The organism is Occallatibacter savannae, assembly GCF_003131205.1.
Taxonomy (GTDB): domain Bacteria; phylum Acidobacteriota; class Terriglobia; order Terriglobales; family Acidobacteriaceae; genus Telmatobacter; species Telmatobacter savannae.
The window spans coordinates 115,344-157,209 of the sequence record NZ_QFFY01000010.1 but is presented as its reverse complement, the minus strand read 5'-3'; the positions used below and the strand labels follow the sequence as shown (position 1 = coordinate 157,209).

The following is a 41,866-nucleotide window of genomic DNA, read 5'->3' as shown; positions in this document are numbered from 1 at the left end:
GGAATGACACTCTGTATCGGAGAAGCGAACTGTTGCGCGCGACTGTCCTATCGTCGGCTATTTGTACACTGAGGCCAATGAGTTGTACTCGGTGCCGCTACAGGTGGGGGGCATAACCTTGTATTCAGCGGGGGCATTTGATTGCAGCCATCACTAACTTCCTCCGGTCAGAGGTATGGGACGAAGGCGCAGGATTTCGGCATCATGACTCTGTTGTTCCTGTAATCCAATTACAGCCACCTGCTCAGACGTTCGATGACTTCCATTATCCAAAAAAATCACATGCAGAGCGTGTACTGCTCACAGCTCAAGAAAGGCACCGCAATATGAGCACCTTCATTCGATATCGGTATCCCGCGCTTTGCCTGGGAGCGGCGCGGTTCGCGATTCTGGCGATCTTCTGTTCAGTGCTGATGAGTTCTTCGTCATACCTGAGAGCGCAGTGTGCTGGGGAGGGTGGGAACAGTCTGGGTTTCGATATGGCGCCGGAGACCAGCCAGCGTGTGGTGGAGGAGGCTGTCAAGCAGATCCCCACGCCAATGGCTCCGGGTCCGGTGAAGCCGACATGGGAGTCGCTCGAGGAGAACTACAAGGTTCCGGCCTGGTTCAGAGGAGCGAAGCTCGGCATCTTCATGCACTTTGGCATCTTCTCGGTGCCGGCGCATGGGAATGAATGGTACGAGAAGTTCTTGTATGCGGGCGGGGACGACAGCGTACTGAAAGTGCTGGGTGGAAACGATCTGGCCCGGGGTGTCAATGACGGCCCGAACAGTACTCGCGCATGGCACACGCAGCACTTCGGGCCACCGGAGAAGTTCGGATACAAAGACTTCATCCCGATGTTCAAGGCGGAGCATTTCGATGCCGATGCGTGGGCAACGCTATTCAGGAAGGCAGGCGCACAATACGTGATGCCGGGCGCTCAGCACCATGAGAACTTTGCGATGTGGGACAGTAAAGTGACGCCGTTCAACTCCATGCAGATGGGCCCCAAGCGAGATATCATCGGCGAGCTCGCTGTTGCCGTACGCAAGCACGGAATGAAGCTGGGTGTGGCAAACCACGGGATCGAAAACTTCGAGTTCATCAACCCTCCACTCGAACTGGCCGAGAAAATGAAGGCCGAAAAGGTCGATTTGTACGATCCCAAGTGGGCGGACTTTTACAACTACGCGGACCGCAGTAACGCCGCGATGAAGCGCTTCCTTGTGAACTGGTATGAGCGCAATGTTGAACTCATCGACAAATACCAGCCCGACCTCATCTACTTCGATAACGGGGTCGACCAGCGGCACATCGATCCATTGAAGCTGGAGCTTGCCGCCTACTACTACAACCGCGCCAAGAGCTGGGGTAAAGAAGTCTCATTCACTACGAAGAAAGCAGCGTTCGCGCCCTCCGGAACGAACACGAAGACAATCGCCTCAATTCTGGATTTCGAAGGTGGGCCGCCGGATGGCATTCGCAACGGCTCGTGGGTTGTGGACAGGCCAATCGGCACGAACAGTTGGGGGTATGTGGAGGGTCTGAAGGCCAATTCACCCGAAACCGTGATCGGGTGGTTGGTGGATACAGTGAGCAAGAACGGCACCCTGCTTCTCAATGTCTCGCCTAAAGCAGATGGGACCATCCCTCAGGACCAGCAGGATACTCTCCTAGCCGTCGGCAGATGGCTTAGTACCAATGGAGAGGGGATCTACGATACGCACGCGTGGACAAGGTTCGAGGAGAAAGGCGACGACCACATCTACTTCACGGTGAAGAAAGACACCCTCTACGCCATCGTGATGAGCAAGAGCACAGGGACTGAGGTCAAGATCACATCGCTGCCGCAGGGTGGTCCCGCAGGGTCCGTGCGCTCTGTGACCATGCTCGGAGGAGGTCCGCAGCAATTCAAGCAGGATGCGTCGGGACTCGTCGTGAGCCTGTCCGCAGTTACGGAACCTCATGAGGCATTCGTGCTGAAGATATCGGGACTGAAGACAAATGCGGACACCTACTACGGACTCTGGGAATCCATTCTGCGCATGTGAGAATAGAGACCGAAATCAGTGAGGCCCGACTGGCTGGTGTGAAGTGTTGTGCATCGGAGACGGTTTGAGTGGAGTAGATGCCGGTTACGGGGCGGCCGGCCCACTCATCGCGCGGTGAGGCTGCGCGATGAGTGGGACACAGCTTCGTTGATTGGGTTTATTTGAAGGTGGCGTTGGTTTTGGCGAGGTCGTCGCGGTGGCCGCTGCCTTCGGTCAGGGATCCAAATGCCTGGAGCGCGAGTGGATGCTCTTTGCCTGCGGCAGAGATGGCAGCGCGGACCACGTCGAGGTCTTCGGGGGTGGGCGCAATCATGACAATGGAGAATTCACCGGGTGCGTTGGTGTGCACGGCGAGGGTGTCGATTTCGTATTCGATGAGGTGGCCGTCGGCAAAGAGCTTCTCGAGGAGCGGCACGATGAAGCGCTGCGACAGATCATCGAGGTCGTCGTTGGAGGCGGACTCTTTGAGCTTGTAATCGGAGGCCCAGGTGTAGGCGCCTTTCTTGGATCCGGGCTTCCAGTTGTAGTAGCGGCTGACCCAGAGGTGATCCCAGTGTTTAGCCGTGTTGAGAGCGGCGGAGTGCGGGTCGGTGGAGGTGCGGGCCTGTTCAAGGACCTTGATGATGCCGGCCAGGGACATGGAAGACCACCATGTGTCGTTGGTGGCGCCGTCGGCGGTATGCACGAGGGTGGTGTCGTCGCCATAGCCGACGAGGGTTCCGTCATCGACTGATTTCTGCATCAGGGCCGCGATGGGAGCGGTAGATTTTTCGAGGTCGGGCCAGTTGGCGCGGGCTACCTGCCAATTGGCGACATAGGAGTACATGGGCGGTTTAGGTTTGACCTCCTGCGACTGGGCGAGGGCAGGGGCGGTGAGATAAGCGAGACCCAGGAGTCCCACCAAAACGTTACTCAGACTGCGTGTCATCTTCGTTCCTCCAGTTTTGGTTTGTTCAGCGACGAGTTGATCTCGCTTGCCCACCGACGGCATGGGTGCGAGCGGGGTCGGGTCAACGACGCGGGGGAAGGCGGAGCCTTGGGGGACGGCGGGGACCTGAATTGCAAGAGCTTTGGTTGGGCCGAAGTGTACACCGGTGATTGTGCGAAGGAGAATGGGGAATTTGCGTGTTGGCGGCGGAAGCAACACCGCAGGGCTGAGGACCACGTCGTTTTGCGGGGCTTATTGGCACGGCTAAAGCCGTGCCCTGACGTTTGTTGATTCGGGACGCGGGTGGGTTGAAGTCGTGGCTGCCGGTTTTCTGGCTGCGAGGCGGGATCGGTTCTAGATGGGTAGAATCGGGGGATGATTTTGTCGGCGCATATCGGGATTGTGGGGTGTTCGGCAGAGGGTGCTTCGTTGTGCTATCGGACGATCTGCGAGAAGGGGGCGCAGGTGCTGGGGCCGCATGGGCATCCGGAGATCACGATGCACACGCATTCGCTTGCGGCGTATGTGGAGTGTCTGGATGGGAATGACTGGGAAGGCGTAGCGGAGCTGATGCTCGATTCGGCGCGGAAGCTGGAGCGCGCGGGGGCGGAGTTTCTGATCTGCCCGGACAATACGATTCACCAGGCGATGGGGCTGGTGGAGCCGCGGTCGCCGCTGCCATGGCTGCATATTGCCGAGGTGGTGGCGGATGAGGCGGTGGATCGCGTGTATCAGCGCGTGGGGCTTCTGGGGACGAAGTGGCTGGTGCAGAGCGAGGTGTATCCGGAGAAGCTCGGCGCGCGCGGGATTGGTCATGTGCGGCCGACGGATGAGGAGCGGCGGGAGATCGACCGGATCATTATGGATGAGCTGGTGTATGGGGTGTTCCGGCCGGAGTCGGTGACGTATTTTCAGCTGGTAATTCGGCGGATGAAGGATGAGGGCTGCGACGCGGTGGTGCTGGGGTGCACGGAGATTCCGCTGGTGATCAGCAATCGGAATTCGCCGCTGCCGGTGTTGGATTCGACGCGGCTGCTGGCGTGGGCGGCGCTGCGGAGGGCGGTGGCGGCGCAGGTGTGAGAAGGACAGTTCTTAGTTCTCAGTTCGTAGTTCTCAGTTGATGGCGCCCAGATTTTCATTGGCCGGGATGGGCGATGGGGCTTGCGGGAGCGGTGGTTTCGGGTGATTTTGCGCCGTGCAGACTCCAGCGGATGGAGAAAGCGACGATGTTGTCGGCCTGGATGATGCTGTCGTCGTACTCGGCTGCGAGCGTCAGCTTTGGGGTGAGCGGGTACTCAAGGCCGAGGTTGAAGCCATTGTCTTCGCCGGAGCCGGTCGCGCCCTGAACTGCTGTCTTCTTGCTATGACCATGCACGGCGGCGTGGCTGTTGCGGCGGCTGATGGTTCCGAAGAGACTTTGCGTCTGGATGGGCATGGCTTCGTAGGCTTCGAGGTCGAGGGAGAGCTTCGCGGGAAGGTCGATGCTGGTGCCGGCCTGGAAATTGGCCATGCGGCCGACGGCGGTGTAGGACTTGCGGAATGTGCGCGAGGCGAAGGCTGACGAGTTGCCGATGCCGGCTTCGATATCGGGAGTGAACGGTCCTGCGGAGTATTCGAGGTGAGTGTCGAGGTGCCAGGTGGTCTGGCCGGCGCTGAGGCCGAGAGACTGATCACCAGTGGGGAATCCGAGAGCTGCGCCCGCGTTGAAGTTCAAGTCGCCCTGGCTGCCACCGGCGGTTGCGGTGAGGTTGGCGTCGCCGAGGACGTTGCGATGCTGGCCGAGTGTGGTGGTTGTGGTCCCGCCAGAAGTGGTGGAGGTATAGGCGGCAACGGTTGGATACCACGGGAGCGCTGCAACGATGGCAGCGTGACGGTCAGGACGCAGCGAGAGGCTGGGAGTGAGGATGTCGGACCATGCGGTGCTGGAGTCGCGCTGCACGGTTTCGTTGAGCGAGAAGTCCCACGGAGAAACGGGGTTTTGCGCAACGGGCCGAGGACGGCTGGCGGAGGTGACTGCGCCCGAGTTGGGCAGCGGCGGAGCGGTCGGCGAAGCGTTAGCAGTAAGAGTCTGAGCGTGCGCTGACGGAACGAGCGCAAGCGCTGCCGCTAAGAGCCCAAGCCATGAGGAAACGGCTGGTTTTGGGGACATGGTGCTTCGATCGTAGCAATCGGATCGAGGTGAGCGGGAAGGCGAAGCGGGGGTGGGCGGGAACTGAGGTAATGGACCAGGAGTTGCCAGTTTCCAGATGCCAGCCTTCAGTGGGCCGGGTCGGGATTTGGGGGTGGAATGGGGAAAACTTGAGTGGTCTGATCCCAGGTCTCCAAAAGAGGAGACCTGGGGCACCCGCTGTTTGACGGCTACTTCTTGGGGGGTTGGTTGGCGATGATCATGCTGGAGATTTTGGCGTAGGTGGCGGCGGGGATGATCCCCTTGGTTTTGAGCTGGGTCTTGTTGGCATAGGGGCGGCCGGCGATGATTTTGCCGGAGTAGGCGTCGCCGATGCCGGGGAGCGCCTTGAGCTGATCGGCGGAGGCGGAGTTGATGTCGACCAGGTCGGTTTTGGTGGCGGTCTTGGCGGCGGTGGTCTGCGAGGATTTGGCCGAGGACTTTGCGGTGGTCTTGGCCGAGGAGGACTGGGCAGTGGCGGGAAGGACGCTGAGTAGCGAGCAGGCGGTCAATCCGAGAATTACGGAAGTGAAACGTCCGAGGCGCATAGATGTCTCCTTGTTGCTATTTGATGTGTGATGCCGGGATGATGGCCGGCGGAGAGCGTGCCGGTGAGCGGGACCATCCTAACTGGTCGGGTCGGCCGGGAGGAAGAGGGTAAAGATGGTTCCGCGATACGCGGAAGACTGGCGGCTGCGGAAACGGAGGCGGCCCTGGTGTTTGTCGAGGATTTCGCGGGTAATCCAGAGGCCGAGGCCCGAGTTGGTGGCTTCTTTGGTGGTGAAGAAGGGCTCGAACGCGCGCGCCTGAGCCATGGGCGCCATGCCCGATCCAGTGTCGCCGATGACCAGGATGATGCCGGGCTTTCCGGAGCGCGGATCGGTGGCGGCGTGGAGACGGATGCTCAGCGTTCGCGGGGAGGAGAGGTTGGCCATCGCTTCGATGGCGTTGGTGATGAGATTGGCGAGAACCTGGCGGATTTCGTTGGGCGAGCAGAGGATCTCGGGGTGCGGGCGGTATTTGCGTTCGGTGGTGATGCGTGCCTGGTCGAGGCGGCTTTCGTGGAGGATGAGGATGGAGTCGAGCAGCTGAGCGATGTCGGTGAGGGAGCGCTGCGAGGTTTGCCGGTGGAAGCGAAGGGTTTCCGTGGTGATGAGGCTGACGCGGCGGAGTTCTTTGTCAGCCTGATCGAGCAGGGAGGCCGTTTCGGGGGAGACTGCGCCGGCGCGGGCGAGATAGACGAGGTTGGTGACGGCTTCGAGGGGGTTGTTAATCTCGTGGGCAATGGAGCTGGCGAGGCGGCCGACGGCGGCCAGTTTTTCCGACTGGCGAAGGGCTTCCTGGGCGCGGCGGCGCTCGGTGATGTTGCGCATGAGGACGAGAAGGCGCTTGTCGGAGGCTTCGCCGATGCGGGCAAGGAACATTTCAATCACCATGCCTACCGATGAAGCGGCGCGTTCGAAGCGAACCGGCTGGCCGGTTTTGATGACCTGGTCGTAGTGGTCGTACCACTCTTCGTCTTCTTGAGGGAAGGTGTCGCGAACGGATTTGCCGGCCAGGTTGGGAAGGCCAAACATGGCGGTGCTGGCGGGGTTGGTGAGGATGTAGCGGTAGTCGCGCAGGCCGTCGGGGCGCCTTGGGAGCTGTTCAATGATCATGCAGCCGTCGTCGATGTTTTCGAAGAGGGTGCGGTAGAGCTCCTGGGTTCGTTCGAGGGCCACGCGTGCTGTCGTTTCGACCCCGATGGCAAGGACGCCTTGTACGCTGCCATCCACGTCGCGAACCGGGCTGTAGGAGAGATTGAACCAGGTGTCGATGGGATGGTTGTCGCGCACGTAGCGGTAGGGGAGATCTTCGAGGACCACGGTTTCGCCCGCACGGACACGTTGAAAGAGAGGCTCATAGGTCTCGCGGATTTCGGGGAAGGTTTCGAAGATGGAATGGCCGAGCGCGGCGGGATGGCGGGTGCCGATTACCGGAATGTACGCGTCGTTGTAGAGAAGGACCGCATCGCGTCCCCACTGGAGCGTGGTGGGGAATCCGCAGCTGAGCAGGAACTCTACCGTATTGCGAAGAGTCGTGGGCCAGGAGTCGATGGGGCCAAGCGGGGTGGCCGCCCAGTCGAAGTCGCGAATGCGGCCGGACATTTCTCCGGAGAGATGTGGCCAGGCAGCGCTGTGGGTTGATTCGGATTGTGTTCGGCCCATACTCCGACTCTCGCCCTCAGGGGAAGTTCAAGGGTAGATCGCGCGAGTGGAGCATGGATCTCGGCGCCTTGGACAACAGTGTACTTCGAGGGGACGAGGGTACCAGGGGACGAGGGAGTAGAGATCCGAAGCCGCAGAAACGAAGAGGGCGCCTGATGGGCGCCCTCTTACTGGTGAGTTTTGGATGTGGTTAGTTCAGGCGCTGGTCTTCGTTGCGCCGGGAGTTTTTGCGGCGATCGAACTTGTCGTTGCGCCAATCGGGTGCGCCCTGGCGGCGATCGCGGTTGTTCATGCGGCGATCGTTGATCTTGCGGTTATCGGGAAGGACGACCATGGCGGTGGAGGTTGAGGTGAGATTCGCAGCGGCCGGATCGAACTTGATGCCACCCTGCGGCATCTCCGCCTTGGCGATGATGTTGCCGGAGGTGAGGAGGCGGTTGAGCACGGGGATGCGGGCGCGCTGGCTCTCGATGTAGTCGACCCCTTCAGCAGTTAGAGCGAAGTCAGAGTTGTCGGCCTTTGTGACGAATCCCTTTTTGGTGAGGTACCAAGTGGTGAAGTCGAGGTAGTCGCGGGGGAAGCCCATGCGGTGCTCGATTTCAGCAAGGCTGACCTGCGGGTTATAGGGGTTGGAGCGGCGCTTGTAGTAGAGGACGGCGAGGACAGCGAGGCGGCGGTTCAGCTCGCCCTGCACCTGGTCCATGAAGTCGACAGCCTGCGAGAGGGGAACATTGCGGACGGGCTCTTCGCTCTCGTACTCGCGATCGTATTCCGAACGGCGCTCGGGGTCGGAGAGCACGTCGTAGGCAGACTTGAGAAGGAAGAACTTCTCTGGATCACCCGTGTCGGGGTTGTCGGGGTGAAAGCGGGATGCCAGGTAGCGATAGACGCGGTGAATGGTCTCGAAATCCGCGTGGGGACTGATCTGGAGAAATTCGTAGTAATCCAAACTCTTCGTCGCTTCGAGCATTGGTGAATCCTCTGACAGATTGCTGCTGTGGTATGAGGGAATCTTGCATTGATGCATGGGGGTGCAGCAATCACCCGATTTGGGTAGCGGACTCCACGCGTAATGGGAGAGCAGGTGACTAAGGCGGGAGATCGCGGGTTCAGAGCCTGTGACGCGTTGTAGGAGAGTGGTGCTTTTGGGGGAGAGTTCAGTAGCCAGTAGCCAGTAGCCAGTAGCCAGCAGCCGGTAGCCAGTAGCCGGTAGCCAGTAGCCACTAGCCGGTTGTCAGTTTTCAGTTCTCAGTCATCAGTGCTATTGATGCCTGGGGAGACAAAGGCAGATCAGGGTTGGAAGCCGACGCTCTGGCGCGAGGAGGGCGGGGCCGGAGACGGCGCGCTTCGGCGCGATGACGTCATGGGGCACATCTGTTGGGACACCGCTTTGGAGTTTAGAAGTCTTTGTCGCGGTAGGTATCTTTGCCGCCCATTACGGTGAGGAGGACCTTGGTCGTGAGGATCTCTGCGGGCGGGATGGTGAGGATGTCTTTGGAGAGGACGGTGAAGTCGGCGAGTTTGCCGGGTGCAAGGGTTCCGCGGATGTTTTCGTCGAAGCTGGCGTAGGCGCCGTCGCGGGTGTAGTGGCGGAGTGCGGCTTCAACGGAGATGCGGCCTGCGGGATACCAGCCGCCGGCGGGCGTGCTTTTCGGCGTCATGCGCGTAACGGCGGTGTAGATGGCGGGGAGCGGCTCAAAGGGGAAGACGCCCCAGTCGCTGCCAAAGGCCTGCACGGCGCCGGCATCGTCGAAGATCTTGAACGAATCGGCATGCGAGGCGCGATCGGGTCCAAGAAGAGGTGCGAAGTTTTCGAGGACGGTGGCGTCGGGGCTGGCGAACATGGGCTGGGTGGAGGCGATGACGCCGAGCTGTTTGAAGCGCGGGAGATCGGAGAGCGAGGGGACTTCGACGTGCTCGATGCGATGGCGGCGGCCCGTGGTGTTGTTGGTTCTGGCGGCGTACTCGAATGCGTTGAGGGCCATGTTGATGGCCTTGTCGCCGATGGCGTGGAGCATGACCTGGAAGCCTTCTTTGTCGTAGAGGGCGACTACCTGATTGAGGTCATCCTGCTCCCAGAAGGGAATGCCGGTGCCTCCGCCGACGTAGGGCTGGAACATGGCGGCGGTGCGGGCGTCGACGGTGCCGTCGAGGAAGCCCTTGGTGGCGCCGAACTTCAGGAGCGGACCGTGGTACGTGTCGCGCAGCTTGCGGTAGGCGGAGAGGTCGGATTCGGTAAGGGGCTTCTCGAGCTTGTGCTTTGCAGGAGCGCCGCCTTCGAGGGGGAGAATGGGCGGAGCGAAACGGAACCGGAGCTTGAGGGCGTTGGCAGCGGCGGCGCGTTCGAAGACGGGAAAGGTCTCGAGGCTGGTGTAGGCGTCTTGAACCGATGTGATGCCCGAGCGCGCGGCTTCGTCCATGTGCTGGAGCAGAGACTGATACTGATCGTCGGGGGTGGAGGGAGGGATTTTGTTGGCGATGAGATCCTGCGCGGCCTCTTTGAATTCGCCGGTGGGCTCGCCGTTGGGTTCGCGCATGATGTGGCCGTTGGGCGGGTCGGGCGTGGCGGCGGTGATGCCAGCGAGAGCGAGGGCCTTTGAATTCGCCAGGCCCATGTGGCCATCGCGCTCGAAGAGGTAGACGGCACGATCGGAGATGACGGCATCGATGTACTTCTTGTCGACGGTCTGGTTGGGGAAGGCGGAGTAGCCCCAGCCCGCGCCGGTGATCCACGGAAGGGAGGGATGAGCTTTGGCGAAGGCGGCAAGCTGCTGCTGGAAGTCGCTGAGCGTTTCGACGGAGTGGAGGTCGATCTCGTTGACGGATTTGCCGGGGAAGTGGAGGTGCGAGTCCTGAAAGCCGGGGACGACGAGGCGGCCGTGGAGATCGAGGATTGCGGTGTCGGGAGAGGCGAGGGATTTGATCTGGTCGGTCGATCCGACGGCGAGGATTCTGTCTCCTGAGATGGCGAGGGCTTCGGCCTGGGGATGCGCATCGTCTTCGGTGAAGATTTTCCCGTTGATGAGGATGCGGTCGACGTGTTGGGCGTGGCAGGTGGCGAAGGAGAGTATGGCTGCTGCGGTGACGAAGACGCGGAGATCTGAGAGCACGCGGGGACCTCTGGTGGTTTGTATTCAGTTTTACAGGAGGGGTGAGGTGGGCCGTATCCTTCGCCGGTCCAGAGTGCGAGGGACCGGTGGCACCCGTTTCGATTCCAGATCATCAACGTGGCTTTTTGGTGTGGTTATGAGGAGGACGCTGGCGAAGGAGCGGCGTCGATATACTCGGGATTTGGGCGCGATGTGCGCTGGGAGAGAGCTTTGTCGTTTAGCCGCCGCGGGTTTTTGAAGTCGCTGTCGAGGACTGCACTGGTTTTATCGCTCGAGGATGTGTTGAGCCTGGCGCGGCCGCTGCTGGGGCAGGAGGCGCAGAAGCCCAAAGGCAGCTCGCGGCAGTCGTATGAGGCTCCGACACGGCCTGCTCCGAAGGGGCCGCCTTCGCCGGTTACGGGAACTCCATTGGGTGTGCAGTTTGTGGATGTGGCGAAGGAAGCCGGGCTGAATGTGGAGATGATCTTCGGCGGAGAGCACCGGAACAAGTATCTGCTGGAGACGACGGGTTGCGGGGCGGCGTTCTTTGACTACGACCAGGACGACTGGCTGGATATCTTTCTGGTGAACGGTTGGAGGCTGGAGGGATTTCCCAAAGGCAAGGAGCCGGTGTGCCGGTTGTTTAAGAACAATCGCGATGGCACGTTTACGGATGTGACGGTGAAGGCGGGCCTGGCGCGGTCGGGATGGGGACAGGCGTGCTGCGTGGGCGACTACAACAACGATGGATGGAACGACCTGTTCGTGAGCTACTACGGGCAGAATTCGCTGTTCCGGAATAACGGCAATGGGACGTTTACCGATGTGACAAAGGAAGCGGGGCTGCTGCAGGATCGGTTGCGGTGGAACTCGGGATGCTCGTTTCTGGACTACGACAAGGACGGACATCTGGATCTGTTTGTGGGGAACTACATCGATCTGGATCTGAAGACGACGCCCCTGCCGGAAGATGCTAACTGCACGTACAAGGGCATCACGGTTGCGTGCGGGCCGCCGGGGCTGGAGGGCGGAAAGAACATTCTGTATCGCAATAAGGGCAATGGCACGTTTGAGGATGTGAGCGAGAAGGCCGGGATGTGGGGGACGCTGGGGACGTATGCCCTGAGCTGCGCGGTGGCGGACCTAGACAATACGGGGTGGCCCAACATCTACGTTGCGAATGATTCGACTTCGGCGACGTACTACGTGAATCAGAAGGATGGGACGTTCAAGGATCAGGCGATCGAGGCGGGGATTGCGTATTCGCCAGATGGGAAGCCGCAGGCAGGAATGGGTGTGTCTGTTGGTGATTACAACCGCGACGGGATGTTGGACATCGTGAAGACGAACTTTGCGGGCGATACGGATTCGTTGTATATGAATCTCGGCGACGGGTCGTTCGATGACAAGACATACCAGGCGGGGCTGGGAATCAATACGCGGCTGCTGGGATGGGGCGTGAGCTTTATCGATATCGACAATGATGGGTGGCTCGACATTCTGGTGGCGAATGGGCATGTGTATCCCGAGGTGGATGGGACGCAGGTGGATGCAGCGTACGCGGAGCGGAAGTATCTGTATCGCAATTTGCGCCAGGGACAGTTTGAAGATGTGAGCATGGGCGGCGGCGCGGGGATCACGACGGATGCGAAGGCGCGCGGGTTTGCTGTGGGGGATTTTGACAACGACGGAGATCTGGATGCAGTGGTGAATTGCGTGAATGCGATTCCGCAACTGCTTCGTTGCGATTCGACGCTGAACAGAAGCTGGGTGAAGGTACGGCTGGTGGGGACGAAGTCGAACAAGACAGGGATTGGGGCGCGCATCAAGGTGACGGCGCAGACGGGGACCGGGTATGTCGGCGGGAAGAACGTACCGGCGCTGACGCAGATTGAGGACGTGAAGTCGTGCAACGGGTACTACTCGGCGAGCGATTTGCGGATTCATTTTGGGCTGGGCGAGGCGAAGAAGGTGGATGCGGTGGAGATTCGATGGCCCTCGGGCGCGGTGGATACGCTGAAGGAACTGGATGTGAACCGGCTGTATGTGGTGGAAGAAGGCGGGAAGGTGCTGAAGAACGAGGCACTGGTGGGGGCGAAGAAGGGCCGGTAGCTAGTAGCCGGTAGCTAGTAGCCGGTGGCCGGTTGCCAGTTGCCAGTTCCCAGCTGCCAGTTCCCAGTTCCCAGCTGCCAGTTGCCAGTTGTCAGTTGTGAGTTGCCGAGTGTTCACACGTCAAAGGTGCTGGTCTCCCATGTCTCCAACAACGGGAGACATGGGGCACCCCGGCGTTTGGAACTGCAACTGAATGGTTGCGGGATTTAGAAGAGGCGGGTGGGGCGGGTTTCGTGGTCTAGGAGCCAGCGCTTGCGATCGAGGCCGCCGCCGTAGCCGGTTAATGAGCCGTTGGCTCCGATGACGCGATGGCAAGGGACGACGACTGCGACGGGGTTGTCGCCGTTGGCTGATCCGACGGCGCGGACTGCGCTGGGGTGTTCAATGCGGCGAGCGAGTTCGCCATATGAGGTGGTAGCGCCGCATGGGATGTTGCGCAGCTCCTGCCAGACCTTGCGCTGGAATGAGGTGCCGCCGGTGGCGACCGGGATTGTGTCGATCGCAGCGAGATCTCCGGCGAAGTAGCGTGAGATGGCATCGCTGAGCGCGTGCGGATTTCGGGCCCGTTCGAGATTGAAGCCGGTCTTCGCGTAATGGAGGCGGAGCTGGCGTTCAATAACGGGCTGGTCTTCGGTAAAGAGCGCCAGGCGGAGGTTTCCATCGATATCGGCGGCGATGGTCATGGCTCCGATGGGAGTGGCAAGGACGTCAACGAGCAAGTGCAAGGGCGACTCGGGTGTTGGCATAGTGCACCTGCATCTCCTCTGGATTTGGCGTGCTTTCGCATTCTCGCATTTCTGCGGTGCTGAAGTTTTCGACCGCCCGTCGGGGGGAGCCCCTGGGAATGCAGCATAAAGACAAGTGGTTCTGTCGATGCGATCAAAAGAGCACATCGATGCCGGGCGGGAATTGTTATGCCGAAGTGATACTCGGGCGGATATCGTCGCGTTGGCCGGGACATGGGCACGGGGCGCCGGGTGACACTGGGCAGCGAGCGCGCGAGACGCCGGACTGTTTGAGGCGCCGGAGTGGCGGCAGGAAGGTTATTCAGAATCAACCATTTGGTTGAGTAAAGAAGCAATCAGGAAGTGGAGAAATTGTTCAAGGATTGATCGCAGGACGGCGGCGAGGCGCTTCTTACAATGATATATCAAATACGAGTATTAGGCATCCATTTGTCTTATCGAGTTCACGAAAGGGATTGAGGCAAATGGGGGGCGACTGGAGCGGGCCGGGGCCGGGGCCGGGAGGCTCGTTTGGAGGTAAATCGCTTTATATGGAGTTTTTAGGGGGCGATGGGACTCTGGGAGCGGGATAGCGCGCCGGGGCGTCTGAGGCGAGTAAAGGTTTCCCCGGAATGTCATATCGAAATGAGGCCTTTTCTCTCAATGTTTTCTTTGATTTCACATTGACAGGGGATTGCTGTTTTCAGTAAGGTTTCGTTTGCTCCGGAGTCTCTAAATTTATCGCTCCCTATTTGTGTTCGGGAGGAGCGGCGACGGACAGCAATCCGGTCAATGCGACAGGCGAGCGTTGCAAGCCGACTAGCCGAAGTCGAAATGCCAGGCGGCAGAACCACCATAAGTTGAGATAAGAGAACAACGGCAAACTTTTCAGGAGACCGCATGAACAAGTTCCTACGCACAGCACTTGTGCTGGCAGTATTTGCCTGCGCGAGTTCGCTCCTCGTTGTCACGGCGAGTGCCCAATCGGTTTACGGATCGGTATTCGGCACGGTGTCGGACAAGAGCGGGGCTGTCATACCGAACGCCACGATTACGGTGACGGACGAAGCCAAGGGCACCCAGGTGACCGTGACTTCGAACGGGTCCGGCGACTACAGCGTCGCGCACCTGATCTCGGGCGTATACGATCTGAAGGTCGTCGCGAAGGGCTTCAAGCCATTCGAGACGAAAGGCATTCAGGTCCTCGTAGACACAGCGCCGCGCATCGACCCCACGCTGGATGTGGGTTCAGATACCGGAACCACAGTTGAAGTCAACGCGGAGTCGGTTCCGCTGCTGAAGACGGAGAAGGCCGATGTGGCCACCGTATTCGACCAGCAGCAGGTGTCGAGCCTTCCGGTCGGCGACCAGAACTTCACGAACCTGCAGCTTCTGCTTCCGGGCGCACAGCTCCTGGGGTGGTCGCACGCAGCCGATGAGAACCCGCAGGGTTCGCAGCAGATTCAGGTTGACGGCCAGGCATTCGGCGGAACGGCTTTCGAGCTGGACGGCACCGACAACCAGGATCCGATTCTTGGAATCATCGTCATCAATCCGGCGCTGGACGCGGTGACGGAGACGAAGATCACGACGCAGAACTATGACGCCGAGCTGGGCAAGGCGGTTTCGGCGGTTGTGACCGCGCAGACTCGCTCGGGCACGAACCAGATTCACGGCAGCGCGTACGACTTCCGTACGGGCAACGCGAACCTGGCACGCAACCCGTTCAGCCAGCCTTCGGATGAGTATCAGAAGGCACACGGCCAGCAACCTTCGATTCCTCCGGGCTTGAAGAACCGTTTCGGCGGATCGATTGGCGGACCGATCAAGAAGGATCGGGCATTTGCATTCTTCAACTGGGAATCGCAGCGTCAGAAGGTGGGAACGACGGCCACCGGAACGGTGCCTACGGCACTCCTGGTAAGCACCTGCCTTGGAACCGCGGTTGGTCCTTCCGGAATTCCGGGATGCGACTTCAGCGAGTATGCCAAGGTCTATGCGGCCAATGGAAACATCAAGGGCCAGATGCTGACCAACAACACCGGCAATGCAGCTTACAACGCAGCTTACGCGGCGAACGTGATTCCGGCGGCGCTGGTATCCACGCAGGCGAAGAACCTGCTGGCCTACTTCAAGTCGTTTACGCCTAACCAGGGCACTGCTGGGCTGTCGTCGATCGAGAACAACTACTCGGCTGGCGGCACGGGCTTGTTCAACAGCAACGCCTGGACCACGCGTGAAGATGTCACCATCACTGAGAGGACGCATGCGTTTGTGCGTTTCTCGCGGTTCTGGGACACGCTTTCGGGCAAGGTGCTGTTCGGTGATGCGGGCGGTCCGGGATTTGGACTTGGCAACTACGGCGGCAACTCAAAGGGAGCCAACGACAGCCTGGCGATCGGCATGGATTTTGCGATCAGCCCGACGCTGCTGACGGACTTCCGTCTCGGCTACTACCGCTACAACGTGATCGACACCAAGTATGACCAGGGCGTGCAGTTCGCGAACACGATCGGCATCCCGGGTATCAACCTGGGCGACAACTTCACCTCCGGCGCGCCGGGATGGGTGATCAGCGCGAACGGCGGCGGCAATGCAAACATCGGCGCCGGCCTGGGAATCAACCGCTGCAACTGCCCGCTTACTGAAAAGGAAGACCAGGGGCAGATCGTCAACAACTGGACGATGATCAAGGGCAACCACACCTTCAAGGTGGGCGTTGACCTGCGCTACGGCCGGAACCTCCGTGTACCCTCGGATACGGACCGTGCAGGACAGTTGAACTTCAGCAACAACGGGCCGACCTCGAACAACGGCACAAACGGACTTGGCTGGGCAAACTTCGTACTCGGCGATGTGACGAGCTTCGGCCGTTACGTTTCGGTTTCAACCAATGCGAAGGAGTTCCAGAAGAGGACGTTCTTCTACGGACAGGACACCTGGCGCGTCAACAAGAACCTGACCCTGAACCTCGGCCTGCGCTGGGAGCTCTACTTCCCAGAGTCGGTTAACGGCCCGGGCAACGGTTCGCTCATGAACCTCAACGATGGCTACATGCACGTTGCCGGAATCGGACAGGTTCCACGCGACATGGGCTGGACCATCCAGAAGGTGAAGGGCTTCGATCCGCGTATCGGAGCAAGCTACCAGATCGACGACAAGACGGTGGTTCGCGCGGGCTACGGACGGAGCTTCGATACGGGTGTATTCGGATCGATCTTCGGACACGTGGTTACTCAGAACCTTCCGGTACTGGCAAACCAGAGCGTGAATTCGCCCAACAGCACCGGGTATGCATTCACGATGGACCAGGGACCGCCGGCCTTCGTCTTCCCGAAGACTCCGTCGAGCGGCCTTCTGCCGGCCCAGGGTTATGCTGTGAACCCGAAGGCACGGCCGAACCCGCTGCGGTTCCCGACGATCGACGCGTGGAATCTTGCGATTCAGCGCGCCATTACGCCTACCACCTCGTTGACGATCGCTTATGTGGGCAACAAGGGCACGCATACGCTGGGTGACGGCGACAACAACAACACCAACCCGAACGAAGCGGCACTGTTCCTGCCCGGTCAGTATTCCCGGAATGGACAGACGCTGCACTGGGATCCCAGCGCACCGGCGATCTCTTCGACCAACAGCGGTATCGCTCCTGACGGCGGAGTTTCTAACTCGCGTCTGCTGCAGCGCTACTATGCTGGTTCGCTCCCGGCATGCCGCGATACGAATTACATCGACATCGCGAGCCTCCGGAAGACGGACAGCGACCCGAACCTGCAGGCTGGACAGTGCGGCTGGACGAACGGCATCTCCTACTACAGCGACGACTTGAACACCGAGTTCGACGCTCTACAGGTAACCATTGCCAAGACGTTCGCCAAGGGTCTGGCGTTGAATGCCAACTATCAGTGGGCGAATGCGTTTGGAGACCAGGGCGGCTACTGGACCTGGGATCACCACGTGACGCACCAGCGCGACAGCAACGTTCGTTCGCAGCAACTTGTGAGCTACGGCAGCTACGATCTTCCGTTCGGCCGCGGCAAGCAATTTGCTCAGAACGCCAACAAGGCCAGCGACCTGATCATCGGTGGATGGCAGCTGTCGTACGTGCTGAACCTTGCCAACGGTCTGCCCTACAGCGTGAACATGGGCGGCGGCTTCGGCAACAACCAGGACTGCAACCACAACACGGGCGGATCGTCAGCACCTTGCCGTCCGAACACAAGCGGGCACATCAAGACCAACCTGACGAAGGCGAAGGTATCCGGCGGAACGGTCAGCCGCGATCTCTGGACACCGCAGCCACAGTTGTTCTCGTTCCCTGGGCTTGACGTGATTGGAAATGTCGGTGCGAACACCTATCGCGGACCGGGATTCTTCAACACGGACATGGCGCTGACGAAGGGCTTCACGATCCACGAGTCGTGGGTGGCGAAGTTCCGTATGGATGCGTTCAATGCCTTCAACCACATCAATCCAGGTAACCCCGATGGCAATATCTTTGGAACCGGCCATATCGGTGGCACTGGCCCGTCTTCGTATCCGACGCGCCAGCTGGAATTCTCCGCTCGCATTCAGTTCTAGAGCGAAGGAGCCGCAACAAAACCTGAGGGGAGCTTCGGCTCCCCTCTTTCTTTTCTGGTCTGAAGCCGGACATTTGTTCCGGCAGGGTCGCGCGGGCAAGAGCATTGTCTCCCACGTCTCCAACACCAGGAGACATGGGGCACCCGCGGTCTTGTATGCGGCCAGGACAAGTCGAAGTTGTGGAGAGTTAAACTTGAATTGATCGGACCCAAGATGATTCGCGTAATTGCAGTAGCTTGGTTTTTGTTTGCCGCAATTGGGGCACAGGCACAGGAAAGTGGGGGACCGCAGCCGGCGGGGGCTTCTGGCGGTGCGACGTATGAGTCGGCGAAAGAGCTGGCGGGCCGGGGCAGGGTGAACCAGGCGATGGCGCAGCTGGATGAACTGGCGGCGCAGAATCCGGAGCCGGCGGGGGTTGAGCGACTGCGCGGCATGATCCTCTACCAGCGCGCGCAGTTTCCGGAGGCGGTTGCGGCCTTTGCGAAGGCGGCCGAGCAGGACCCGAATGATCACGAGTCGCTCGAGATGCAAGGTGTAAGCCTGTTCCGCATGGGGCGGACGCGGGAGGCGCTGCCGTTGCTGGAGAAGGCGCGTACGGGGGTTGAAGGGGCAAATGTCGACCCGAACTATGTGTTGGCGCTGTGCTACGCGGACATGCAACGGTACGACGATGCGCGGCGGGCGTTTGCGAGCCAGTATGGGTTCGAGCCGGAGTCTGCCGAGGCGCATCTGCTGACGGGGCGCCTGTTTTTGCGAAGGGAGCTGCGGGACCAGGCGGGCGCTGAGGCGGAGAAGGCGCTGGCGGCGAACCCGGCGCTTCCCTTAGCGCATGAGCTGCTGGGAGAGGTGGCGCTGGCGCGCGGCGACGCAGCAGGCGCGATCAAGGAGTTTGAAGCGGAGAAGAAGATCAATCCGCTAAACCCGGACCTCTACGACCGGCTGGGCGATGCGTATCTGCGCAGCGGTCAATATGCGGAGGCGCAGCAGAGTTTGAATCGAGCAGTGCTGCTGGAGCCGACATCGACGGGGCCGTACATTTTGCTGGGGGAGACTTTTCTGAAGATGAAGCAGCCGATTCAGGCGCTGCAGTATCTCGACCGCGCGGTGAAGATGGATCCAGCGAATTACATCACGCACAATCTGCTGGGGCAGGCGTATAAGGCGACCGGGCAACTTGCGGAGGCGAATCGCGAGTTCAAAATGGTGGTGGATCTGCAACACCGGAACGATCCGAAGCCGGCGGAGAAGTAGAGTGCGCCGGGTTTCAAAGAGAGCAAGCTGGGCTGGGTTCGGGCTGATGGTAGTAGCACTGGCGGCCGGCGGACAGAAAGCGGCGAAGCCGGCTGCGGATGCGATCAAGAGGGCAGATGCGGCGTTTCGTGCAGGCGCGACCGCGCGGGACTCAGGCAACCTGGAGGTTGCACGTCAGCAATTTGCAGAAGTCGTACGATTGCAGCCTCAGATCGTGGAGGGGCACGAGGCATTGGGAACGGTTCTGGCGGAGATGGGCAGGCCGCTGGATGGAGCAAAGGAGTTCGAGGCGGCGGCCAGGATCAAGCCGGGAGATTCGGCGATCGAGTCGAACCTGGCGATGGCGTACGCACAGGCAGGAGAGGCGGCGAAGGCGATTCCGCATTTTCGCGCAGCGGACGCAATTTCAAAGCAGCCAGAGCAAGCGGGGCTGGATGCGCCGTTTTACGACGCGTATGGGCGAGCGCTGGCCAAGGCCGGCAAACCGGACGCAGCGGAGGCGCAGTTTCTGGCAGAGGAGAAGCTGACGGGGCCACGCGCGGAGATTTCGGATGCGATTGGTACGTTGTACGCGCAGCAGAGCAGGTGGGACGAGGCTCAGAAGCGCTTCGAGCATGCGCTGGAGGTGGATCCGACCTACATGCAGGCGCGTGTACATCTTGCGGTAGTGCAGCGCACTCAGAAGGATCTGCAGGGGGCGCTGAACACGCTGGCGCCGGCGATGAATGCGGAGGCGCCCGATGCGTCGGTACTGATGGAAGCCGGACGTACGCTGGCAGCCGCGGGTCGCGATGAGGATGCGCTGAAGGAGTTTGAAGCAGCGGAGAAGGCGGATGCGAAGACGCCGGGCGTGCAACTCGAGATGGCGATGACGCTGCAGCGGCTCGGACGGCAGGCGGAGGCGGTGCCGTGGTTCGAGCAGGCGATCGAGCGCGAGCCGAAGAGCGAGATGGCGCTGACGAATCTGGGGCTGGCGCTGACACTGACAGGCAAGGGCAAGGAGGCTCTGGAGTACCTGAAGCGCGCGCTGGTGGAAAATCCGAAAGACGCGGTGGTCTATAAGGACCTGGGGGTTTGCCACATCCAGCTGTCTGCGTTCGACGACGCGATCGGCGATTTCAAGAAGGCGCTGGAACTCGAGCCGAACGATCCGCAGCTGCATTACGATCTGGGGCTGGCGTACAAGTTCAAGGACCGCACGGATGAGGCGGTTGCGGAGTTGAGCAAGGCGGGCGAGATGGATCCGAAGCTGCAGGATCCGCCGTACACGCTGGGGATTCTTTACATGCAGCTGGGGCGGCTGGATGATGCGGTCACGGAACTGAAGAAAGCGGTGGCCCTGCGGCCGGAGAACGGGGATGCGTGGGCGATTCTGGGAAGCACGCTGAAGCAGGATTCGCGGTTGCCGGAGGCTGCGGAGGCGCTCAGGAAGGCGATTCCGCTGCAGCCGGGGCAACCGGGGCCGCGGGTGACGCTGGCGGGAGTTCTGGCGGAGCAGGCGGGAAATCTGAACCAGCAGGCGGACGCGGCTGAAGCTGCAGGCGATCACGCGAAGGCGGAAACGCTGCGCGCACAGATGAAACAGCTGCGGAGCGAGGCGGCGGACTACAGGAAGGAAGCAGCGGAGCTTTCGCGGACGGCCGTGAGCAGGCAAAGGGCGAACTTCGCGCTGAATGCCGGGAATCAGCAGATGCTGCGCGGCGATGTCGCTGGAGCGATCGGACGGTATCAGGAGGCGGTTGCGGCTGATCCGACATTTGCGGAGGCGCATGCGCAACTAGCGATTGCGTACGACCGGCAGGGACGGGCCGACGAGGCTCGCGCCGAGCGGGCGAAGGCAGCAGAGCTGGGGAAGGCGCAGTAGACGGGCCGCCGGAGCGTTGCTACCAGGTTTCGACGGCGAGTATGTTAGGTGGGCCAGAGTGGCCTTCGATCACCTGGGTTTCGATCACTGCTTCCATGTTCATCTTTTCCCAGTTGGCGGGCGCCTTCGCAAGCAGGGAGTTGAGGTAGACCGGGTTGTAGAGGATCTCACCTGCGGCTTCAGTGCCTTCTTCCGATATTCCCGCGGCGATGATCACCGGCTGGCCCGTGGTGTTGTCGTGAATGCGCGCTACGATGGCGTAATCCTTCGACAACTTCTGATAGGGGAGATCCCAGGCAGTTGCCCACGTGGTCTTGTCTCCACTTTTGCGGTCGACGAGTAGGGCATCGCCATTTTTCGATTCAAAACCGAAGCGCAGCTTCTGGGTAACGCGCAGAGTCCAGATGTTGTCGAAGGCGCCGATGAGGACGATGGGGCCTTCGCGCAGTTGCGCGAACGTGGCTTCAGAGGCCGGCACTACGCGGAAGGCCTTATGACGGGCTTGCAGCGCAGCAGCGGTTCGAGTGAGCGTGGTGACGTCCGCAAGCGCGAAGAGGCCGGCCATATGCAGACGGACATAAAGCTGCTGCGGCTGCGGCTGAGTTGTGACAGGAGCCTCGAAGGATTGGATCGAGTCCATGTCGATGTTCTTGGCCGGTTCTCCCAGGCAGAAGGTCGTGATGCCGGGGCTGGAGATGAAGGGTTCCCAGAAGCGATCGATGTTGGTGGGCTGCTCCGCGGGAGCAGCGGGCTGAATGCGCATCCCGATGAGAACGCCGATGACACAGCCTGCGACCGTCAGCAGGGCGAGGAGAGGCCAGCGCAGGCGAGATGGTTTCGGAGCGGGAGCGATCTCGGTGGCCGCAGATGAAGCGATCGGCTCTGTTGGAAGGGAGGGTATCGAGAGAGAGGGCGGCTCGATTGCATCGTGCGGCGGTTCGGCGGAGCCTTCGGGTAGCCGGAAGACCGGCACATAGGAGCCGACCGGTAACTCAATGATGAGTTCGCCAGCGTGGGCGGAGTCGTAGTAGTAGAGGCCGAGGCGCTTGCGGACTTCGCCGGCCGTGATGCGAACGACTGGATCTGCGTTGGCGTCGTAGGTGGGAGTGCGCCCGAAGACCTCGATGCCGATGCTTCGCTCTTTCAGGTCTCCGCCATTTCCGAGGAGTGTCTGCTCGACTGTGTATGCGAGGAGAGCGGGATATCGCTTGCTGTTGGCGAAGAGAGGGTGAGCGAGAAGCCTGTGCAGTTGTTCGCGGACCGCGGCAGGATTAGAGACGAGGGAAGGCTGTTCCACGTCGGGCATGGATTTCGGCGCCAGTGGCATTACAGCTCCTCGAAACGGCTCTCAGCCCTAAAATGGGCAAGGTCGGTGCGATCGAATTGCGCAGCCCGAGCTGATCGAGCAACGCATCAAAAACTCATCGCGCTGACCAAAAAGATTCACATGCAGATCGGAGATCCGGTGCGTGTCCCAGAGCAGTAGAGCGCGACAAGCCCCATGTGGATAACGCAGCGTATAGATTTCTGGATTCCCTGCACTGCGTATGATACGTCCCGACATCGGTCTTGTCCAGAGTAGATTAAGCCCATGATTGTGAGGCGCTTAACCGCAAAATCAATCTACTGGTACCCGAATAAACCTTTTAGCGATCTTCTGTTCCGCATACATTTGAAAGCGGTCCAGGAGATGTGCCGAAAGTGTGTCGCACCCACGGCGCGTTTTCTTGTGATTGCGGCTCCTCGCCCCTCCGATTACCAGACCTGGACATATCCAGGCGGGACTAATCGGGGGGCGCTTTTTTTGCGAGATGCGTTCCGAGTTGCGCACAAGAAGAAGCTGTGACCATCAAACATTTTTTGCGGCGGACTCAGGGTTTGAGCACGAGCGGCCAGCATGACCTCATCTCAATCGAATATGCTTTTGAGTCCTCGGGGAGGGACCGATTTGTCCATGCGAAATTTTCGGCTGGTGACTTCGCTCTTGCTGCTCGGCTGTTTGCTTGCTTTTACAACTCATGTTCCGGCGCAGTCCTCAGGTATGAACGCGGATGAGGCGCATCGGAAAGCCGAGGCACTGCTGAAGCAGATGAACCTCGACGAGAAGATCGGGCAGATGAACCAGGCGGCTGGGATGATGATTCCGGGCCTGGGCGGTGCTAAGCCGGATGATCTGATCGCCAAGGGCGGGGTAGGGTCAGTGCTGTGGCTGATCGACGTGAAGGAGATCAACCGCCTGCAGCATATCGCGGTGGAGAAGTCGCGACTGCATATTCCAATTCTGTTTGCGTTCGATGTGATTCACGGGTACCGGACAGCGTTCCCTGTTCCCCTGGGGATGGCATCTTCGTGGGACCCGTCGGTGGAGGAGGCGGCGCAGCGCTATGCGGGGCAGGATGCGCGAGCGGCGGGAATTCTGTGGACCTTTACGCCGATGGTGGACATCGCGCGCGATGCGCGATGGGGGCGGATCGTGGAGGGCGCTGGAGAGGATCCGTATTTGGGAGCGGCGATGGCGCGCGCGCAGGTTCGCGGATTTCAGGGAGAGAATGTTGGGCCGGATAGCGTTCTGGTGTGCGTGAAGCATTTCGCCGGGTACGGAGCGGCGGAGGGCGGGCGCGATTACGACTCGTCGTATGTGCCGGAAGAGCTGATGCAGAACGTGTACCTGAAGCCGTTCCATGCGGCGGCGGCGGCGGGCGCGGGAAGCTTTATGAGCGCGTATATGGATCTGAACGATGTTCCGGCTTCGGGGAATCACTGGCTGCTGACGAACGTTCTGCGGGATCAGTGGGGCTACAAGGGTTTCGTAGTGTCGGATGCTTTCGCGGTAGCGAGCCTGCAGGTGCATGGGTTCGCGAAGGATGCGGAGGATGCGGCGCTGAAGGGCGTCACGGCCGGGCTGAACATGGACATGGCCAGTGGGACGTATGTGAAGAACATCGCAAAGCTGGTGAGCGAGGGGAAGATCAAGGAGACGCAGCTGGACGCGATGGTGCTGCCGATTCTGGAAGCGAAGTACAAGCTGGGGCTTTTCGAGAAGCCGTATGTCGACGAGGCAAAGGTTGAGTCCACTCTCAATCGGCAAGAAGGAAGAGAACTTGAGAGGAAGATCGCTTCGCGGTCGATGGTTTTGCTGAGGAATGAGAACCAGACGCTGCCGCTGAAAAAGGATTTGAAGAAGATTGCGGTGATTGGGCCGCTGGCCGACTCGACGCATGACATTGAGGGCGGCTGGACGGTGGAGGGCTTATTTGGCGGCGGAGGCAAGAGCCACCCGGTGACGGTGCTGGCGGGGCTGAAGAATGCACTGCCGAATGCGCAGATTTCGGTTGTGCCGGGACCGACCCCGGGGAAGGTGTTTCTGGGGATGGTGGATCAATTCTCGGGTTCGAAGGCTGTGACGCCGCCGACCGCGCAAGAAACATCTGAATGGATTGCGAAGACCAAGAGCGCGGCGGCCGACGCGGATGTGGTGATTGCGGTGATGGGCGAGATGGCTTCGATGAGCAGCGAGGCTGCATCGCGAGCGTCGATGAAATTGCCGGGGATTCAGCAGGAGATGCTGGAGGCGGCAGTGGCATCTGGGAAGCCGGTTGTGCTGGTGCTTGAAAATGGAAGGCCGGTGGACATCAACTGGGCAGCGGAACATGTGCCGGCGATTCTCGAGAGCTGGTTCCCCGGAACAGAGGGTGGCAACGCGGTCGCCGACGTGTTGTTCGGCGCGGTGAACCCGGGCGGGAAACTGCCGGTGAGCTGGGCGCACTCAGCAGGAGAAGAGCCGCTCTACTACAACCACAATCTGACACACGAGCCGGAGGATCGGCCGAACTTCACTTCGCGCTACTGGGATGTGGCGAGCAAGCCGCTGTATCCGTTCGGGTATGGGTTGAGCTACACCTCCTTCAAGTTCGACAATCTGAGGCTGAGCAAAGCGAGCATGAAGACGGGCGAAGCGACCGAGGTGCAGGTGGATGTGACAAATACCGGCAGCGTGGCGGGGGATGCGGTGGGGCAGGTGTACATTCACCAGCGGTATGGTTCGGCTTCGCGGCCGGTTCGGCAGCTTGAGGGATTCAAGCGGGTAGCGCTGAAGCCGGGAGAGAAACAGACGCTCACGTTTACGCTGGGCAAGGATGAGCTGCAGTTCTGGGATCCGCAGACGAAAACGTGGGTTGTGGAGCCGAGCACGTTTGACCTCTGGGCGGGTGAGGACTCGACGGCGAAGCTGCACGCGGAGCTGACGGTGACGGAATAGGCGGGATGACGGAGGCAAAACGAAGGGCCAGGAGAGTTTTCCTGGCCCTTTGCATTGCTATGCGGTGTCTACTTGATGCGTTTAGACGGAGAGCAGGCGTCCGAAGAAGGCGCGGTAACGGCGGAGCGCGAGACGCAGTTCTTCGGTGGAGACGCTGTCGCCGCGGTCCCACTGTTTTTCGAGGCGTTCGCGCTCAGCGGCGAAGACTTCAGCGAGGCGCTTCATGGCACCGGCGACGAGTGCGTCGGCCTTTTCGACGGCCTGGCGGGGCTCATCGACGAAGCCAACCTGGATGGCATCCCACTGGCTGCGTAGTGTACCGGTCTCGTCGGGCGAGAAGAGCGCGGTGCGCTCGTCGGTTTCAGTTGTGTTCGTGGCGGTTGTGTTGGCGCGGGTTGCGGTTGTGTCGGCGCGGTCGTAGTTGTTCTTACTGTAGCTGTCGGGGCGGCCATCGACGCGCTGTGCCGAACGCTCGTCTGTGAACTCTTCCTGTTGTGCCGGTTCGTCGGCATGCGCGAGGGCTGCCGTTGAAAGTCCTGAGGTGCTGAAGTTTTCGTCTCGTCTAATTTCTGCCATATACTCCCTCCTGCTTTATCACCCGCTCGCCTGGGCCGATTCGAATGTACGGATCTAGATGACGTTCTGATCCCAAGAAAGGGCGTCAGCAGGTTGAGATGAGACCGGGATACAAAGGTTGCCCTGTGGAGAGTTCACGTTGGGCAGGTTGAGGAAGGCCGAATGTTCTCAGTTGGATATCGGTGCGGTACACGAAAGCACATCTTCCCGAATCGACCTTTGGCCTGTGCTGTTGGTAATGCAACGGAGGTGGCAGGGCGCATTGACTTGCGGCGAAAGAGGATCAGGATTGAGAAAAACACAGGCTCAATCCCTAAGCGCAGGTTCAATCGATGAAGACCTTGAATTGCTTCTTGCTTGGTTGTCTGGTTGCAGTGTCGACAGCTCACTGCGGTGCTCAGGACATCCCATCCCGGATGGCTGAGATGAAGACCGCCTATACCGCCTCGGGCAGCATCGTGGTGCTCGATGGGCAGACGCTAGTGATCGAGCCGAATATGCCGGCCCCGATCTGCGCTCTGCCGAGGCAAGAGGACGGAAAGACGACCTGGTACCGGTATGCCTTTCCGCTGGCGTCGATCACGGTTCCGCTGACGGCTGTGGATGAAAACATCGTGAGCGAGGACCGTGTGTTTACTGATCCTGAAGCTCCGCAGGCATACAAGCCCGGAGATCAGGGCGATGCCACGATGATTGTGGTGGTAGGGATGCCGGGGAAGAAATTTCCGGCGCTGGTCTACGATCGCGAAAAGCTGGAGCACCTGAGTCCGGGGCCGCATAGCGCGCGCGACTACGGGCAGTTTCAGGACCAGGTTGAGGCGTTTGGCCTGACGTTTACGGATCAGGTTGCCGCCCGCGAATTCGTCACCGCTCTGCGGAATGCAGTGCGGATGGCGAAGACGCAGGCGATGGCGACGGTGCAGCGGTAGACCTCTGAAGGGCCGAGGCCTGAGAAGTTTTCGAGGTTCCCTCAGGGGCTAAAGCCCGGCGCAGCTCTATGGCTGATGCGGCACGACTAAAGTCGTGCCCTGACGCTTCTTGCTTCGGCGCTGATCTGTTGCGCTTGAAGTTTCGCTCCGACGCTTCTTGCTTCGGCGATGATCTGTTGCGATTGAAGTTTTGCTCTGACGCTTCTTGCTTCGGCGATGATCTGTTGCGATTGAAGTTTCGCTCTGACGCTTCTTGCTTCGGCGATGATCTGTGCGACCGAAGTTGTGCTCGTTCAGAACGACGCCGTTTCGGAGCTTTTCAGTAAGCTGCCAGTTGCACCCTTTCAAAATGACACAGGATCAGGGCAGGTCGCGGACCCAGATGTTGCGGAAGCTCATGGGTTCGCTCTTGTCGCCGTGGGCCTGGAGCTTGATGGGCGCCGAGTCGTACTTCTTGTAGAAGGGCTTGCCGATGTAGAGCGTCTGACCCTTCAGTTCGAAGTGATTCTCGACGAGGACGCCGTTCAAGAAGACAGTGGCGTAGGCCGGCGTCTTTACGGTGCCGTCGTCGTTGAAGGTGGGCGCGGTCCAGACGATGTCGTAGGCCTGCCACTCGCCGGGCTTGCGGCTGGCGTTGGCGAGGGGGATGGCCTGCTTGTAGAGGCTGCCGACCATGCCGTTGACGTAGGTGGGGTTGTTGTAGCCGTCGAGGACCTGGAGTTCGTAGCCGTCGTCGCCCGGGCCGGTGGAGGCGAGGAAGATGCCGCTGTTGCCGCGGCCCTGGCCGGTGCCGGTGATGCTGGCGGGGATCTTGTATTCAACGTGCAGCTGGTAGTTCTTGAAGCTGCGCTTGGTCTCGATGTTGCCGCCCTTTTTGTTCACGGTCATGACGCCGTCGTGGACGTCCCAGGTGGCGGGTTGATGATCCTTCACGTCGACCCACTGGTCGATGCTCTTTCCGTCGAAGAGAACGAGGGCGTCGGAGGGGGCGCCGTTGCACTCGGCTGCGGGAGTGACGACTTTCGGTTCGGGTTTCCAGATTTCGGTGTCTTCTGGTTTTGTTTTGGGCTGCGCGGTTTGCGCATAGGTGGGAGTGATCACAAGGAGAAGAGATGCGGCAAAGAGAAGCTTTGGAAGTGGTGTCAGCATAACGACGGAAGTATACACTGCGGAATTATTGATCGCGGATTTCGCGATCGTTCCGACGAAGAGGAAAACAAAAGCGGATTCTTCGCTTACCACCCGAAACCCATACCGCAGCGGCTAAAGCCGTCATCTCATCTCGGGGCACTTGGCGGCACAACTAAAGTTGTGCCCTTTCAAAACAGCACTGCTTGCGCATCCCTCAGCATGCTGTGAGGCTGTCCCTTTCGAAGTATCCTTCGAAGCACTCTTTAGCATTCCATGCTGAAGCCTTCGTGGATGACGCACATGCTGACGAGGGGCATGAGGATCTGGTCGTAGGCGGTGCGCGCGCCGGGGTCCATGGTGTGGATGCGGTCGAGCATCTGCACGATCTCTTTCTGATTGAAATAGGAGATGGAGGCCATGGTCTTGCCGCGCAACATATCCTGCACGAAGATGTTGAAGGTCTGGTCGGGATTGAGTGTGGCGGGCGGGCTGAGGAAAGGGTGCTTCTGGCGCTTGTAGACGGTGTCGGTGATGACGTCGCGCACGGCTTCGCGGAGGACGTATTTCTCGGTGAGGCCGCGAATCTTCATATTGACGGGCTGGCGGCAGATGCACTCGACGACGCGGTGATCGAGAAAGGGCACGCGGCCTTCGATGGAGTGGGCCATCTCCATGCGATCGCCGAGCATGGTGAGGATGTAGTTGGCGAGGACGGATTTTCCCCAGAGGTAGAGCGACTGGTTCAATGCGTCGCGGCCTTTCAACTGGCCCGGGATGTCGATGTCGGACAGGAGTTGGAGATAGGACTCGCGGTGCTTGAAGCGGCAACTGAAATCATCCGCGAGCAGTGATTGCGATTTGACTGCGCGCCCCGAGAACGTCTCGCACCATGAGGGCACGTAGCCGAGGATCCGGCGGACTGCTTCCAGGTTTCCGGTGTCGCCGTCAGGAAGGAGAAGGCCGCGGGAGACGGTGTTGTTTTCGTTCAGCCACTGAAGCAACTGCTCGATCTCGGCAGGGTCCTGTCCTTCGCGGTTGTAGAGGAGCATGTCGCGACGGAAGTGGGCATAGCCGCCAAGGATCTCGTCGGATCCTTCGCCGGTGAGTACGACCTTGTAGCCGGCATCGCGAACGGCTTTGCTCAGGAGGAATTTGGCAACGCCGTGAGCGTTGACGCAAAGCATTTCAGATTGCAGGATCGCATCGGCGAAGTTTTCGGCGAGGGTGTTCTGATTGATGGGGATTGCATAGAAGTTCGCCTCGGCCAAGGTGGCCATCTCACGCGCGATGGGGCCTTCGTCGTAGGCCGCATCGTCGAAGGTGAGGGTGAAGGCGCGAATGGGTTCGGGATGGTGGCGCGCGGCGAGGCCGAGGACTGAGCAGGAATCGAGTCCTCCGCTGAGATAGACGCCCACGGGAACGTCAGCGCGGAGACGGATGCGAACGGCCTCTTCGAATTCGTGGCGAAACTCGGCGATGTAGTCGGCGTCGGATCTGTTCTGGGTTGTGGAGCCTGCGACGGGATAGTTGAAGTCCCAATAGCGGGTGATCTGGAAGTGCTTATCGGTGACGAGAAGATAGTGGCCCGGCGGAACGAGGAAGACGCCATCGTAGAGCGTGCGCATCTGATGTCCGCCGAAGCTGAAGGAGTTGTAGACACTCTCGGGGTCCCACCGCGCGGGGACGCCGGCGGTGAAGAGGGCCTTCACTTCAGAGGCAATGTAGAGCTTGTCATTGTGCCAGGAATAGAAGAGGGGCTTGATGCCGAAGCGGTCGCGAGCGGCGAAGAGAGACTGCTGCTTTTCATCCCAGATGACGAAGCCGAATTCGCCGCGCAGATAGTGAAGGCAGTGCACGCCGTAGTCTTCGTAAAGATGAAGCGCGACTTCGCTGTCAGACCGCGTGCGTAGATGATGGCCACGCGATTCCAGATCGCGCTGGATCGCTTCGTATCCGTAGAATTCGCCGTTGGCAACGATGTGCGTTCGATGGTCTTCGCTAGAAATGGGCTGGTCGCCGGTTGCGAGGTCGATGATGCTGAGGCGCGCATGGCCGAGGCCGACGCGACCGTCACGACTGATCCACTGGCGCTGGCCATCGGGGCCGCGGTGGTAGAGGCGTTTGGTCGCGCCTTCGAGGATTGCCGGGGAGACTGGCTCGCGGCGTGAGTAAAGGGCAACGATTCCGCACATCTAGCGTGCTCCTGAAGATTGGCAAGGATCGGACTATCCGAGATGGCTCAGCGGGGAAGGCGGGTAGCGGGAGAAGCATACGCGGGAGCTGAGGACGTGCGCAATGGCTTTTTGAGACGGGCTATCTCGTAAGACCTTGAGGTAATCGAGGAGGTGTTTTTGGGCGGACAAAAGCAGCAAATTAGCGCCGCTTCGCGAGCGAAGTGGAGTTAGCGAGTTAGCGGGTGTGTTTGCCGGCTGAGTGTGACGTTTCGTTAAGTGCCACCGCGGTCCGAACGGGTGACGTTAGTTAGTGCGCAGGGCTACTGTGGGGTTGATGCGGGATGCGCGGAATGCAGGGATGTATCCGGAGAATGCAGCGATGAGGAGGAGCAGGAGCGCCATGGCCGCGTAGGTGATTACGTCCCATGGCGAGGTTCCAAAGAGGAGGGCGGCGATCAGCTTTGCGCCAGCGACGGATGCGCCGATGCCGATGCCGACACCAATGATGGCGAGGCGCAGAGTGCTGGTGAGGATTCGCCCACGCACGTGGCCGGCCGATGCGCCCAGCGCCATGCGGATGCCGATCTCCTGCGTCTGACGCGTGACTGAGTACGAGATGACGCCGTAGATTCCGAGCGCAGCGAGGAGCAGTCCGAGCGCGGCGAAGGAGACGACGAGGAGCATGAAGAACTGACGGCCTGAGACTGCGTGATTAACGAGCAGGCGGATGGGCCTGAATTCGTTTGCGGGCTGTTTCGGGTTGATCTCGCGCAGGGTAGCGAGGACAGAACCAGCGAGAGAGGCGGGATTCATGCGAGTGCGCACGACGAGTTCGCCGGAGCTTGGGTTGGCCTGAGTTGCCGGGTAGTAGATCTGCCAACCTGGGTCGCCGTCGACATTTTCTTCGTGCACGTCGTCAACGATGCCGACTACATGGAGGTCTGCGCCGCCGCCGTTTCCGAGCGGCTTGTTGAGGGCGTCCTTGTCAGGCCACGCGCCGAGGTTGGAGAGGTATTGGGCGTAGCTTCTGTTGATCATGACGACCTGCTCGCTTTTGGGGCCGTCGGACCAGGAGAAGTCGCGGCCACGGATGGGTGTGCCCATGGCGTGCATATATCCGGGGCTGATGACATAGACGAGCGGGCCATCGATGCCCTGAGGTGGCTTCAGGCCCTTGGGATAAGGAAGGCCCCAGGAGCGGTTTTGCCCGAGAGGTAGATAGTCGGTGAATCCGGCGGCCTCGACGCCGGGGAGTGCGGCGATGCGGTTGAGGATCTGCTGAAAGAGGACTCCGCGTTTTTGTGCGCCGAGGGCGCCATCTTTGTCATTGGGGACACTGTCGTCGTAAGGAACTTTGATTGCGGCGGCGTGGTCGGGCTCGAAGCCGAGATCGACTTTAAGGACGTTCATAAAACTGCGGAGGAGCAGGCCGGCTCCGACGAGCAGCATGCAGGCGAGAGCGACTTCAGAGACGACGAGCACGGAGCGGATGCGCTCGTGTTTGCGGCTCGCGGAAGCTCCAGGGCCCGCGTCTTTGAGGGATTCATAGACGTTGCCGCCGGCCATGCGCAGTCCGGGAACAATGCCGAAGATTGTGGCGGAGAAAAACGAGATCAACACGGTCCAGCCAAGGGCAGCGCCGTCCATATGCAGAGTGCTGAGGAGAGGTAGGGCGATTGCGCCCTGATGCGCGAGCCATTCGACAAGGACCGCTGCGAGCATAAAGCCGAAGATGGCGCCCATGCCGGACAGCACGAGACTTTCTGTGAGGAGCTGGCGAACGATGCGCGCGCGGCTGGCGCCGAGTGCACCACGCATGGCGAACTCCTTGGCGCGAGCGGCGGCGCGGGCGAGCAGGAGGTTGGAGAGGTTGACGCAGGCGATGAGGAGGATTGCTCCGACGGCGCTCCAGAGGACAATGAGCGAACGGCGAAGTTTTCCGCCGATGTAGTCCTTGAGCGGAACGGGGACCACGGAACCTTTGTATTCGCCGCAGGTTTCGGGATGCTTGTTGTTCCAGCACATGCGGGGGGCGACGCGGGCTGCTTCGTCGACCGCCTGGTCTAGCGTGACGCCGGGCTTCATGCGGCCGATGAGGGTGATGATGTTGCCCCAGTCGCGGGGCGGGCCGTAGAGGTTGAGTGGGGTGATGGCGTCGACCTTGGTTCCGGGCGCGAAGACTGCGCCGAAGTCAAAGGACGCCGGGAGCACGCCGATGACGGTGGTCTGCCTTCCGTTTATGTCGAAGGCCTTGCCGATGATGCTGGGGTCGGCGTTGAACTGGCGTTTCCACCACGCGTTGGAGAGGAGGATGACGGGTGCTGCTCCGTTGCGCGCGTCGTCTGGCGTGAAGACGCGGCCCATCTGCGCCTGAACGCCAAGGACTTGGAAGAAGTTCTGGATGACGTCGATGCCTGTGGCTGGGAGGGGAGCGCCACCGAGATTGAGGCTGAGGTTGTCTGCACCGGAGAAGGCGAAGTAGCCGGTAACGTCCTGATAGGAGCGGCTGGCAACGCGGAACTCGTCATATGCGTCGGTGGAGTAGGTGGCGCAGGACATGCCGCACTTGGTGGGCGGAGGAGCGATCCAGACGAGTTGATGGGCAGCGGGAAACGGCAACGGCCGAAGCAGGAGGGTGTTGACGACGCTGAAGACGGCGATGTTCGCGCCGATGGCGAGCGCGAGGATGAGGACGGCGACAACGGTGAAGCTGGGATCGTGCCAGAGCGTACGCAAGGTGTACTTGAGGTCCTGCTTGAAGATGTCGAGAGTCATAAAGCCTCGTGCTTGGCGGTGCTGGTAGCGAGCGTGGTCCATGCCGCCGATGTTGATGAGCGCGATGCGGCGGGCTTCGGTTGGGGACATGCCGCGCGCGATGTTGTCTTCGATGGCGAACTGCAGGTGCGCTGCGAGCTCGTCCTCGAGGTCGTCGTCAAGGGGCTTGCGGCGCAGGAAGGCCCAGATGCGCTTGATGAGCCTCAGGGTCTCGCTCATGCATCCGCTCCATCCGCGGACTTGTCCATGGTGAGCACGCGTTCCATGACGTCCTTGAGGCGCTCCCAATAACGAGCATCGGCGGCGAGCTGTCGCTTGCCGGGGGCGGTGATGGCGTAGAACTTGGCTTTGCGGTTGTTGTCGGAGGTGCCCCAGTGCGAGGAGATCCAGCCGCGCTGTTCGAGGCGAACGAGCGAGGCATAGATGGTGCCTTGGTTCAACAGCACCTCGTCGGCGCTGACCTGCTCGATGCGGCGGGCGATTCCGTATCCATGCATGGAGCCCATGACCAGGAGGGTCTGGAGAACCATGAGGTCGAGCGTGCCTTGGAGGAGATCGAGTTTCTCGGGTGACATCCGGCTCCTGTGGTACAGCCACAGAAGTATGGCACGTTGTTGTGGGGATGCCCCGGAATTGTGACGAAGTGATGATGCAGGCAGCGTAGTTACCGATCAGCCAACTATGAGCGCGGGTGTTACCAATTTCACATTGCACGCGATGGCGGCAAGTTGGTAAAAGGATTCTGTTGCGGGGTTTGCACGACTCGGGCCACCTTTCAGCCGCGCGAGCGTGCATAAACCTCGTACTTCCCTTTTCTCTTTTGAGTTCATTCCCTTTCTGCCTGGTTCACGTGTGCAGCTATCTCTGTTTGCAGCTCGACCGCATCCGAAAGACAACACTTCAGCCCGTGCAGGATAGGCAGGTCAAGTCATGTATTCATCCCTGATGCCGCACGCTGTCTGCTGGCGGCAGGACCCGCAACTTATCTGGACGATGGCGGTCACGAACGCCATCACTTTTCTGAGCTATTTCAGTATCTGCATCACGCTGTTTTATCTGGCCCGGAAGACGAAGCGGGTCATCGTGCGCGACTGGATTTTCTTTCTGGTGGGGTTCGCGCTGTTTATTGTGGCGTGCGGTTCGACGCATCTGATGGAGGTGATCACTACCTGGAATCCCATCTTCTGGGTCGATGCGTGGACCAACATCGTCACGGCAGTGCTATCGGGGTATGTGGCCCTTCAGTTCATCCGGCGTGCGCCCGCGCTGGGATTTGGGATCAACGACTATGCCGATCGGCTTGCGAATGCGCAGACCGAGAAGGCACAGGTTGAGCAGAATCTTCTGGATGCCCGCAAGCTGGAAGAATGGAACCGGATGTCGGCGATCGTGACGCACGAGATCAATAACCCGCTGACGGCGATTCAGAACTACATGTACCTCATTCAGAACAATCCTGACGCTCCGGCGGATGTGAAGCAGATGGCGGAACATGCTGCGGACGAGGTTCGCAGGATCGGATCCATTGCGAGGTCGACGCTCGGGTTTTTCCGGCAGGATGAGCAGCCTGAAGAGACAGATCTGCAGTCCTCGGCGCGATCGGTTCGTTCGCTGCTGGAACCGACGCTGCGGCAGCGCGGCATTGAAGTACTGATCGAAGCGACTGGGGATTGCAAGCTTGCGGCGTACTCCGTGGAGATTCGCCAGGTGCTGCTGAACCTTGTGCGGAATGCGTGCGAGGCGAGCACGAGGAGGAGCTCGAAGGTGATCATCCGCATTGAAGGGCGCGCGAAAGAGGTGAGCGTCACGGTGGAGGATCAGGGAACGGGCATCGCGCCGGAGATGTTCGATAACCTTTTCAAGTTTGGCAGGAGCACGAAAGGCGAACGAGGCAACGGGATGGGGCTCTGGGCGGTGAAGAAGCTGGTGACGCGCAGGGGAGGGTCAGTGAGTGTGGAGTCGACTCTGGGCAAGGGGAGCCGGTTTACGGTTGTGTGGCCGCGAGCAGGGAGCTTGGGGGCGGGCATTGCACCGGAGCTCGGCGACCTGGCAGCTGCGCATTGAGGACGGCTATTGTCCTGAATCGAGACAGCATCAGCCACGAGCTGGTGCCACGTAAGTGCCATTGATCCAAGCTTTTTCGAAGCACTAGTCTGTTGGTGCGAGGTAGATCTTGTCCGCCTCCTCGCCACAAGACCGGGACGAGAGAGCACGTCGATTCTCCTTCCACTCCAAGTCATTCTGCTTCTACTGATCACAGCGGTGCTGGTGCGGTGGTTTGTCCAGATGCGTCAGCGAAGCGCGCGCTCCTGGGAAATGATCGTAGCGGGGTTGAGTGCGGAGGCCAGAGTGCAGTGGAGCTCAACCCCTGCTGCGCGCGCTGAAGCACTGGCCGCGATCTGGATGAGTCGTCCGGAGACAGCATTCCGCGATTCCGGTGTGCTGCTGGAGATGGCCGATTACGCGGAGCGCAATGCCGTTTCGCGCGACGCAGCGCGACTGGAGGAAGTTCGAACGGCTGCACTGCGACTGCGGACGGCAGCAATGGGAGCGATGATGCAGAGGCGCCGGTTCCACTGATCGTTGTTGTGTAGTCCGGTCTAGGTCAGAGCGCGATCGAGATGCACGTATCCGCCGTCGACGATGATGTGCTGGCCGGTGGTGTGGGCCGACTGCGTGGGCGAGAGCAAAAAAACGGTGGAGGCCGCAATCTCAGAGGCGAGCGTCATGCGATGGCCGAGGGGGATCTTGTCGGTGATTCGTTTCAGTTCCGCATCGGGGTCGCCGAGCGTGTCGAGCCACCGGCGGTAGAGCGGAGTCATGACTTCGGCGGGGAGAACAGCGTTGACGCGGATGTTGTATTTGAGAAGCTCCGCGGCCCATTCGCGCGTGAGGGCAAGCTGCGCGCCTTTGCTGGCGGCGTAACCGGAGGTATTGCCCTGGCCGGTAAGGGCGACCTTGGAGCTGATGTTCACGATGGCGCCCTGAGTGCGCTTAAGTGAAGGAAGCGCGTAGTGCGCGAGAGCGTAGTAGTGGATCAGGTTTTTCCGGAGGCTCTCGACGAAGCGGTCGACAGTTCCCTTCTCAAGGCCGGCGCCGTCGTTGACGCCGGCGTTGTTGACGAGGCCGTAGATGTCGCCGTGCTGTTGCTCGATTTCCTGAATGGCGGTTCTGCAGCGGTCGAGGTCCTCAAGGTGGGCTTCGACGAAGTGGCAGGATACTTTGGCGGCCTGCATCTCTGCCATGAAGGCCTGAACGTTTTCGGAGGGGCGCCCGAGGACGATTACGCGTGCGCCTTCGTCGAGACATGCGCGTGAGATGCCAGCGCCGATGCCTGCTCCGCCGCCGGTGACGACGACGAGTTTGTCTTTGAGTGCGAGGTCCATGTTTCCTGATCCTATCGAATGCGGTGGCGAGCTGGAACGAGCGGATGGTTTGTTAGTTCACGCCAGTGAGAATGCGGGCTGTGGAACCGAACTTATGATAATGAGTGAACGCGACTTTGTTCACGTGCCGCTCGACTGCTATGCCGTAGTCCTTCTGCATGTCGGGATTGTAGAGCTCAGAGACTGCAACGCCGCCGACGGGACAGAGGTAGCTCCGTCCCCCAATCATCACATGTCCATATTGGACTGCGATGGCGGAGCGGCTGACAGGATCGCTGTCGCTAAGCTCGGCATTGAGGGTAATGCGGGCGATCTCGCCGGTGGCTGGATCGATGAAGATTTCGCCGTGGTAGCCGGGCTGGTCTCTGAAGGAATGATCGGTGGGATCGTCCTGAGACTCGCGATAGCAGCAGAAATCGATGGTGTAGTGGGAGTCGAGGCGCGGGACCTTATATGCGAAGACGGCCAACTGAGTGCCGGAGTCGCTTGTCTGCCAGCGATTCCACTGCATGGACGCATCGGAGCTGTCGCGGAAGATCACGGTGAGCATGGCCCCGAATTCACCCCACGTCGACAGGCCGGAGGGAAGCGAAGCCGTTTGTTCGGTTGCAGCGGTTCCGACTTCTCTTCCCTTGCGAACCGCAATCTCGCGGCGCGTCTCACCGGCGAAACGCATTTCGATGCGGGGCCTCTGATGTCTTTTGATTGCGCCGAGTGGAAGATTGTTGAAGCTTTGCGTTTCACGGAGGGCGAGCAGGTCGGGGAGGATATGCAAAGAGTGTTGCGCGTTTTCTCGCGCGATGGCGAGAATGCGGTTCTGCGTCGTTTGATCTGGAGTGGGGATGGCGGGGAGTTCGGAGGCGGGCGGGGGCTGAAGTGTTGATGCGGCTGCAAGAATTTCGAGTTGCTGCGCGGTGTCTGGGCCGGGCGATGATTCTGCAACGATTCTGGCGAGGCTCGTTGAAGTCAGCTCTTCCGAGAGATCTACTCTGCTAAGCTTTTCGGCTATCTCCTGGTCAGAACGTTTGTGTGCGCGGGAGGAGGTAAGGAATCGCTCAAGCTGCGCAACCGTGACAGTGCTTGCGGCGTGCAAGGGAAGCGCTGATACGAGGAAGCAGATCACGATGGGGCAGATTCGCACAGACAAAGACCGCCATAGAAATTCCGTTCTATGGTTTTTCGACGGGCTCAGCTCATTCCTGTCATCACGAGCATGCGGGGTTCAGTCATTTCTTCGATGGCGGAGCGGATGCCTTCGCGGCCGAGGCCTGAGTCTTTGACACCACCGTAGGGCATGGGATCGAGGCGCCACGCGGGAGTGTCGCCGACGATGAGGGCGCCGACTTCGAGCTCACGGTAGGCGGTGAGGATGCGACCAGCGTCGCGGGTGAGAAGTCCGGCCTGAAGGCCGAAGCGCGAGTGATTCACTTCAGCGAGGGCTTCTTCGAAGTCGGTGTATGGCTCGACTACGACAACTGGGCCGAACACCTCCTCGTCGCGAATCTTCATGCCGGTTTTCGAGCCGGTGAGAATCGCGGGGGTGATCATGTTTCCCTTTCGCTCTCCGCCTTCAATGAGGCGAGCTCCGGCAGCAACGGCCTCCTTAATCCATGACTCAATGCGCTCTGCTTCTCCAGGCCTGATCAACGGGCCGAGGTCGGTGGCCTCGTGGGACGGGTCACCTGCGACGAGCTTTCCAGTGACCTCGACGAGCTTCCACAGGAATGTCTGGAAGATGCTCTTGTCGACGAAGACGCGCTGGACGCTGATGCAGGACTGGCCTGCGTGGCTGAAGGCAGCGTGAGCGGTCCACTCAGCGGCGCCGTCGAGATCGCGATAGTCGCTGTGGATGATGAGCGCGGCGTTTCCGCCGAGCTCAAGCAGGACGCGCTTGCGGCCGGAGTGGGCTTTCAGATCCCAGCCTACCTTTGCGGAGCCAGTGAAACTGACGAGCTTGATGCGATCCTCTTTTTCGGCGAGCCATGCGGTGTCGGTGTTTTCGAGCGGCAGGACGGCGAGGGCCTCTTCAGGCCAGCCGGCTTTAAGGATCACTTCGCCGAGAGCGAGCGCGGTGAATGGAGTTTGCGGAGAGGGCTTGACGAGGATGGGGCAGCCTGCCGCGATGGCGGGCGCTACTTTGTGCGCGACAAGATTGAGGGGGAAGTTGAAGGGAGTGATGGCGAGGATAGGGCCAACGGGAAAGCGCTGGACGAGTCCCCAGCGATTCTCGTTGCCTTCGGTGAGATCGAGGGGGACGGTTTCACCACCGAGGCGAGCCGCCTCTTCTGCGGCTGTTTTGAAGGTAAGAACGGCGCGGTCAACTTCAGTACGCGCGAGGCGCAGGGGCTTGCCGGCCTCCGCGACGATGAGGTTTGCGAAGCGGTCTTTTTGAGTGATGAGCGAGGCGGCAATGTCTTCAAGGATTTCGCGTCGTTTCCAACGGGGCAGTGCGCGAGTCCGGCGGAGGCTGGCAACGGCGTGATTCACGGCTTCGCGCGCATCGGCACGTTTCGCAATGGTGACTTTGCCGATCAGCCCCTGATCCCAGGGGGAGCGAACTTCGAGCGCTTCGCCATCACTCCACTCTTTGCCGCAGAGAAGAAAGCCGGTCTGCGAGCCGGGACGCATTTTCATTGGAAAGAACTCCTGATGTTACCTACTGAAATTTTAGCCGCGTCGGGCTATGACAAGGGGTGTCTTTGCTGGAGGATCTCGTCTGCTGTGCCTTCACGAGACCGATGTGGGACTTGTATGCGGTGGAGTATTTCGGACTGATTTCTTCAGTTCCAGTTTCCTCAGATCCGGTTTTCGCAGGTCAAGCAGAGACGAGAGGAGGTATCCGGCGGGCAGCACAGAGAGGCAGAGAATGGGATAGCGGAAACGCACCTCGCTAATGACGAGGTAGTAGAGCAGCGGATAAATCGCCATCACCGTGATGAAGAATAGCGTGACCCGAAGACGCCGATATGCCATGAGGGCGAGACCCGGAAGAGACAGGGCGGTTGCGATCCAGATGAATACCGCCTTCACGGGGTGATCTTCTTTCTGCGGAAACCAGAAGGCGAGAAAGCGGGCAGAAGTTAGTTGAGCGAATCGGCCGGGGTGGTTGCGAATCCAAACCTTGGTGGTGGCGAGACGCGCGCGGTCATAACCGACCTCGCCGAGATCGCGGACAGCTTTTGCCTCATTCACATTGACATTCGGCTGGTAGAGAGCGGCGCAGCCATTATGCATGTTTTCGTACATGCCGGTTTGGGAACAATCATTATTGGAGATGTAGAGGTTAAGGCCGAGGCCGGTGCGGACGGCAAAGGCGCCCAGCTCGCTGTGATTGCGCAGGAGCCATGGAAAGACGACCAGAGCGGTTGTTGCGGCAGCAACACAGCAGAATCGAGCGGCGTGTCTGAGGGAATGGGACCGGCATAGGAACAGATAAGCGAGCCAGGGCCCGCCGATGAGGACGGTCATCGGGTTCAAAAGAAACAAAAGACCCGCAAACAGACCGGTGCAGAAGGCAGGCAGTGCAGCGTTGCTCCTGGAGAATGCAGAGGCGCTGAACAGAAAAAAGGCAAGGACCGCGGCTGTCGTGTAGTTGACGTCCCAAACAGGGATGAGCTGGGCAGACAGAAGCCAGAGGACCGCGGCAAAGACTCCGGGAAAGCAATTGTCAAAGAAGAGTTGAGATACACGCGGCAGCAGAGCCGCGGTGAGAGCATTCGCGTAGATTGAACCGCAAGTTGCTACCAGCAGAGCCAGCTTGGAATCGCCGAATACCTTGAGAATGAGAGCGAGGAAAACCGGGAAGATGGGCGGACTGGCGGCGGAAGGGCCGGATGGCAGGACGTTGAGGGGATTTGCAAAGGCGCCGTGATGAACCAGGTTGAGCGCGAGCGAGAACGTCTCATTGCCCTGGCCGAACGGCATGACCCCGGTTGCCATGTTGATGATTCCGGCGATTCCGCCGAGAACCAGAGGGAAAAACGAGGATTGCTGGGCGCGGCGGGCGGGCGCGGAATCGCGTTCAGATGGAGTCACGAAAAGGCGAGCTCCCGGTCGTGAATAGCTACGGACTTGCCGACAAGGATGAGCTCAAACAGGATGTCGGCAATCTGGGATGAGGTTAGCACGTGGAGGAGACGAACGGCGCGGAGGCTAACCGACTGAACTCGCTGCGAGACTTCGTCGCACCTGATCGAGGCCTGCCGAAGTAAACTGCTCCTCTATGATCCACAACGGTAAGCAGAGGAAGCTGCCCTTTGATGCTACAGAGGCGCTGCGGCATCTGCGCGCAAGCGATGCGAAGCTGGGAGCGCTGATCGACAGGGTTGGCGAGTTCAGGCTGAGGCTGGATGCTGCGCCGTCACCGTTTGAATCGCTGCTGGAGTCGATTTTGTATCAGCAACTGCACGGGAAGGCAGCGGCGACAATTCATCGGCGGGTTCGGGAGTACTTTCATGGAGATCCGACTCCGAAGCAATTGCTGGATACACCGGATGAGCCATTGAGAGCTGCCGGTGTCTCTGGGAACAAGATCAAAGCAATGCGGGATCTGGCGGCGAAGACGATTGATGGAACGGTGCCGAGCCACAAGGCGATCTTGAAGATGCCGGATGCGGATATTGTGGAGCGGCTGACGGAGGTGCGCGGGATTGGGCCGTGGACGGTGGAGATGCTGCTGATCTTCCGGCTGGGGCGGCCGGATGTGCTCCCGGTTACGGATTACGGAGTGCGGAAGGGGTTTGCGCTGACGTTTCAGCGGCTGCCAAAGAATCGGCCGCTGGAAGCGTCGGATCTGCCGAAGGCGGATGTGCTGTTCAGGCGCGCGCAGAAGTGGAGGCCGTTCCGATCTGTGGCGAGCTGGTATCTGTGGCGGGCATGCGATCTGGCGAAGGGGACGGAGCCGGCGGGCCGGGCTGTCGAAAAAGACAAATAGACGCATTCTGAATCGAGTTCGTCTGCATTGCATAGGGTGCGGGGCTTTGCCGTGCGATGCATGCGGGAGCCTACAATGAAGAAGACGATCATCTCGATTTGACTCCGGAAGACATGGCAGGAACGAAGCGATACATCTGCATTCACGGGCACTTTTATCAGCCTCCGCGCGAGAACCCGTGGCTCGAGACGGTGGAGACGCAGGACTCGGCGGCGCCTTACCACGACTGGAACGAGCGCGTGTGCGCGGAGAGCTATGCGACCAATGGCGCAGCGCGCACGGTGAACAACAAGAATCAGATCATTCGGATTGTGAACAACTATTCGCGAATGAGCTTCAACTTCGGCCCGACGCTGATGAGCTGGTTGAAGGAGAACGCGCCGCGGACGTACCGGATGATTCTAGATGGCGAGCGGCGCAGCCGGCGTTTGAATGGCGGGCATAGCTCGGCGATCGCACAGGTGTACAACCACGTCATTATGCCGCTGGCGAATCAGCGCGACAAGGTCACGCAGATCCGCTGGGGCATTGCCGATTACGAGAGCCACTACGGATCAGCGCCGGAGGGCATGTGGCTTTCAGAGACGGCAGTTGACTCGGAAACGCTGGAGCTGCTGGCGCAGCATGGAATCAAGTTCACGATTCTTGCGCCGAGCCAGTGCAAGAGAGTGAGGCCGTTGAAGCAGGATGCGACGGATACGGATCCAGTATGGACAACGCCGCTCGCGAATTCAGTCGATACGAGTC

Annotated in this window: 29 protein-coding genes and 1 pseudogene (1 of these 30 running past the window's edge); 13 read left to right on the top strand and 17 right to left on the bottom strand. The window is 60.2% G+C overall.

Annotation, left to right across the window (positions count from 1 at the left end; all coding sequences use genetic code 11):
- Window positions 1-326 precede the first annotated feature (326 nt).
- Window positions 327-2,033, top strand: coding sequence for an alpha-L-fucosidase (locus DHV10_RS26370; RefSeq protein ID WP_109489414.1), 1,707 nt, complete (start codon window positions 327-329; stop codon window positions 2,031-2,033).
- A 157-nt stretch (window positions 2,034-2,190) separates the two neighbouring features.
- On the opposite strand, the gene DHV10_RS26365 is transcribed toward DHV10_RS26370, so the two are convergent.
- Window positions 2,191-2,961: a hypothetical protein gene (locus DHV10_RS26365; RefSeq protein WP_162601927.1), complete on the bottom strand. Its 771-nt coding sequence runs from the start codon at window positions 2,959-2,961 to the stop codon at window positions 2,191-2,193.
- A 375-nt stretch (window positions 2,962-3,336) separates the two neighbouring features.
- Here DHV10_RS26365 and DHV10_RS26360 point away from each other — a divergent pair, with 375 nt between their 5' ends.
- Window positions 3,337-4,041 (top strand): aspartate/glutamate racemase family protein, encoded by a 705-nt coding sequence (locus DHV10_RS26360; protein ID WP_204101541.1) that lies wholly within the window; start codon window positions 3,337-3,339, stop codon window positions 4,039-4,041.
- Window positions 4,042-4,096: 55 nt separating this feature from the next.
- On the opposite strand, the gene DHV10_RS26355 is transcribed toward DHV10_RS26360, so the two are convergent.
- The 5 genes from DHV10_RS26355 to DHV10_RS26335 form a co-directional block, all read right to left on the bottom strand.
- Window positions 4,097-5,110 carry a hypothetical protein gene (locus DHV10_RS26355; RefSeq protein ID WP_109489412.1) on the bottom strand — a complete coding sequence of 338 codons (1,014 nt, stop codon included), beginning with the start codon at window positions 5,108-5,110 and terminating at the stop codon, window positions 4,097-4,099.
- A 209-nt stretch (window positions 5,111-5,319) separates the two neighbouring features.
- On the bottom strand, window positions 5,320-5,676 hold the full coding sequence (locus DHV10_RS26350) for a ComEA family DNA-binding protein (protein ID WP_109489411.1): 357 nt from the start codon (window positions 5,674-5,676) through the stop codon (window positions 5,320-5,322).
- Window positions 5,677-5,754: 78 nt separating this feature from the next.
- A complete protein-coding gene (locus DHV10_RS26345) occupies window positions 5,755-7,275 on the bottom strand; it encodes an ATP-binding protein (RefSeq protein ID WP_162601926.1) in 1,521 nt (506 codons plus the stop codon).
- 250 nt (window positions 7,276-7,525) lie between these two features.
- Window positions 7,526-8,305 (bottom strand): DnaJ domain-containing protein, encoded by a 780-nt coding sequence (locus DHV10_RS26340; protein WP_162601925.1) that lies wholly within the window; start codon window positions 8,303-8,305, stop codon window positions 7,526-7,528.
- 427 nt (window positions 8,306-8,732) lie between these two features.
- A complete protein-coding gene (locus tag DHV10_RS26335; RefSeq protein WP_162601924.1) occupies window positions 8,733-10,445 on the bottom strand; it encodes an amidohydrolase in 1,713 nt (570 codons plus the stop codon).
- Window positions 10,446-10,655: 210 nt separating this feature from the next.
- On the opposite strand from DHV10_RS26335, the gene DHV10_RS26330 reads away from it, so the two are divergent.
- Window positions 10,656-12,536, top strand: coding sequence for a CRTAC1 family protein (locus DHV10_RS26330; protein ID WP_109489407.1), 1,881 nt, complete (start codon window positions 10,656-10,658; stop codon window positions 12,534-12,536).
- Window positions 12,537-12,742: 206 nt separating this feature from the next.
- Here DHV10_RS26330 and ogt read toward each other — a convergent pair whose 3' ends face one another.
- Complete coding sequence (ogt, locus tag DHV10_RS26320) at window positions 12,743-13,282, bottom strand: methylated-DNA--[protein]-cysteine S-methyltransferase (protein ID WP_109489405.1); 540 nt, start codon at window positions 13,280-13,282, stop codon at window positions 12,743-12,745.
- A gap of 879 nt (window positions 13,283-14,161) precedes the next feature.
- Between ogt and DHV10_RS28455 the strand changes: the two are divergent.
- The 4 genes and pseudogenes from DHV10_RS28455 to DHV10_RS26305 form a co-directional block, all read left to right on the top strand.
- Window positions 14,162-14,488: pseudogene (locus tag DHV10_RS28455) on the top strand (carboxypeptidase-like regulatory domain-containing protein); the annotation flags it as partial.
- A gap of 15 nt (window positions 14,489-14,503) precedes the next feature.
- Window positions 14,504-17,842: a TonB-dependent receptor domain-containing protein gene (locus tag DHV10_RS26315; protein ID WP_476703846.1), complete on the top strand. Its 3,339-nt coding sequence runs from the start codon at window positions 14,504-14,506 to the stop codon at window positions 17,840-17,842.
- Window positions 17,843-18,055: 213 nt separating this feature from the next.
- Window positions 18,056-19,093, top strand: coding sequence for a tetratricopeptide repeat protein (locus DHV10_RS26310; protein WP_109489426.1), 1,038 nt, complete (start codon window positions 18,056-18,058; stop codon window positions 19,091-19,093).
- Between the two features lies 1 nt (window position 19,094).
- Window positions 19,095-20,957 carry a tetratricopeptide repeat protein gene (locus DHV10_RS26305; protein WP_109489403.1) on the top strand — a complete coding sequence of 621 codons (1,863 nt, stop codon included), beginning with the start codon at window positions 19,095-19,097 and terminating at the stop codon, window positions 20,955-20,957.
- A gap of 19 nt (window positions 20,958-20,976) precedes the next feature.
- Here the strand turns inward: DHV10_RS26305 and DHV10_RS26300 are convergent, their stop codons facing one another.
- Window positions 20,977-22,284 (bottom strand): hypothetical protein, encoded by a 1,308-nt coding sequence (locus tag DHV10_RS26300; protein ID WP_109489402.1) that lies wholly within the window; start codon window positions 22,282-22,284, stop codon window positions 20,977-20,979.
- Between the two features lie 627 nt (window positions 22,285-22,911).
- Between DHV10_RS26300 and bglX the strand changes: the two genes are divergently transcribed.
- Window positions 22,912-25,215: a beta-glucosidase BglX gene (gene bglX / locus DHV10_RS26295; protein WP_109489401.1), complete on the top strand. Its 2,304-nt coding sequence runs from the start codon at window positions 22,912-22,914 to the stop codon at window positions 25,213-25,215.
- An 81-nt stretch (window positions 25,216-25,296) separates the two neighbouring features.
- On the opposite strand, the gene DHV10_RS26290 is transcribed toward bglX, so the two are convergent.
- Window positions 25,297-25,791, bottom strand: coding sequence for a hypothetical protein (locus DHV10_RS26290; RefSeq protein ID WP_204101540.1), 495 nt, complete (start codon window positions 25,789-25,791; stop codon window positions 25,297-25,299).
- A 425-nt stretch (window positions 25,792-26,216) separates the two neighbouring features.
- On the opposite strand from DHV10_RS26290, the gene DHV10_RS26285 reads away from it, so the two are divergent.
- Window positions 26,217-26,720: a hypothetical protein gene (locus DHV10_RS26285; protein WP_162601923.1), complete on the top strand. Its 504-nt coding sequence runs from the start codon at window positions 26,217-26,219 to the stop codon at window positions 26,718-26,720.
- A gap of 360 nt (window positions 26,721-27,080) precedes the next feature.
- Here the strand turns inward: DHV10_RS26285 and DHV10_RS26275 are convergent, their stop codons facing one another.
- From DHV10_RS26275 to DHV10_RS26260, 4 genes are all read right to left on the bottom strand, one after another.
- Window positions 27,081-27,869 (bottom strand): 3-keto-disaccharide hydrolase, encoded by a 789-nt coding sequence (locus tag DHV10_RS26275; protein WP_109489425.1) that lies wholly within the window; start codon window positions 27,867-27,869, stop codon window positions 27,081-27,083.
- A 245-nt stretch (window positions 27,870-28,114) separates the two neighbouring features.
- Window positions 28,115-30,043 carry an asparagine synthase (glutamine-hydrolyzing) gene (gene asnB, locus DHV10_RS26270; protein WP_109489398.1) on the bottom strand — a complete coding sequence of 643 codons (1,929 nt, stop codon included), beginning with the start codon at window positions 30,041-30,043 and terminating at the stop codon, window positions 28,115-28,117.
- 285 nt (window positions 30,044-30,328) lie between these two features.
- Entirely contained in the window at window positions 30,329-33,019 is a 2,691-nt protein-coding gene (locus tag DHV10_RS26265; RefSeq protein WP_109489397.1) for an ABC transporter permease, read from the bottom strand.
- Complete coding sequence (locus DHV10_RS26260; RefSeq protein ID WP_109489396.1) at window positions 33,016-33,375, bottom strand: PadR family transcriptional regulator; 360 nt, start codon at window positions 33,373-33,375, stop codon at window positions 33,016-33,018. Before DHV10_RS26260 ends, DHV10_RS26265 begins: the two co-directional genes overlap by 4 nt.
- Before the next feature lie 355 nt (window positions 33,376-33,730).
- On the opposite strand from DHV10_RS26260, the gene DHV10_RS26255 reads away from it, so the two are divergent.
- Together DHV10_RS26255 and DHV10_RS26250 are read left to right on the top strand one after the other, a co-directional pair.
- Window positions 33,731-34,864: a sensor histidine kinase gene (locus DHV10_RS26255; protein WP_109489395.1), complete on the top strand. Its 1,134-nt coding sequence runs from the start codon at window positions 33,731-33,733 to the stop codon at window positions 34,862-34,864.
- 222 nt (window positions 34,865-35,086) lie between these two features.
- Window positions 35,087-35,380 (top strand): hypothetical protein, encoded by a 294-nt coding sequence (locus DHV10_RS26250; RefSeq protein WP_162601922.1) that lies wholly within the window; start codon window positions 35,087-35,089, stop codon window positions 35,378-35,380.
- Window positions 35,381-35,400: 20 nt separating this feature from the next.
- On the opposite strand, the gene DHV10_RS26245 is transcribed toward DHV10_RS26250, so the two are convergent.
- The 4 genes from DHV10_RS26245 to DHV10_RS26230 all read right to left on the bottom strand — a co-directional run bounded on the left by DHV10_RS26245 (window position 35,401) and on the right by DHV10_RS26230 (window position 40,221).
- Window positions 35,401-36,186, bottom strand: coding sequence for an SDR family oxidoreductase (locus DHV10_RS26245; RefSeq protein WP_109489393.1), 786 nt, complete (start codon window positions 36,184-36,186; stop codon window positions 35,401-35,403).
- A 52-nt stretch (window positions 36,187-36,238) separates the two neighbouring features.
- The gene (locus DHV10_RS26240; RefSeq protein WP_204101539.1) at window positions 36,239-37,279 is read right to left on the bottom strand and encodes a hypothetical protein; all 1,041 of its coding nucleotides are present in this window, start codon (window positions 37,277-37,279) and stop codon (window positions 36,239-36,241) included.
- 95 nt (window positions 37,280-37,374) lie between these two features.
- Entirely contained in the window at window positions 37,375-38,820 is a 1,446-nt protein-coding gene (locus DHV10_RS26235; RefSeq protein WP_109489391.1) for an aldehyde dehydrogenase family protein, read from the bottom strand.
- A gap of 93 nt (window positions 38,821-38,913) precedes the next feature.
- Window positions 38,914-40,221 (bottom strand): hypothetical protein, encoded by a 1,308-nt coding sequence (locus DHV10_RS26230; RefSeq protein ID WP_109489390.1) that lies wholly within the window; start codon window positions 40,219-40,221, stop codon window positions 38,914-38,916.
- Between the two features lie 187 nt (window positions 40,222-40,408).
- Here DHV10_RS26230 and DHV10_RS26225 point away from each other — a divergent pair, with 187 nt between their 5' ends.
- Both DHV10_RS26225 and DHV10_RS26220 read left to right on the top strand, forming a co-directional pair.
- Window positions 40,409-41,119: a DNA-3-methyladenine glycosylase family protein gene (locus tag DHV10_RS26225; protein ID WP_109489389.1), complete on the top strand. Its 711-nt coding sequence runs from the start codon at window positions 40,409-40,411 to the stop codon at window positions 41,117-41,119.
- Between the two features lie 56 nt (window positions 41,120-41,175).
- Window positions 41,176-41,866 carry the 5' portion of a DUF3536 domain-containing protein gene (locus tag DHV10_RS26220; RefSeq protein WP_239462061.1) on the top strand. Its footprint extends 1,862 nt past the window's final position, so 691 of the gene's 2,553 nt are visible here — the first part of the coding sequence; its start codon is at window positions 41,176-41,178; its stop codon lies off the right edge, out of view.

Bases quoted from the DNA above. Each gene is read 5' to 3' on its own strand.
- asnB (WP_109489398.1), bottom strand. From the start codon at position 30,043: ATGTGCGGAATCGTTGCCCTTTACTCACGCCGCGAGCCAGTCTCCCCG.
- DHV10_RS26370 (WP_109489414.1), top strand. From the start codon at position 327: ATGAGCACCTTCATTCGATATCGGTATCCCGCGCTTTGCCTGGGAGCG.
- DHV10_RS26340 (WP_162601925.1), bottom strand. From the start codon at position 8,305: ATGCTCGAAGCGACGAAGAGTTTGGATTACTACGAATTTCTCCAGATC.
- ogt (WP_109489405.1), bottom strand. From the start codon at position 13,282: ATGCCAACACCCGAGTCGCCCTTGCACTTGCTCGTTGACGTCCTTGCC.
- DHV10_RS26355 (WP_109489412.1), bottom strand. From the start codon at position 5,110: ATGTCCCCAAAACCAGCCGTTTCCTCATGGCTTGGGCTCTTAGCGGCA.
- DHV10_RS26245 (WP_109489393.1), bottom strand. From the start codon at position 36,186: ATGGACCTCGCACTCAAAGACAAACTCGTCGTCGTCACCGGCGGCGGA.
- DHV10_RS26290 (WP_204101540.1), bottom strand. From the start codon at position 25,791: ATGGCAGAAATTAGACGAGACGAAAACTTCAGCACCTCAGGACTTTCA.
- DHV10_RS26265 (WP_109489397.1), bottom strand. From the start codon at position 33,019: ATGAGCGAGACCCTGAGGCTCATCAAGCGCATCTGGGCCTTCCTGCGC.
- DHV10_RS26350 (WP_109489411.1), bottom strand. From the start codon at position 5,676: ATGCGCCTCGGACGTTTCACTTCCGTAATTCTCGGATTGACCGCCTGC.
- bglX (WP_109489401.1), top strand. From the start codon at position 22,912: ATGCGAAATTTTCGGCTGGTGACTTCGCTCTTGCTGCTCGGCTGTTTG.
- DHV10_RS26365 (WP_162601927.1), bottom strand. From the start codon at position 2,961: ATGACACGCAGTCTGAGTAACGTTTTGGTGGGACTCCTGGGTCTCGCT.
- DHV10_RS26275 (WP_109489425.1), bottom strand. From the start codon at position 27,869: ATGCTGACACCACTTCCAAAGCTTCTCTTTGCCGCATCTCTTCTCCTT.
- DHV10_RS26285 (WP_162601923.1), top strand. From the start codon at position 26,217: ATGAAGACCGCCTATACCGCCTCGGGCAGCATCGTGGTGCTCGATGGG.
- DHV10_RS26255 (WP_109489395.1), top strand. From the start codon at position 33,731: ATGTATTCATCCCTGATGCCGCACGCTGTCTGCTGGCGGCAGGACCCG.
- DHV10_RS26225 (WP_109489389.1), top strand. From the start codon at position 40,409: ATGATCCACAACGGTAAGCAGAGGAAGCTGCCCTTTGATGCTACAGAG.
- DHV10_RS26235 (WP_109489391.1), bottom strand. From the start codon at position 38,820: ATGAAAATGCGTCCCGGCTCGCAGACCGGCTTTCTTCTCTGCGGCAAA.
- DHV10_RS26250 (WP_162601922.1), top strand. From the start codon at position 35,087: ATGCGTCAGCGAAGCGCGCGCTCCTGGGAAATGATCGTAGCGGGGTTG.
- DHV10_RS26300 (WP_109489402.1), bottom strand. From the start codon at position 22,284: ATGCCACTGGCGCCGAAATCCATGCCCGACGTGGAACAGCCTTCCCTC.
- DHV10_RS26260 (WP_109489396.1), bottom strand. From the start codon at position 33,375: ATGTCACCCGAGAAACTCGATCTCCTCCAAGGCACGCTCGACCTCATG.
- DHV10_RS26345 (WP_162601926.1), bottom strand. From the start codon at position 7,275: ATGTCCGGCCGCATTCGCGACTTCGACTGGGCGGCCACCCCGCTTGGC.
- DHV10_RS26360 (WP_204101541.1), top strand. From the start codon at position 3,337: ATGATTTTGTCGGCGCATATCGGGATTGTGGGGTGTTCGGCAGAGGGT.
- DHV10_RS26310 (WP_109489426.1), top strand. From the start codon at position 18,056: ATGATTCGCGTAATTGCAGTAGCTTGGTTTTTGTTTGCCGCAATTGGG.